At 68.9% G+C, this 56,658-nt stretch carries 52 protein-coding genes and 2 pseudogenes (2 of these 54 only partly in view); 37 read left to right on the top strand and 17 right to left on the bottom strand.

Annotated features, from left to right (window positions below; translation table 11 throughout):
• A protein-coding gene (locus tag ACQPYM_RS25685) for a pectinesterase family protein (RefSeq protein ID WP_433004796.1) crosses the window boundary here: on the top strand, positions 1–3,182 show its 3' portion. The gene continues 106 nt to the left of window position 1, outside the view; 3,182 of the gene's 3,288 nt are visible here — the last part of the coding sequence; its start codon lies beyond the left edge, outside the window; its stop codon occupies positions 3,180–3,182.
• A gap of 4 nt (positions 3,183–3,186) precedes the next feature.
• On the opposite strand, the gene ACQPYM_RS25680 is transcribed toward ACQPYM_RS25685, so the two are convergent.
• From ACQPYM_RS25680 to ACQPYM_RS25670, 3 genes are read right to left on the bottom strand one after another with little or no spacing between them, the layout of a single operon-like run.
• Positions 3,187–4,218, bottom strand: coding sequence for a glutathione S-transferase family protein (locus tag ACQPYM_RS25680; RefSeq protein WP_433004793.1), 1,032 nt, complete (start codon positions 4,216–4,218; stop codon positions 3,187–3,189).
• Between the two features lie 36 nt (positions 4,219–4,254).
• Positions 4,255–4,914, bottom strand: coding sequence for an NAD(P)-dependent oxidoreductase (locus ACQPYM_RS25675; RefSeq protein WP_433004790.1), 660 nt, complete (start codon positions 4,912–4,914; stop codon positions 4,255–4,257).
• Between the two features lies 1 nt (position 4,915).
• Positions 4,916–5,818, bottom strand: a complete 903-nt coding sequence (locus ACQPYM_RS25670) for an EamA family transporter (protein ID WP_433004787.1) — start codon at positions 5,816–5,818, stop codon at positions 4,916–4,918.
• Positions 5,819–5,895: 77 nt separating this feature from the next.
• On the opposite strand from ACQPYM_RS25670, the gene ACQPYM_RS25665 reads away from it, so the two are divergent.
• Together ACQPYM_RS25665 and fxlM are read left to right on the top strand one after the other, a co-directional pair.
• Positions 5,896–6,393, top strand: a complete 498-nt coding sequence (locus tag ACQPYM_RS25665) for a MarR family winged helix-turn-helix transcriptional regulator (protein WP_433004784.1) — start codon at positions 5,896–5,898, stop codon at positions 6,391–6,393.
• A gap of 4 nt (positions 6,394–6,397) precedes the next feature.
• Positions 6,398–7,642 carry a methyltransferase, FxLD system gene (gene fxlM, locus ACQPYM_RS25660; RefSeq protein WP_433004782.1) on the top strand — a complete coding sequence of 415 codons (1,245 nt, stop codon included), beginning with the start codon at positions 6,398–6,400 and terminating at the stop codon, positions 7,640–7,642.
• Here fxlM and ACQPYM_RS25655 read toward each other — a convergent pair.
• The gene (locus ACQPYM_RS25655) at positions 7,639–8,478 is read right to left on the bottom strand and encodes a hypothetical protein (protein WP_433004779.1); all 840 of its coding nucleotides are present in this window, start codon (positions 8,476–8,478) and stop codon (positions 7,639–7,641) included. The two genes, fxlM and ACQPYM_RS25655, sit on opposite strands and share 4 nt — an antisense overlap.
• Before the next feature lie 200 nt (positions 8,479–8,678).
• On the opposite strand from ACQPYM_RS25655, the gene efp reads away from it, so the two are divergent.
• A complete protein-coding gene (gene efp, locus ACQPYM_RS25650; protein ID WP_433023385.1) occupies positions 8,679–9,212 on the top strand; it encodes an elongation factor P in 534 nt (177 codons plus the stop codon).
• 35 nt (positions 9,213–9,247) lie between these two features.
• Complete coding sequence (gene nusB, locus ACQPYM_RS25645; RefSeq protein ID WP_433004777.1) at positions 9,248–9,658, top strand: transcription antitermination factor NusB; 411 nt, start codon at positions 9,248–9,250, stop codon at positions 9,656–9,658.
• Positions 9,659–9,884: 226 nt separating this feature from the next.
• Here the strand turns inward: nusB and bldD are convergent, their stop codons facing one another.
• On the bottom strand, positions 9,885–10,397 hold the full coding sequence (gene bldD, locus ACQPYM_RS25640) for a transcriptional regulator BldD (RefSeq protein WP_026163359.1): 513 nt from the start codon (positions 10,395–10,397) through the stop codon (positions 9,885–9,887).
• 232 nt (positions 10,398–10,629) lie between these two features.
• On the opposite strand from bldD, the gene pyrR reads away from it, so the two are divergent.
• The 17 genes from pyrR to ACQPYM_RS25555 all read left to right on the top strand — a co-directional run bounded on the left by pyrR (position 10,630) and on the right by ACQPYM_RS25555 (position 28,762).
• The gene (gene pyrR, locus ACQPYM_RS25635; protein ID WP_433004773.1) at positions 10,630–11,262 is read left to right on the top strand and encodes a bifunctional pyr operon transcriptional regulator/uracil phosphoribosyltransferase PyrR; all 633 of its coding nucleotides are present in this window, start codon (positions 10,630–10,632) and stop codon (positions 11,260–11,262) included.
• On the top strand, positions 11,259–12,206 hold the full coding sequence (locus tag ACQPYM_RS25630; protein ID WP_360280576.1) for an aspartate carbamoyltransferase catalytic subunit: 948 nt from the start codon (positions 11,259–11,261) through the stop codon (positions 12,204–12,206). Before pyrR ends, ACQPYM_RS25630 begins: the two co-directional genes overlap by 4 nt.
• Positions 12,203–13,495, top strand: a complete 1,293-nt coding sequence (locus ACQPYM_RS25625; protein ID WP_433004770.1) for a dihydroorotase — start codon at positions 12,203–12,205, stop codon at positions 13,493–13,495. The genes ACQPYM_RS25630 and ACQPYM_RS25625 overlap by 4 nt, the downstream gene beginning before the upstream one ends.
• Positions 13,492–13,980: a hypothetical protein gene (locus ACQPYM_RS25620; protein WP_360280581.1), complete on the top strand. Its 489-nt coding sequence runs from the start codon at positions 13,492–13,494 to the stop codon at positions 13,978–13,980. The genes ACQPYM_RS25625 and ACQPYM_RS25620 overlap by 4 nt, the downstream gene beginning before the upstream one ends.
• On the top strand, positions 13,977–15,143 hold the full coding sequence (gene carA, locus ACQPYM_RS25615) for a glutamine-hydrolyzing carbamoyl-phosphate synthase small subunit (protein ID WP_433004768.1): 1,167 nt from the start codon (positions 13,977–13,979) through the stop codon (positions 15,141–15,143). Before ACQPYM_RS25620 ends, carA begins: the two co-directional genes overlap by 4 nt.
• On the top strand, positions 15,143–18,493 hold the full coding sequence (carB, locus tag ACQPYM_RS25610) for a carbamoyl-phosphate synthase large subunit (RefSeq protein WP_433004765.1): 3,351 nt from the start codon (positions 15,143–15,145) through the stop codon (positions 18,491–18,493). Before carA ends, carB begins: the two co-directional genes overlap by 1 nt.
• A gap of 35 nt (positions 18,494–18,528) precedes the next feature.
• Positions 18,529–19,545, top strand: coding sequence for a quinone-dependent dihydroorotate dehydrogenase (locus ACQPYM_RS25605; protein ID WP_433004762.1), 1,017 nt, complete (start codon positions 18,529–18,531; stop codon positions 19,543–19,545).
• A gap of 34 nt (positions 19,546–19,579) precedes the next feature.
• Positions 19,580–20,416, top strand: a complete 837-nt coding sequence (gene pyrF / locus ACQPYM_RS25600) for an orotidine-5'-phosphate decarboxylase (RefSeq protein ID WP_433004760.1) — start codon at positions 19,580–19,582, stop codon at positions 20,414–20,416.
• 179 nt (positions 20,417–20,595) lie between these two features.
• The gene (locus ACQPYM_RS25595; protein ID WP_433004757.1) at positions 20,596–20,931 is read left to right on the top strand and encodes a hypothetical protein; all 336 of its coding nucleotides are present in this window, start codon (positions 20,596–20,598) and stop codon (positions 20,929–20,931) included.
• Positions 20,932–21,050: 119 nt separating this feature from the next.
• Complete coding sequence (locus ACQPYM_RS25590) at positions 21,051–21,425, top strand: hypothetical protein (protein ID WP_433004754.1); 375 nt, start codon at positions 21,051–21,053, stop codon at positions 21,423–21,425.
• Positions 21,426–21,553: 128 nt separating this feature from the next.
• Positions 21,554–21,868: an integration host factor, actinobacterial type gene (gene mihF / locus ACQPYM_RS25585; RefSeq protein WP_360280604.1), complete on the top strand. Its 315-nt coding sequence runs from the start codon at positions 21,554–21,556 to the stop codon at positions 21,866–21,868.
• An 8-nt stretch (positions 21,869–21,876) separates the two neighbouring features.
• The gene (gene gmk, locus ACQPYM_RS25580) at positions 21,877–22,512 is read left to right on the top strand and encodes a guanylate kinase (RefSeq protein ID WP_433004751.1); all 636 of its coding nucleotides are present in this window, start codon (positions 21,877–21,879) and stop codon (positions 22,510–22,512) included.
• Between the two features lie 4 nt (positions 22,513–22,516).
• Positions 22,517–22,825 carry a DNA-directed RNA polymerase subunit omega gene (gene rpoZ / locus ACQPYM_RS25575; protein WP_328325165.1) on the top strand — a complete coding sequence of 103 codons (309 nt, stop codon included), beginning with the start codon at positions 22,517–22,519 and terminating at the stop codon, positions 22,823–22,825.
• Positions 22,826–22,835: 10 nt separating this feature from the next.
• The gene (gene coaBC / locus ACQPYM_RS25570; protein ID WP_433004748.1) at positions 22,836–24,062 is read left to right on the top strand and encodes a bifunctional phosphopantothenoylcysteine decarboxylase/phosphopantothenate--cysteine ligase CoaBC; all 1,227 of its coding nucleotides are present in this window, start codon (positions 22,836–22,838) and stop codon (positions 24,060–24,062) included.
• Between the two features lie 48 nt (positions 24,063–24,110).
• Entirely contained in the window at positions 24,111–25,253 is a 1,143-nt protein-coding gene (locus ACQPYM_RS25565; RefSeq protein ID WP_433004745.1) for a winged helix DNA-binding domain-containing protein, read from the top strand.
• 203 nt (positions 25,254–25,456) lie between these two features.
• Positions 25,457–26,650: a methionine adenosyltransferase gene (metK, locus tag ACQPYM_RS25560; RefSeq protein ID WP_433004742.1), complete on the top strand. Its 1,194-nt coding sequence runs from the start codon at positions 25,457–25,459 to the stop codon at positions 26,648–26,650.
• A 72-nt stretch (positions 26,651–26,722) separates the two neighbouring features.
• The gene (locus ACQPYM_RS25555; protein ID WP_433004740.1) at positions 26,723–28,762 is read left to right on the top strand and encodes a primosomal protein N'; all 2,040 of its coding nucleotides are present in this window, start codon (positions 26,723–26,725) and stop codon (positions 28,760–28,762) included.
• Between the two features lie 4 nt (positions 28,763–28,766).
• Here the strand turns inward: ACQPYM_RS25555 and ACQPYM_RS25550 are convergent, their stop codons facing one another.
• Positions 28,767–29,759 carry a DUF5937 family protein gene (locus ACQPYM_RS25550; protein WP_433004737.1) on the bottom strand — a complete coding sequence of 331 codons (993 nt, stop codon included), beginning with the start codon at positions 29,757–29,759 and terminating at the stop codon, positions 28,767–28,769.
• A gap of 94 nt (positions 29,760–29,853) precedes the next feature.
• Between ACQPYM_RS25550 and ACQPYM_RS25545 the strand changes: the two genes are divergently transcribed.
• The gene (locus ACQPYM_RS25545) at positions 29,854–31,065 is read left to right on the top strand and encodes an MDR family MFS transporter (RefSeq protein ID WP_433004735.1); all 1,212 of its coding nucleotides are present in this window, start codon (positions 29,854–29,856) and stop codon (positions 31,063–31,065) included.
• Positions 31,066–31,089: 24 nt separating this feature from the next.
• Here the strand turns inward: ACQPYM_RS25545 and ACQPYM_RS25540 are convergent, their stop codons facing one another.
• Complete coding sequence (locus tag ACQPYM_RS25540; RefSeq protein WP_433004732.1) at positions 31,090–31,395, bottom strand: hypothetical protein; 306 nt, start codon at positions 31,393–31,395, stop codon at positions 31,090–31,092.
• Between the two features lie 26 nt (positions 31,396–31,421).
• Positions 31,422–31,946, bottom strand: coding sequence for a hypothetical protein (locus tag ACQPYM_RS25535; RefSeq protein WP_433004729.1), 525 nt, complete (start codon positions 31,944–31,946; stop codon positions 31,422–31,424).
• Positions 31,947–32,254: 308 nt separating this feature from the next.
• Here ACQPYM_RS25535 and ACQPYM_RS25530 point away from each other — a divergent pair, with 308 nt between their 5' ends.
• From ACQPYM_RS25530 to ACQPYM_RS25510, 5 genes and pseudogenes are all read left to right on the top strand, one after another.
• Positions 32,255–32,530: an Lrp/AsnC family transcriptional regulator gene (locus tag ACQPYM_RS25530; RefSeq protein WP_433004726.1), complete on the top strand. Its 276-nt coding sequence runs from the start codon at positions 32,255–32,257 to the stop codon at positions 32,528–32,530.
• Positions 32,527–32,943 (top strand): annotated as a pseudogene (locus ACQPYM_RS25525) (hypothetical protein); the annotation flags it as partial. The gene ACQPYM_RS25530 and the pseudogene ACQPYM_RS25525, both read left to right, overlap by 4 nt.
• Before the next feature lie 174 nt (positions 32,944–33,117).
• Positions 33,118–34,353 (top strand): ISL3 family transposase, encoded by a 1,236-nt coding sequence (locus ACQPYM_RS25520; RefSeq protein WP_433004723.1) that lies wholly within the window; start codon positions 33,118–33,120, stop codon positions 34,351–34,353.
• Positions 34,354–34,365: 12 nt separating this feature from the next.
• On the top strand, positions 34,366–36,273 hold the full coding sequence (locus tag ACQPYM_RS25515; RefSeq protein WP_433004720.1) for a DUF222 domain-containing protein: 1,908 nt from the start codon (positions 34,366–34,368) through the stop codon (positions 36,271–36,273).
• A 1,498-nt stretch (positions 36,274–37,771) separates the two neighbouring features.
• Positions 37,772–38,389 carry an HAD family hydrolase gene (locus tag ACQPYM_RS25510; RefSeq protein ID WP_433004717.1) on the top strand — a complete coding sequence of 206 codons (618 nt, stop codon included), beginning with the start codon at positions 37,772–37,774 and terminating at the stop codon, positions 38,387–38,389.
• A 22-nt stretch (positions 38,390–38,411) separates the two neighbouring features.
• Here ACQPYM_RS25510 and ACQPYM_RS25505 read toward each other — a convergent pair whose 3' ends face one another.
• Positions 38,412–39,617: a hypothetical protein gene (locus ACQPYM_RS25505; protein WP_433004714.1), complete on the bottom strand. Its 1,206-nt coding sequence runs from the start codon at positions 39,615–39,617 to the stop codon at positions 38,412–38,414.
• Positions 39,618–39,621: 4 nt separating this feature from the next.
• On the bottom strand, positions 39,622–40,917 hold the full coding sequence (locus tag ACQPYM_RS25500; protein ID WP_433004711.1) for a C39 family peptidase: 1,296 nt from the start codon (positions 40,915–40,917) through the stop codon (positions 39,622–39,624).
• Between the two features lie 184 nt (positions 40,918–41,101).
• Here ACQPYM_RS25500 and def point away from each other — a divergent pair, with 184 nt between their 5' ends.
• From def to ACQPYM_RS25480, 4 genes are read left to right on the top strand one after another with little or no spacing between them, the layout of a single operon-like run.
• The gene (gene def / locus ACQPYM_RS25495) at positions 41,102–41,650 is read left to right on the top strand and encodes a peptide deformylase (RefSeq protein ID WP_433004709.1); all 549 of its coding nucleotides are present in this window, start codon (positions 41,102–41,104) and stop codon (positions 41,648–41,650) included.
• Positions 41,647–42,579: a methionyl-tRNA formyltransferase gene (fmt, locus tag ACQPYM_RS25490; RefSeq protein ID WP_433004706.1), complete on the top strand. Its 933-nt coding sequence runs from the start codon at positions 41,647–41,649 to the stop codon at positions 42,577–42,579. Before def ends, fmt begins: the two co-directional genes overlap by 4 nt.
• On the top strand, positions 42,576–43,961 hold the full coding sequence (locus ACQPYM_RS25485; RefSeq protein WP_433004703.1) for an RsmB/NOP family class I SAM-dependent RNA methyltransferase: 1,386 nt from the start codon (positions 42,576–42,578) through the stop codon (positions 43,959–43,961). The genes fmt and ACQPYM_RS25485 overlap by 4 nt, the downstream gene beginning before the upstream one ends.
• A gap of 47 nt (positions 43,962–44,008) precedes the next feature.
• Positions 44,009–45,007, top strand: coding sequence for a DMT family transporter (locus tag ACQPYM_RS25480; protein WP_433004700.1), 999 nt, complete (start codon positions 44,009–44,011; stop codon positions 45,005–45,007).
• Positions 45,008–45,058: 51 nt separating this feature from the next.
• Here ACQPYM_RS25480 and ACQPYM_RS25475 read toward each other — a convergent pair.
• Positions 45,059–45,886 (bottom strand): annotated as a pseudogene (locus tag ACQPYM_RS25475) (DMT family transporter); the annotation flags it as partial.
• Positions 45,887–46,193: 307 nt separating this feature from the next.
• On the opposite strand from ACQPYM_RS25475, the gene ACQPYM_RS25470 reads away from it, so the two are divergent.
• Genes ACQPYM_RS25470 through ACQPYM_RS25455 form a run of 4 tightly spaced genes read left to right on the top strand, consistent with a single transcriptional unit; the run spans position 46,194 to position 51,593 of the window.
• Positions 46,194–47,390 (top strand): cysteine desulfurase-like protein, encoded by a 1,197-nt coding sequence (locus tag ACQPYM_RS25470; protein ID WP_433004697.1) that lies wholly within the window; start codon positions 46,194–46,196, stop codon positions 47,388–47,390.
• A gap of 19 nt (positions 47,391–47,409) precedes the next feature.
• Positions 47,410–48,990: a hypothetical protein gene (locus tag ACQPYM_RS25465; RefSeq protein WP_433004694.1), complete on the top strand. Its 1,581-nt coding sequence runs from the start codon at positions 47,410–47,412 to the stop codon at positions 48,988–48,990.
• Positions 48,991–49,003: 13 nt separating this feature from the next.
• Positions 49,004–50,305, top strand: coding sequence for an ROK family transcriptional regulator (locus ACQPYM_RS25460; protein WP_433004691.1), 1,302 nt, complete (start codon positions 49,004–49,006; stop codon positions 50,303–50,305).
• Between the two features lie 7 nt (positions 50,306–50,312).
• Positions 50,313–51,593 (top strand): glycoside hydrolase family 125 protein, encoded by a 1,281-nt coding sequence (locus ACQPYM_RS25455; RefSeq protein ID WP_433004688.1) that lies wholly within the window; start codon positions 50,313–50,315, stop codon positions 51,591–51,593.
• Here ACQPYM_RS25455 and ACQPYM_RS25450 read toward each other — a convergent pair.
• The 5 genes from ACQPYM_RS25450 to ACQPYM_RS25430 form a co-directional block, all read right to left on the bottom strand.
• Positions 51,586–52,431, bottom strand: coding sequence for an ABC transporter permease (locus tag ACQPYM_RS25450; RefSeq protein ID WP_433004685.1), 846 nt, complete (start codon positions 52,429–52,431; stop codon positions 51,586–51,588). The genes ACQPYM_RS25455 and ACQPYM_RS25450 overlap by 8 nt on opposite strands.
• A complete protein-coding gene (locus tag ACQPYM_RS25445; protein ID WP_433004682.1) occupies positions 52,421–53,347 on the bottom strand; it encodes an ABC transporter ATP-binding protein in 927 nt (308 codons plus the stop codon). Before ACQPYM_RS25445 ends, ACQPYM_RS25450 begins: the two co-directional genes overlap by 11 nt.
• A 75-nt stretch (positions 53,348–53,422) precedes the next feature.
• A complete protein-coding gene (locus ACQPYM_RS25440) occupies positions 53,423–54,088 on the bottom strand; it encodes a response regulator (RefSeq protein WP_433004679.1) in 666 nt (221 codons plus the stop codon).
• Positions 54,089–54,113: 25 nt separating this feature from the next.
• Complete coding sequence (locus ACQPYM_RS25435) at positions 54,114–54,761, bottom strand: response regulator (protein WP_433004676.1); 648 nt, start codon at positions 54,759–54,761, stop codon at positions 54,114–54,116.
• Complete coding sequence (locus ACQPYM_RS25430) at positions 54,758–55,828, bottom strand: sensor histidine kinase (protein ID WP_433004673.1); 1,071 nt, start codon at positions 55,826–55,828, stop codon at positions 54,758–54,760. Before ACQPYM_RS25430 ends, ACQPYM_RS25435 begins: the two co-directional genes overlap by 4 nt.
• 210 nt (positions 55,829–56,038) lie before the next feature.
• Here ACQPYM_RS25430 and ACQPYM_RS25425 point away from each other — a divergent pair, with 210 nt between their 5' ends.
• A complete protein-coding gene (locus tag ACQPYM_RS25425) occupies positions 56,039–56,479 on the top strand; it encodes a DUF6069 family protein (RefSeq protein WP_433004670.1) in 441 nt (146 codons plus the stop codon).
• A 6-nt stretch (positions 56,480–56,485) separates the two neighbouring features.
• On the opposite strand, the gene ACQPYM_RS25420 is transcribed toward ACQPYM_RS25425, so the two are convergent.
• Positions 56,486–56,658, bottom strand: the 3' end of a protein-coding gene (locus ACQPYM_RS25420; protein ID WP_433004667.1) for a FadR/GntR family transcriptional regulator. The gene runs 520 nt beyond the window's last position; 173 of the gene's 693 nt are visible here — the last part of the coding sequence; its start codon lies beyond the right edge, outside the window; it ends in the stop codon at positions 56,486–56,488.

Raw genomic sequence — 56,658 nt, 5'->3', positions numbered from 1 at the left:
CCGCAGCGGCGCAGCCGGCCGACACCACCTCTTCCACCGCGAAGCCGGAGCTCGAACGGCAGAAGCTGGCCCCCGGAGACGGCTGGGCCTCCGCCGACGGCGGTACTTCGGGCGGCGCGGCCGCGGTACCCGGCAAGGTCATCAACGTGGACAACCGCGACGAGCTCGCAGCCGCTGTCCAGGGCAACGAGCCCAAGATCGTCCGGGTGGTCGGCAACATCGACGGCAACCGCCGATCCGACGGCACCGCGATCAGTTGCACCGACTACCAACGCGACGGCTACACCCTGCCGAAGTACCTGGAAGCCTTCGACCCGGCGCACTGGACCGGCCCGGCCTCAGGTCCGCTGGAGCTTGCCCGCAAGGCTTCGGCGGCCGCCCAAGGCCAGCAGGTGAAGATCAGGATCGGCTCGAACACAACGCTCATCGGGGTCGGCAGCCCGAGCCTGACCGGCCTCCAGATCGACGTGGAGGAGGTCAGCAACGTGATCATCCGCAACCTGCGGATCTCCGACGCCTACGACTGCTTCCCGGGCTGGAACGGCGAGACCTGGAAGACGGAGTACGACAACCTGGTGGTGAGCGGTTCGACCCACGTCTGGCTCGACCACCTGACGCTCGACGACGGCAAGACCGTCGACGCGGAACAGCCGTCGTACTTCGGGCAGCGCTTCCTGCGCCACGACGGCCTGCTCGACGTGGTGCGGCAGGCCGATCTGGTGACGATCTCCTGGAGCCGGCTGGTCGGCCACGACAAGTCGATGCTGTGGGGCAACGGCGACGGCGTGGTCGCCGACCGCGGCAAGCTCCGCGTCACTCTGCACCACAACGAGATGGTGGACCTGGTCCAGCGCGCACCCCGCGTCCGGTACGGCCAGGCGCACGTCTACAACAACCTGTACCGGGTGACCGATCCGCAGCACTACGAGTACTCGTGGGGTGCCGGGGTCGAGTCGAGCATCATCGCCCGGCAGAACACCTTCGAACTCGCGCCCGGCGTCGGGGCCGCCGACATCATCTACAACTGGGGCGGCAAGGGCATCGACGCCGCCGGGACCTGGGTGAACGGTGTCGAGACCGACGTGCTCGCCGCCTACAACGCGGCCAACCCCACAACCCCACTGGCCGGCACCGTCACGGGAGTGGCCGGGCCGCACGGCATCATCCAGCCCGCGAAGCTCGCCCGGAAGGCGGTCCAGTCCTGGGCAGGAGCCGGCCGCCTGTACTCCGGAGCCGATCCGACCGACCCCGCCGTAGCGGGCGCAGCTCTCCTCAAGTTGATGCGTGCACCGTCGACGACCTCGGCCGACGGCCCGGTGTGGTCGCCGGTGGCGACGGGGTTCGCCTCGACGGCCGATGCCACACATCCCCGCGGAACGACCGGAGGCACCGGCGGCGAGATCGTGACGGTCACCACCGCCGCCGCATTGGCCAGTGCCGCCGCCCGCCCGGAGCCGCTCACCATCCTGGTCAGGGGAGAGATCGCAGTACAGCCGTGGGGTTCGATGATCAAGGTCGCCGCCAACAAGACGATCGCGGGGATCGGCAGCACGGCCGGTCTGGTCGGTGGCGGTCTGTTCGTCGACCGGGTGGACAACGTCATCATCCGCAACCTGGTGTTCCGCGACTCCTACATCCCGGGCGACTGGGACGGCAAGCGGTCCGACAACGACAACGACGGCATCCGGGTCGACACCTCCAGCCACGTCTGGATCGACCACAACGAGTTCACCCGGCTGGGCGACGGCCTGGTCGACGTCCGCAAGGACTCCACGGCGGTGACCCTGTCCTGGAACGTGTTCCGCGATCACAACAAGGCGGTCGGCGTGGGCTGGACGCCCAACGTCGTCACCACGATCACGCTGCACCACAACTGGATCACCAACACCTACCAGCGCAACGCCAGCATCGACAACGTGGCCGCCGGTCACCTCTACAACAACTACCTCGACGGTATCGGCCAGTACGGCACGATGTCGCGCGGAGCGTCCCAGCTGGTCGTCGAGAACAGCGTGTACGCGAACGCCGAGGACCCCATCGTGGCCAAGGATCCGGACTCGAAGCTGCACTCGCGGGGCAACCGGTTCACCGGCACCCACGGGCGTCGCGACAACACCGGCCCGACCTTCGATCCCACGTCCTTCTACTCCTACCAGGTAGATCCCGTGGACGGCGTGGCCGGGCTGGTGACCGCCCAGGCGGGTCCGACGACCGTCGACGAGGTGGTCGGCGGCAAGATCCGGGTGGCTCTGGACGGTTCGGGTGACACGGCAAGCATCAGCGCCGCGGTCGGAGCGGCCGCTCGCGCGACCCACCCGGTCACCGTGGTTGTGGCCCCAGGCAACTATCGTGAGGCGGTCCGGCTCTGGCCGGACGCGAACGACGTCACCATCAAGGGGGAGACGGGCAAGGCGACGGACGTCGTACTGGAGTACAACCTGCCGGCGGGTGGAGCGAAGTTCTACGGCGGGACCTACGGCGCGAACCTGTCGGCAACCCTCGGCAGTCTGGCCACTGATGTGCGGTTCGCGGACCTGACCATCGCCAACAACTACGACGAGAAGGCGAACGGTCCGAGCCAGGCGCTGGCGCTGCGGACCACGGGAGACCGTACGACGCTCGACAACGTCCGGCTGCTCGGCAACCAGGACACCTATCTCGCCGACTCGCCGAGCAAGCAGCTCATCTCGCGGGTCTACGTCCGTGGGTCCTACATCGAAGGCGACGTGGACTTCATCTACGGCCGGGCGACCGCGGTGTTCGACCGGTCGACGATCCACTCGCTCGACCGCGCCTCGAGGGTCAACGGCTACGTCACTGCCGCCTCGACCCCCGAGAACCGGTTGGGATTCCTGTTCACCGACTGCCGCTTCACCTCCGAGGCGGCGCCGGGCACGGTGTTCCTCGGCCGGCCCTGGCACCCGAGCAGCGACCCCCTGACCGACCCGGCCGTGGTGGTCCGCGACTCCTGGCTCGGCGCCCACATCGGTACGCCGGCCTGGACCGACATGAGCGGCTACTCCTGGCGCGACGCGGAGTTCTTCGAGTACAACAACACCGGCCCGGGAGCCGTGCCCGCCCCCGTCGACGGCCGACCCCACCTCCAGGACGCGCAGGCCGAAGCACACACCCCGGCGACCTACCTGACCGGCACAGACGACTGGAAGCCCTGGCTCAGCTGAAGTTTCACGACCGAGGCGGCGCTGCCGGGTTGGTGGCGCCGTGCTCGGTGGGGACGCGTTCGGCGTCGCGGGGCGGACCGGGCGGCGTACCGTCTCCGAACGGCTTCCCGCCGAGCTCTTCCCGGCCGTGCGGGGTGAGCCAGTTCGACCGGTCCGGGCCCACCGGCACGATCTTGGTCGGGTTGATGTCGGTGTGGACCACGTAGTAGTGCTCTTTGATCTGGTCGAAGTCGATGGTGTCGCCGAAGCCCGGAGTCTGGAACAGATCGCGCGCGTAGGCCCACAGCACCGGCAGCTCGGTGAGCTTGTTCCGGTTGCACTTGAAGTGGCCGTGGTAGACCGCGTCGAAGCGCGCCAAGGTGGTGAACAGCCGCACGTCGGCCTCCGTGATGGTGTCGCCTACCAGGTACCGCTGCTTGCTCAGCCTCTCGGACAGCCAGTCGAGGGCGGTGAACAGCCGCTCGTACGCCGCTTTGTAGGCCTCTTGCGAGCCGGCGAAACCCGCGCGGTACACGCCGTTGTTGACCTCGGTGTAGATCCGCTCGGCCACCTCGTCGATCTCGGCCCGGAGCGGTTCGGGGTACAGGTCCGGCGCTCCGTCGCGATGGTACGGCGTCCACTCGGTCGACAGATCGAGCGTGATCCGCGGGAAGTCATTGGTCACCACCGCACCGGTCGCCACGTCGACCATCGCCGGCACCGTGATGCCCTTCTCGTACCCCGGGTCGCGTTTGAGGTAGGCATCCTGGAGCCGCGGGATCTTCAGCACCGGATCCACGCCACCCGGGTCGCGGTCGAACGTCCAGCTCCGCTCGTCGTGCGTGGGACCGCAGAGGCCGAGGGAGATGACGTCCTCCAGCCCGAGCAGGCGACGGACGATGATCGCCCGGTTCGCCCACGGACAGGCTCGCGCCGCCACCAGCCGGTACCGGCCTGGTTCGACGGGATACCCGTCCCGGCCGTCAGCCGTGATCCGCTTGCTGATGTAGTCGCTGTCGCGGTTGTACTCGCCACCAGGATTCACGTAAGAGGCCACGGCCGTCCTGTGCCCAACAAGCTGAAATCTGAACGGTCAGCTGCCGACGGTGAACCGGAGCCGCCGATGCCGCGGACGCTCGGCCTCGTCCAGGAGCGCGATCGCAAAATCCTCCATCGACAGGTACGACGTACCGTCCGGCCCGACCAGCAACTCGTCGCGCCCGACCCGATAGGAGCCGGTCCGTACTCCGGGCTCGAGCAACGCGGGCGGACTGAGATAGGTCCAGTCCACCTCGTCGGCACCACGAATCACGTCCAGCTGCTCGTTGCAGGCCAACGCAATCGGCCGCAACTCCACCGGGAATCCAGGCCCGTCCACCAGCAACGTCCCCGGCTCCCCAGGCAAGGTCAGACTCGCTGCACCCCCAACAACCAACAACCGAACCCCACTACCGCTCAACCCACCCACTAACCCCTTGGCAGCAGTTGCCAGCTCGTCTTCCTGCCCCGGCACCGGCCGAGTAGCACTGATCACCACGTCCTGCCCAAGACTCAGCCGAGCGACGTCCCCCGCATCCGAAGCATCCCCACGCCCAACCCGCAGCAACCCGCCCGCCGCGGTCAGGCTGCGCGCTAGCGCCTGTAGGCGCTCTGGGTTGCGGCCCACCGCCGTGACTTCGTGGTTGCGGGACAGTGCTTCCTGGGCGGTTCGGCTGCCGACGGCACCGGTGGCTCCGAAGATGGTGATGCGCATATCAGACTCTTTCCGGGACGGGAGTGGGTGCGGTGCTGGGCGTTCTGGGTGAGGACTTCTTCAGTTGGGCGGTGATCAGCGCGGCGAGGACGATGAGTCCGCCGAGGAGCTGCAGCGGCGTGAGGCGCTGATCGACGACCAGCCAGCCGAGCGTGGTCGCGACCACCGGGCTGAGCAGCCCGAGGAAAGTGACGTTCGTGGGGGAGAGGCCGCGAAGACCGCGGAACCACAACGCATACGCCACCGCGGATCCGAAGATCGTCAGGTAGCTGTAGCCCGCCAGGTTCGCGAAGGTGAAGGACGCGGGAAGCGCCCCCTCGACGATCCAGGCAACCGGCAGCAGCAACAGCCCGCCGGCGACCAACTGCCAACCAGTCGTCGCAAGGAGTGGAGCGGGCGAGGCCCACCGTTTGCTGAGCACCACCCCAGTGGCCATGACCACGGCACCACCCAAGGCGGCGATGACGCCCCACGTGTCCAGCCGCGCGTCGGCTCGCAGTACCAGCAGACTCACGCCGGCCACGCCTGCGAACGCCGTCAGGATCGTCTTGACCGTCAGCCGTTCGCTGAGCAGACCGGCCGACAACAGAGCGACCAGCAGCGGTTGCAGCGCGCCGACGGTCGCCGCGACGCCGCCCGGCAGCCGGTAGGCGCCGATGAAGAGCAGTGCGTTGAACGCCCCGATGTTCAGCGCGCCGAGGACGAGTGCGCGCCACCACCAGATCCCCTGCGGCAGCTGCCGGGTCAGCGCGACCAGCAGCAGGCCGGCCGGGAGAGCGCGGATGAAGGCGGCAAGCAGCGGACGCTGCGGTGGCAGCAGTTCCGTGGCGACCAGATAAGTGGTTCCCCACAGCGCCGGCGCGATCGCCGTGGTGAGGATCAGGGTGACTCGATTGCTTAGCACTAAGACAATGTATCTCAGCGCTAAGCAACTTTCCAGTGGTTTATCTCACCACTAAGCGATCCAGTAGGCTTGACGGTATGGCGGACCATGTCGACCAGGTGCTCAGTCAGTGGGCCGAGCAGCGCCCGGATCTGGATGCCTCGCCGATGGCCGTGATCGGCCGGGTGAGCCGGCTCGCGCTGCTGTTCGACGGCGAGCTGCGCCGCAACTTCGCCCAGCACGATCTCGACCGCGCGTCATTCGACGTGCTGGCCACCTTGAGACGCAGCAACGCCGAGCACAGCCTGACCCCGGCCGGGCTGATGCGGTCGTCGATGGTCACCTCGGGCGCAATCACCCAGCGCCTCGACCGGCTGGAGGAGCGCGGCCTGGTCAAGCGCAGTCCGAGCGCGACGGACGGCCGCGGCGTCCTGGTCAAGCTGACACCCGCCGGGCTGAAGCTGATCGATAAGGTGCTGCCCACCCACATCGAGACCGAGAATCGCGCCTTGGCCGCGCTGTCCGCCGACGAACGCGACGCGCTGGCCGGCACCTTGCGCAAACTGCTCGAATCCCTGGGCGACAAGACGGACTGACCTCATGGATGCCGACAGCGACAAAGCCCGGTACGCCGGTACGTTGCGCGCGGCGTTGACCGATCTGCTGGTCCGGCAGGATGCCATCCACGACCCACGGGTCGCGGACGCCTTCCGGGCGGTCCCGCGGCATGTCTTCGTCCCGTCGGTGCCGCTGGAGATCGCCTATACCGACGACGTCGTACTGATGAAGCGGGACGAGACGGGCGTGCCGATCAGCACCGTCTCCCAGCCGACCGTGGTCGCGCTGATGCTCGAGCAGGCTGACGTCCAGCCCGGTCACCGGGTGCTCGAGATCGGCTCCGGCGGCTACAACGCGGCCCTGCTCCGCGAGCTCACCGGTCCGTCCGGCGAGGTCACCACGATCGACATCGACGCGGACGTGACGGCTCGCGCCCGGCAAGGCCTGGACGACACCGGCTACCCGGACGTCCAGGTACTGCGCGCCGACGGCGAGTTCGGCTGCCCGCAAGGCGCTCCCTATGACCGCATCATCGTCACGGTCACCGCCTGGGACATCGCTCCCGCCTGGCTGGAGCAGCTCGCGCCGGGCGGACGCATCGTCGTACCGCTGAGGTTGCGGTCGCAGACGCGCTCGATCGCGTTCGACCTGCGTGACGACGGGAAGTGGGGGCGCAGTCTGGAGAGCCGGTCGATGACGGTGTGCGGCTTCGTCAACATGCAGGGTGCGGGCGCGAACGACGAGCGGTTCGCCAGGCTGCACGCCGGCTTGGTCAGTCTGAGCTTCGACGAGGACCAGGCGGGGGCGCCGCTTCCGCCCGAGCGGGTGCTGGACAAGCCGAAGGTCTCGAGGTGGTCCGGTGTCCTGATGCACCGCGAGGAGCCGCTGTCCGACCTCGACCTGTGGCTCGCGACAACACTGCCCGGGTACTGCGTCCTCAGCGCCGAGCGTCGCGCCTTGAGCAAGGCGCTGGTCTCACCCGTGCCACGGTGGGGAGCCTCCGCGATGGCGTCGGACCATTCGCTCGGTTATCTGACCGGCCGTCCCGCGCCCGACCCTGACTTCGTCGAGCTGGGTGCCACCGGCCATGGCCCGGCGGGTGAGAACTTCGCTCAGCAGCTCGCCGACCAGACAGTTCGCTGGAACGAGACCCTCCGCGGAGGTCCCGGCCCGAAACTCGAGGTGCATCCACCGACGTTCCCGGCCGACCAGTTGCCGTCAGGCTTCCACTTCCGCAAACGCCACCACTACCTGACCCTCAGCTGGCCGGGGCAGCCGATGGGTTAGACGGCCGGGTTGGCGGGGCGGCCGGCATTGCGGACGGACTGCCAGAGCTCGTCCATGTCGGTCCGGTCCTCGGGGTCGGGCTTGTCGACCCAGCCGCTGGCCCAGACGTCCTCGTCGCGGTCGAGATCGAAGACCGACTCGGCGAACGCGGCCGAACCGACGTACCGGTCGGTCTCGTCGGCGTCGAACCGGCTGTCGGACGCATCGTCCCCGGCCGCTCCACCGCGCGATGCCTTGCCGGGCGGTGCGACCAGGTCGCGGGCGTACTTCTGGGCTTCGATGATGCCGAGATCCTGCTCGTCACACAGCAACCGGATCGCCGGTACTTCGTTCCCGCTGGTCATCAGTTCGCGGACGCGCCGTTCGAGCGGGCTGTTCGGTGCGGGGAAGTTGTGCTCCGGCTGCCGCCCGTGCTGAGTCCGGTCCGCCCGCTGGTGCTGCTGGGGCTGGTGCTGCGGGGGAGGGGGCGCCGGATACTGCCACTGTCCGGGCGGTGGGTACTGCGCCTGGACCGGCGCGACATACCCGACCTGCGCGGGGAACTGCCCCTGCACAGGGTGCTGACCCGGCACGGGGAACTGACCGTGCGGGTACTGACCCGGTACGAGGTGCTGACCCGGTACGGGATGCTGCGCCTGCATCGGATGCTGACCTTGCACCGGCGCGGCGTACTGGCCCTGCATCATCTGGGGCGGGCCCGCCCCCTGCTGGGCCTCCAGCCGTTCCATCAGTCGCTGCATCCGCTCCTGCCGCTTCGCCGGGTCGGCGGCCTTGGCGATCTTGCGGACCACTCCGAAGACGATCATCAGGACCACGAAGATGGTGAATGCGGTCATCGGAGGCCTCCCGGGCTCGGCCGGCGCGGAGTGCGCTGCCTGAAGCAAGCGTAGAGCCCCCGGAGACCACGAATCGGGAGAACCGCGTGCCGACCGCTACAATCTGGCGTACCGCTGATCACTTCCGCTGTGACTTTTCACTGAGTCACTCTCATAAGGGGACCTCCCGCGTGGCATCGACGAACGACCTCAAGAACGGCATGGTGCTCAACCTGGATGGGCAGCTGTGGTCTGTCGTCTGGTTCCAGCACCACAAGCCCGGTAAGGGCGGGGCCGTGATGCGGACCAAGCTCAAGAACGTGCTGAGCGGCAAGGTCGTCGACAAGACCTTCAACGCCGACGTCAAGGTCGACGTGGCCAACGTCGACAAGCGCGACATGACGTACCTGTACAACGACGGCGGCTCCTACGTCTTCATGGACAAGACCACCTACGAGCAGGTGAGCATCACCCCCGAGGTGGTCGGTGACGCCTCGCACTTCCTGCTGGAGAACCAGGACGCCATCGTCGCGGTGCACGAGGACCTCCCGCTGTACGTCGAGCTCCCGGCCTCGGTCGAGCTCACCGTGGAGTACACCGAGCCCGGCCTGCAGGGCGACCGCTCGACCGGCGGCACCAAGCCCGCGAAGCTGGAGACCGGGTACACGATCAACGTTCCGCTGTTCCTGACCACCGGCGAGAAGGTCAAGGTGGACACCCGGACAGGGGACTACCTCGGCCGCGTCACCTCCTGACCAGCAGCACCTATTCCTGGAGCTGACAACAGAACATGTCTGCCCGTAGCAAGGCCCGCAAGCGCGCCCTCGACGTGCTCTTCGAGTCGGAGGTCCGGGGGCTGCCGGTCGGCGGCACCCTGGCCGACCGGGTGGCTGACAACGATCCGCCGGTGAACGAGTTCACCGTGGCGCTGGTCGAGGGTGTGGCCAAGCACATCGACCAGATCGACGAGCTGCTCGGCGCGCACTCGGTCGGCTGGACGCTGGACCGGATGCCGGCCGTCGACCGCAACATCCTGCGGATCGGCGCCTACGAGCTGCTGTTCGACGAGCAGGTCCCGGACGTGGTGGCGGTCAGCGAGGCGGTGTCGATGGCGCGCGACCTGTCCACCGACGAGTCGCCGGCCTTCGTCAACGGGCTGCTGGCCCGGCTGCTGCAGCTGAAGCCCACCCTCGGCGTCTAGTCGCCGTCCAGGTGGCCCAATAGGCCCGGTACCGCCACGGTGCGGTGCCGGGCCCTCTCAGCGTCCCCGTTCGTCGGCTCGGGGGGAACGGCCCCCGGCCTGGTACTGCGAAAACCGTACTGCGATGAAACTCTCCCCGTCCCCGTGAAGGAGGGCGGGCAGGCGGCCGCGGGCAAGCTGCTACGAGCCCCGACCGTCTTGTCGCGCCGTTCCGGGTCGGACGCCGTCAGGCGCCGGCTGCCTCGGACTCCTCGACGTCACCCTTCGCCTCCGGGTTCAAGACACCCCAGGAGATGAAACGCTCGGTCAGAGTCGTCGGCGACTCGTCGTAGATCACGGCCAGGGTGCGCATGTCGTCCTGACGGATCGACAGCACCTTGCCGTTGTAGTCCCCGCGCTGAGCCTGGATGGTGGCCGCGTACCGCGTGAGCGGACCGGCCTCACTCGCGTCGAGGTGTTGCAGAGCCTCCAGATCAAGGATCAACCGGGGCGGAGCTGCAGCCGCAGCAGCCGCACTGGCGGATCCAGGAAGCAGCTCACGGATCGGCACGCCGTAGAAATCGGCGAGCTCCGCAAGCTTCTGGACGGTGACGGCCCGATCGCCACGCTCGTACGAGCCGACGACGACCGCCTTCCAGCGACCCTTGGACTTCTCTTCCACGCCGTGCAGCGACAGGCCTTGCTGCTGGCGGATGGCGCGCAACTTGCCGCCCAGTGTCTTCGCGTATTCGCTAGGCACGCTGGTACTTCCCTCCGACTTTTGGTCGTTACATCGATGGCCCGGGCAGTGACTGTTTCACTGACTCTTACCAATGGGCCGTTGGGTGAAACCCCCCACGATTACACAGAGTAACAATATTCTGGGCCAGAGGCCAGCGTCAAGACGGCGTGTCACTTCCGATACCATGTCAAGCGGTCCGAACGTCCTTTAAAGACCCGTCCAGAGAGGCGGGAAAGGAGGAACGGTAGCGATGAGCCCTGCCTCGGTGCCAGAGCCCGCGGCCACGAAGGTGGAAAATTCCGCCCGCGTGACCCAGGCCACACCCCGCACAGTGCTGGATGCTTCCGACATTTCCCGGGCACTGACCCGGATCGCGCACGAGATCCTCGAGCGCAACCGGGGTGCCGACCCCGTCGTCCTGCTCGGCATTCCCACCCGTGGCGTCGGTCTGGCGACCCGGATCTCCGACCGGATCGCGGCCGTCGAGGGGCGCAGCGTGCCCACAGGGTCACTCGACGTGACCATGTACCGCGACGACATCGGGCTCAAACCGGCCCGCGCGCTGGAGCACACCGACATCCCGCCGGGCGGGATCGACGGCAAGGTGGTCGTCCTGGTCGACGACGTGCTGTTCTCCGGCCGGACCATCCGGGCCGCGCTGGACGCGATCGGTGACATCGGCCGGCCCAAGGCGGTCCAGCTGGCCGTCCTGGTCGACCGGGGGCACCGCGAGCTGCCGATCCGCGCGGACTACGTCGGCAAGAACCTGCCCACCTCGCTGGTCGAGCGGGTCACCGTCCATCTGACCGAGTACGACGCGGACGACGCGGTCCTGATCGCCGACAAACCGGCGCGGGCCGAGCGGGAGGGGCAGGCGCGATGAGGCATTTGCTGAGTGCGGGCGATCTGTCGCTGGACGAGGCGAACCTGATCCTGGACACCGCCGAGGAGATGCGCTCGCTGGCGGACCGGCCGATCAAGAAGCTGCCCGCGCTGCGCGGCCGCACGGTGGTGAACCTGTTCTTCGAGGACTCCACCCGGACCCGGATCTCGTTCGAGGCGGCCGCCAAGCGGCTGTCGGCCGATGTGATCAACTTCTCCGCCAAGGGCTCGAGCGTCAGCAAGGGCGAAAGCCTCAAGGACACCGCGCTGACGCTGCAGGCGATGGGCGCCGACGGCGTCGTCTGCCGGCACGGCTCGTCGGGGGCGCCGCACCTGCTGGCCACCTCCGGCTGGCTGAACGGCTCGGTGGTCAACGCCGGCGACGGCACCCACGAGCACCCCACCCAGGCCCTGCTCGACGCCTTCACGATGCGCCGCCATCTCGGTTCGCTCGACGGACGCCGGATCACCATCGTCGGTGACGTCCTGCACAGCCGGGTGGCCCGATCCAACGTGCTGCTGCTCTCGACGCTCGGCGCCGAGGTCACCGTGGTCGCGCCGCCGACGCTGCTCCCGGTCGACATGACCAACTGGCCGTGCGCCACGTCGTACGACCTGGACGGGGCACTGGCCAAGAGTGACGCGGTGATGATGCTGCGGGTCCAGCGCGAGCGGATGAACGACGCGTTCTTCCCCAGCGCCCGGGAGTACACCCGGCGCTACGGCCTGGACGTGCACCGGATGGCCCAGCTCGGCGACGAGGCGATCGTGCTGCACCCCGGTCCGATGAACCGGGGGATGGAGATCAGCGCCGAGGTGGCCGACTCGACCCGCTCGGTGATCGTCGAACAGGTCACGAACGGCGTGGCGATCCGGATGGCCGTGCTTTACCTGCTGCTGTCAGGCAGTAACGACACCAACCCGACTGAGGAGCCCAAGGCATGACCGCGTACCTGATCACCGGAGCCAGCATCATTGGTGGCGAGGTGGCGGACCTGCTGATCGACAACGGCGAGATCGTGGCCGTCGGCAACGAGCTCGCCGCACCCCAGGACGTCCAGCGAGTCGACGCGACCGGCCTGATCGCGCTCCCCGGCCTGGTCGACCTGCACACCCACCTCCGCGAGCCGGGCCGCGAGGACGCCGAGACCGTCCTCACCGGCACTCGGGCCGCGGCGATCGGCGGCTTCACGGCAGTCTTCGCGATGGCCAACACCGACCCGGTCGCCGACACGGCAGGCGTCGTCGAGCAGGTCTGGCGCCTCGGCCGCGAAGCCGGGTACGCCGATGTCATCCCGATCGGAGCGGTCACCGTCGGCCGGCAGGGCACCCAGCTCGCCGAACTGGGCGCGATGGCGGACTCGGCGGCCCGCGTGCGGGTCTTCTCCGACGACGGCGACTGCGTCTGGGACGCCGCCCTGATGCGCCGCGCCCTCGAGTACGTGAAGGCCTTCGGCGGCACGATCGCCCAGCACGCGCAGGAACCGCGGCTGACCGAGGGCGCCCAGATGAACGAGGGCGCGCTGTCCGGTGTGCTCGGGCTGACCGGCTGGCCGAGCGTCGCGGAGGAGTCGATCATCGCGCGCGACATCCTGCTGAACGCGCACGTCGGCTCGAAGCTGCACATCTGCCACCTGTCCACCAAGGGCTCGGTCGAGATCGTCCGGGCCGCCAAGAAGCGCGGGCTCGAGGTCACCGCTGAGGTGACTCCGCACCACCTGCTGCTGACCGAGGACCTGGCGGCGTCGTACAACCCGGTCTACAAGGTCAACCCGCCGCTGCGGACGAAGGCCGACGTCGAGGCGGTTCGCGAAGGGCTGGCCGACGGCACGATCGACATCGTCGCCACCGACCACGCGCCGCACCCGGTGGAGGACAAGGACTGCGAGTGGAGCGCGGCCGCGTTCGGGATGACCGGGCTGGAGACAGCGCTCTCGGTGGTCCAGCACACGATGGTCGACACCAAGCTGCTGACCTGGGCCGACCTGGCCGACCGGATGAGCTACCGCCCGGCCGCGATCGGCCAGATCAGTGACCACGGGCAGCCCCTCACCGTCGGCGCCCCCGCCAACCTGGTCCTGGTCGACCCCGCGGCCGAGCGCACCGTAGTACCGAGTGAGACGGCGTCGCTGTCGCGGAACACTCCGTTCGCCGGGATGACGCTGCCCGGCCGGGTGATGGCGACCTTCCTGCGCGGCGAACCGACCGTCCTGGACGGGAAGCTCACCAAGTGAAGGTTGTTCTCGGAATCCTCGGCACGCTGCTGGTGATCGGCGGCGGCTGGTTCGGCATGTACCGCGGCTGGCGCAACCGCCAGTCCCGGCAGGCCGATCTCGCGCCGCTGCCAGTTGTGCCCGAGGGCAAGGTAAAAGGCGTCGAAGGCGTCTATGTCGCCACCACGACCGCCGGCGACTGGATGGACCGGATCGCCGTGCACGAACTCGGAGTCCGCAGTACCGCGGACCTGGCCGTCAGTGAGGCCGGCCTGATCTTCCATCGGCAAGGGGCGGCGGACGTCTTCATCCCCGCGGACCACCTGACCGGTGTCCGGACCGACCGCGGCATCGCGGGCAAGGTCACCGCCGAGGCCTCCGGGCTGGTCGTGGTGACCTGGACCCATGACGGCCGCGAGCTCGACACCGGGTTCCGGCCCCGCCGCAAGGCCGACACCGCCCCGCTGACCGAATCCATCTCGACCCTGATCGGAGCCGAGCAATGAGCCAGGCCGCCAGTCAAGCCGCCCTGCTGGTCCTCGAGGACGGCCGCGCGTTCGCCGGTACGTCGTACGGGGCGACCGGCGAGACCTTCGGCGAGGCGGTGTTCACCACCGGGATGACCGGCTACCAGGAGACGCTGACCGACCCGTCGTACCACCGCCAGATCGTCACCCAGACCGCGCCGCACATCGGCAACACCGGCGTCAACGACGAGGACGACGAGTCGCAGCGGATCTGGGTCGCCGGGTACGTCGTCCGCGATCCCGCCCGGGTGCCGTCGAACTGGCGCTCCACCCGCACCCTCGACGACCAGCTGAGAGGCCAGGGCATCGTCGGCATCTCCGGCATCGACACCCGCGCGCTGACCCGGCACCTGCGCGAGCGCGGCGCCATGCGGGCCGGCATCTCGACCGAGATCCTGGATCCCGAGGTGCTGCTGCGCAAGGTGCTCGAGCAGCCGCCGATGGCCGGCGCCGACCTGGCCGGACAGGTCACCACCGCCGACGCGTACGTCGTACCGGCGGAGGGGGAGAAGCGGTTCACCGTGGTCGCCCTCGACCTCGGGATCAAGTCGATGACGCCCAAGCGGATGGCCGAGCGCGGGATCGAGGTCCACGTCCTGCCGGCCACCGCGACGCTGGAGGAGGTGCTGGCGGTCAACCCCGACGGCATCTTCATGAGCAACGGCCCGGGCGACCCGGAGACCACCGAGCACCCGACCACGCTGCTCAAGGAACTGCTCGGCCGCCAGGTCCCGTACTTCGGGATCTGCTTCGGCAACCAGGTCTTCGGCCGGGCGCTGGGGCTGGGCACCTTCAAGCTGAAGTACGGGCACCGGGGGATCAACCAGCCGGTCCTCGACCGGGCCACGGGCAAGGTGGAGATCACCTCGCAGAACCATGGCTTCGCTGTCGCTTGGCCGGGCAGCGAAAATCAGCACAGCGCGGTCGATGCGCCACTCGACGAGAAGGTCGAGACGCCGTACGGCATCGCCGAAGTGACCCACGTATCGCTCAACGACAACGTCGTCGAAGGGCTCAAGCTGACGGGCAGGGACGGGAAGACAGTGGCCTTCTCGGTGCAGTACCACCCGGAGGCCGCCGCCGGCCCGCATGACTCGGCGTACCTGTTCGACCGCTTCGTAGAGCTGATGGAGAAAAGCTGATGCCCCGCCGTACAGACATCGACTCGGTGCTGGTGATCGGCTCCGGCCCGATCGTGATCGGCCAGGCCTGTGAGTTCGACTACTCCGGCACCCAGGCCTGCCGGGTGCTCAAGGAAGAGGGGTTCCGGGTCATCCTGGTGAACTCCAACCCGGCCACGATCATGACGGACCCCGAGTTCGCCGACGCGACCTACGTCGAGCCGATCACCCCGGAGTTCGTCGAGAAGGTGATCGAGAAGGAGCGCCCGAACGTCCTGCTCGCCACCCTCGGCGGCCAGACCGCGCTGAACGCGGCGATCTCGCTGCACGAGAACGGCGTGCTGGAGAAGTACGGCGTCGAGCTGATCGGCGCCTCCGTGGACGCGATCCAGCGCGGCGAGAACCGGGAGTCGTTCAAGGCGATCGTGGAGAAGCTGGGCGCCGAGACCGCCCGCTCGCACGTCTGCCACACGATGGACGACGTGCTCGGGGCGGCCGCCGCGCTGGGCTACCCGCTGATCATCCGGCCGTCGTTCACGATGGGCGGCGTCGGCTCCGGGATGGCCTACGACGAGAACGACCTGCGCCGCATCGCCGGCGCCGGCCTGACCGCCAGCCCGACCACCGAGGTGCTGATCGAGGAGTCGATCGTCGGCTGGAAGGAGTACGAGCTGGAGGTGATGCGCGACAAGGCGGACAACGTCGTGATCATCTGCTCGATCGAGAACGTCGACCCGATGGGCGTGCACACCGGCGACTCGGTCACCGTCGCGCCGGCGATGACGCTGACCGACCGCGAGTACCAGACCATGCGGGACCTTGCCATCGGCATCATCCGCGAGGTCGGCGTGGACACCGGCGGCTGCAACATCCAGTTCGCGGTGAACCCGGCCGACGGCCGGCTGATCGTGATCGAGATGAACCCGCGGGTGTCGCGCTCCTCGGCGCTGGCCTCGAAGGCGACCGGCTTCCCGATCGCGAAGATCGCCGCCAAGGTGGCCATCGGCTACACCCTGGACGAGATCCCGAACGACATCACCCAGCAGACCCCGGCCAGCTTCGAACCGACGCTGGACTACGTGGTGGTGAAGGTGCCGCGGTTCGCGTTCGAGAAGTTCCCGGCCGCGGACGCCACGCTGACCACGCACATGAAGAGCGTCGGCGAGGCGATGGCGATCGGCCGCAACTACACCGAGGCGCTGCAGAAGGCGCTGCGCTCGCTGGAGAAGCCGGAGGCGCGGTTCTCCTGGGCCGAGGCGCCGTCGTCCGACCTGGAGCCGTTGCTGGAGGCAATCAAGACGCCGCACGACGGCCGGCTGCGGACGGTGATGGACGCGATCCGGGCCGGCGCGACGCCGGAGCAGATCCACGACGCGACCAAGATCGACCCGTGGTTCGTGGACCAGCTGTACCTGATCCACGAGACGGCCGGCCAGGTCGCGGCCGCACCCCGGCTGACCCCGGAGATCCTGCGGCTGGCGAAGCGGCACGGGTTCTCCGATCTGCAGCTGGCCGAGATCCGCGGGCTGACCGAGGACGTCGTCCGCGGGGTCCGGCAGGCGCTCGGGATCCGCCCGGTCTACAAGACGGTCGACACCTGCGCGGCCGAGTTCGCCGCCGCGACGCCGTACCACTACTCCTCCTACGACGAGGAGACCGAGGTCGCGCCGCGGGAGACCCCGGCGGTGCTGATCCTCGGCTCGGGCCCGAACCGGATCGGCCAGGGCATCGAGTTCGACTACTCCTGTGTGCACGCGTCGATGGCGCTGCGCGACGCCGGCTACTGCACGATCATGGTCAACTGCAACCCCGAGACGGTCTCCACCGACTACGACACCTCCGACCGGCTGTACTTCGAGCCGCTCACCTGCGAGGACGTCCTGGAGATCGTGTACGCCGAGATGCAGGCCGGCCCGATCGCCGGCGTCATCGTCCAGCTCGGCGGGCAGACCCCGCTCGGCCTGGCCCAGCGGCTCGCGGACGCCGGCGTACCGATCGTCGGGACCTCACCCGAGGCGATCCACCTCGCCGAGGAGCGCGGGGCCTTCGGCAAGGTGCTGTCCGACGCGAACCTGCCGGCCCCGAAGCACGGGACCGCGATGTCGTTCGGCGAGGCGCAGTTGATCGCCACCGAGATCGGCTTCCCGGTCCTGGTCCGGCCGTCGTACGTGCTCGGCGGCCGCGGCATGGAGATCGTGTACTCCGATGCCGAGCTGACCGCCGCGCTCGAGCGGCTCAGCGGTGGTGCGCTGACCGCGAACTGGGAGCACCCGGTGCTGATCGACCGGTTCCTGGACGACGCGGTCGAGATCGACGTCGACGCGCTGTACGACGGCACCGAGCTGTTCCTGGGCGGCGTGATGGAGCACATCGAGGAGGCCGGGGTGCACTCGGGCGACTCGTCCTGCGCGCTGCCGCCGATCACCCTGGGCAACGCGGACATCGAGAAGATCCGCGAGTCCACCGAGGCGATCGCCCGCGGTGTCGGCGTACGGGGTCTGCTGAACGTGCAGTACGCGCTGGCCGGTGACGTGCTCTACGTGCTGGAGGCGAACCCGCGGGCCTCGCGGACGGTGCCGTTCGTGTCGAAGGCGACCGCGACCCCGCTGGCCAAGGCCGCGGCCCGGGTGATGCTCGGGGCAACGATCGCCGGATTGCGTGCCGAGGGCATGCTGCCGGCCGAGGGCGACGGGGGCACACTGCCCGCGTCGACGCCGATCGCGGTCAAGGAAGCGGTGATGCCGTTCAACCGGTTCCGGACCCTCGACGGCGCCTCGGTGGACACCGTGCTCGGGCCGGAGATGCGCTCGACCGGTGAGGTGATGGGTATCGACGACACCTTCGGGACGGCGTTCGCCAAGTCGCAGGCCGCCGCGTCCCAGCCGTTGCCGGGATCCGGCAAGGTGTTCGTCTCGGTGGCGAACCGGGACAAGCGGGCGATGATCTTCCCGGTCAAGCGGCTGGCCGATCTGGGCTTCCAGATCTACGCCACCGAAGGCACCGCCGACGTACTGCGGCGCAACGGCGTGCAGGCCGTGACGGTCCGCAAGAGCAGCCAGGGCCCGGGCCCGAACGGTGAGCCGACGATCGTGCAGATGGTCCAGGACGGCGAGCTGAACCTGATCGTCAACACCCCGATCGGCATCACCAAGGACGGCTCGCCCCGCCTCGACGGCTACGAGATCCGCAGCGCGGCGGTGGCTCGGAACATCCCCTGCATCACGACGGTCCAGGGCCTCGGCGCCGCGGTACAAGGCATCGAAGCCCAGCAAGCCGGCGACATCGGAGTCCGCTCCCTGCAGGACTGGGCCAACCGCATCCGAGGCGAAGCAGACCCGGTCGGCGGCACCCCACCGGTCGCGGGGGTCTGATGTACCGACGATTCATCAGACCCGTCCTTTACCGAATGGGTAAGGGCGATGCGGAGATCGCTCACGAGCAGACGCTCCACGGGTTGCGGCGGTTGAGCCGCATCCCGGGGGCGGTGCCTGCGCTGTCCCGCACATATGGCGCCCTGCCGGCAGGGATAGAGCGGACTGTCTTCGGTGTGCGGTTCCCCAGCCCGGTCGGTCTGGCCGCCGGGATGGACAAGAACGGTCTGGCGCTGCCGGCCTGGCGAGCGCTCGGCTTCGGTTTCGTCGAGGTCGGCACGGTGACCGCGCATCCGCAGCCCGGCAACGAGAAGCCCCGGCTGTTCCGGCTGGTCGAGAGCGAAGCCGTGATCAACCGGATGGGCTTCAACAACCTCGGTTCGGCCGCGCTGGCGGACAAGCTGGCGGCGTACGGGGACCTGGGTTACCCGCTGGGCATCAGCATCGGGAAGTCCAAGGTGACGCCGCTGGAGGACGCGGTGGGGGACTACGTCACCTCACTGCGCCGGCTCTATCGCTTCGGCGACTACTTCGCTGTCAACGTCAGCTCACCGAACACACCCGGCCTGCGTTCCCTCCAGGACGCCGGTCACCTCCGCGAGCTGCTCACCGCCCTGCACGACGAGGCACGCACCCTCAGCACGGGCGGCCGCGACCCGAAGCCGGTCCTGGTGAAGATCGCACCGGACCTGACCGAGCCGGCGATCGACGAACTGCTCGGCGTCTGCACCGACGTCGGCGTGGCGGGCATCATCGCCACCAACACGACGATCGGCCGCTCGGGCCTGGCCCTCGCCGACGAGCGCCTCAGCGGCGAGACCGGCGGCCTGTCCGGCCGGCCCCTCACCGAACTCGCGGCCAAAACGGTTGCCCAGATCCACGCAAGTACCAACGGTGCACTACCGATCATCGGCGTCGGCGGCATCCTCGAGCCCGACGACGCGGTCCGGCTGTTCGACGCCGGCGCCAGCCTGGTCCAGCTCTACACCGGCCTGATCTACCGCGGCCCGTCCCTGGTACGCCGCACCAACCGCCGCCTGGCCCCCAGATGAGAAAGCGCCCCAGATGAGAGAGCGAGAACGCCCCATGAGCAGCCAGCCCTTCGGAACCCGGTTGCGCGCGGCCATGAACGAGCGTGGCCCGCTCTGCGTCGGTATCGACCCGCACGCCCACCTGCTCGACGCCTGGGGGCTGCCGGACGACGCCGACGGTCTCGCCTCTTTCACCTACGGCGTGGTGGACGCACTGGCTGACCGGGTCGCCGTCTTCAAGCCCCAGTCGGCCTTCTTCGAGCGTTTCGGGTCGGCCGGGATCGCGGTCCTGGAGCAGGCCACGATCCGGCTGCGCGAGGCCGGTGCGCTGGTCATCATCGACGCCAAGCGCGGCGACATCGGGTCGACGATGGCCGGGTACGCGTCGGCGTACCTGGCGGAGAAGGGACCGCTGGCCTGCGACGCGCTGACCGTCAGCCCGTACCTCGGCTTCGGTTCGCTGCAACCCGCCATCGACGAGGCCCGCGCCGCCGGGGCCGGTCTGTTCGTGCTGGCGCTGACCTCGAACCCGGAGGGCCCGCAGTTCCAGTCGGCCCGGACCGTCGACGGTCCGACCGTTGCAGGCGCCGTGCTCGACGGTCTGCGGGAGCTCAACGCGGATGCCGACGATCTGGGGTCGTTCGGGGCCGTGGTCGGCGCGACGATCAAGTCGACGGGGGAGGACCTCGACATCCGCGGCCCGCTGCTGGCGCCTGGGCTCGGGGCGCAAGGCGGTACGGCCGAAGGGTTGGCGGCGGTCTTCGGGCCGGCGCTGCGCAACGTCGTACCGTCGAGCTCTCGCGAGATTCTCGGAGCCGGTCCGGACGCGGGATCGCTGCGGGATGCCGCCGACCGGGCGAACGACGCTTTCCGCGCAGTACTGGGTTACTGACGACGCGGGAGATCACGGACCGGTTCCAACCGGCCGGTGGGAGGTTCCTCACGGCGTGCCGAGACCTGCGATGACCCTGCCGTTCGCCAGGGTTGCCGGTGACGGGGAGAGATGGTCTTCCCGCGGTGACAGTTAGGACTGGGATGCGTAAGGTTGCGGCCCTCGCGGCGGTAGTGACGATGAGCGCTGGCTTCTTGACGGCGTGCTCGGGTGGCGACTACTGCAACGAGCTGAAGAACTATGCGACGGCCGCCAAGGGCCTGGACATCAAGGACGCCAAGGCCGTCGAGAAGATGCTCGACGAGGCCAAGAAGGTGTCGAAGTCGGCGCCGGACGACTTGAAGGACGACTGGAAGGTCATGCTCGACTACGCCGAGAAGGCCAAGGACGCCAACGGCGACACGACCAAGCTCACCGAGCTGGCCAAGTCCGACGGCGACAAGGTCAAGCCGGCCTCCGACGCGATCGCCAAGCAGGCCAAGGACACCTGCAAGCTGGACCTCAACAACGTCTGATCGGCAGTCCTCGAACCGATGGCGGTGGCCCCGGGCCGCCGCCATCGGTTTTCGTTGCCGGTGCTGCTGCCGGTAGCGTGATCGACTCCACCCCAAGCCCCCCGGAGGATGAGTTCCAGATGCGCCGCACCGCTGTGCTGACCGCGACGATCGCGATCGCTGCCGCCGCTTTGACCGGCTGTACCGAAGAGCAGGCGTACTGCGTCGATCTGGCCGGCTTCGCCGCGGCCGCCACCAACGTCGACCCGCAGAAGCCGGCCGACTACGCCAAGATCCTCGAGGACGCCAAGAAGATGCGCGACAGCGCGCCGGCCGAGGTCAAGGACGACTGGGCGACCGTCGTCGGGTTCGCCGAAAAGGCGCAGAAGGCCGGGACGAACGAGATCGAGCTGGCCCGGCTGAGCAAGCAGCTCGGCGGCGTGACCACGGCGTACAAGGCGATCGCCACCCAGGCCAAGGACTCCTGCAAGGTGGACATCCCCAACCTGAACTGAGCGCGGTGTTCGTTACATCACCCTGACGGGCCGTGTGTCAGCCGTTGCCGTGTGGTGTGTTGTTTGCTGTCGGAGGGAGTGTTTGGCTAGGTTCACCTGCGAAGACACACAACGGGACAGGTGAGACGGTGCCACTTCCTTCTTTGACCCCGGAGCAACGCGCGGCTGCTCTGGACAAGGCCGCTGCCGCACGGCGTGAGCGTGCGGAGATCAAGAACCGGATCAGGCACTCGGGGGCGTCTCCTACGGAGGTGCTGCACGAGGGGCAGACCAACGACGTGATCGGCAAGATGCGGGTCAGCGCGCTGCTGCAGTGCATCCCCGGTGTCGGCAAGGTGCGCGCCCAGCAGATCATGGAGCGGGCCGGGATCTCCGAGACCCGCCGGGTCCGCGGGCTGGGCACCAACCAGATCGCCGCTCTGATGCGCGAATTCGCCGAGTGACGTCCACGATGACGCCACAGCCGTCCGATCTGACGGGGAACGGTTCGGTCGACGGCGGACAACGCAGTGCCGGCGGCGCCCGGCTGACCGTGCTGGCCGGCCCGACGGCGGTCGGCAAGGGCACGGTCGCGGCCGACATCCGGGAGCGCTTCCCGGACATCTGGATCTCGGTCTCGGCCACCACCCGCAAGGCCCGGCCGGGCGAGGAACACGGCGTGCACTACCTGTTCGTCTCCGACGACGAGTTCGACCGGATGATCGCCGACGACGAGCTGCTCGAGTGGGCCGTGGTGCACAAGGCGGCCCGCTACGGGACGCCCCGGCAGCCGGTGCTGGACAAGCTGGCCGAGGGCCGGCCGGCGCTGCTGGAGATCGACCTGCAGGGCGCCCGGCAGGTCCGCGAGACGATGCCGGAGGCGCATTTCGTCTTCCTGGCGCCGCCGAGCTGGGACGAACTGGTCCGCCGGCTGGTCGGCCGGGGGACCGAAACCCCGCAGGAACGGGAGCGCCGGCTGGAGACCGCGACGCTCGAGCTGGCCGCCGAGAAGGAGTTCGACGTGACGATCGTGAACGCGTCGGTTCGGGAAGCGGCCGATCAGTTGGTAAAGTTGATTCGATCACCCAACATCTCTGGAAAGAGCTGACACTTTGTCTGGCAACCAGCCCGTCGCCATCGGCATCACCTCGCCGCCGATCGACGACCTGCTCACCCACACCGACTCCAAGTACAAGCTGGTGCTGTACTCGGCCAAGCGGGCGCGGCAGATCAACGCCTACTACTCCCAGCTCGGCGAGGGCCTGCTCGAGTACGTCGGTCCGCTGGTCGAGACCCACGTCCAGGAGAAGCCGCTGTCCATCGCCATGCGCGAGATCAACGACGGCGTGCTGACCTGCACCGACATCGACCCCGAGGCCGAGGCGGAAGCCGCCGCTGCCGCCGCGGAGAAGTCCGAGTAACCGCCCTTCCATGAAGTCGGTGGTGCTCGGCGTCGGCGGCGGGATCGCGGCGTACAAGGTCTGCGATCTGCTGCGCCGGCTGACCGAGTCCGGGCACAGTGTCCGGGTGGTGCCGACCGCGGCCGCGCTGGAGTTCGTCGGCGCCGCCACCTGGGCGGCGCTGTCGGGTCAGCCGGTGACGGCCGACCCGTTCGACGACGTCCACGAGGTTCCGCACGTCCGGATCGGCAAGGGCGCGGACCTCGTCGTCGTCGCGCCCGCGACGGCGAACCTGATCGCCAAGGCCGCCCACGGGCTGGCCGACGATCTGCTCACCAACACCCTGCTGACGGCGCGCTGCCCGATCCTGTTCGCGGCCGCGATGCACACCGAGATGTGGGAGCACCCCGCCACCCAGGCCAATGTGGCCACGCTGCGCTCACGCGGCATCACCGTGCTGGACCCGGCCGTCGGCCGGTTGACCGGCGCGGACACCGGCCGGGGCAGGCTGCCCGAGCCGTCGGAGATCTTCGCGATCAGCCAGCTGATGCTGGCCGACGAGGCTGCCCGCGCCGCCGGCCAGTCCGTCGCGGATCTGACCGGCAAGCACGTGCTGATCAGCGCCGGCGGTACCCGTGAGCACCTCGACCCGGTGCGGTACCTGGGCAACTCCTCGTCCGGCAAGCAGGGGTACGCGCTGGCCCGGATCGCCGCGGCCCGTGGCGCCAAGGTGACCCTGGTCGCGGCCAACTCCGAGCTCGCGGACCCAGCCGGCGTCCAGGTCGTCCCGGTCACCAGCACCCGCGACCTGTACGACGAGATCACCGGCCGGGCCGGTGACGCCGACGCGATCGTGATGGCCGCCGCCCCCGCCGACTTCCGCCCGGCCGATGTCGCCGAGCACAAGATCAAGAAGACCGGTGACGGCTCCGTACCGGCGGTCAGCCTGGTGGAGAACCCGGACATCCTGGCCACCATCTCGCACGACCGCCGCCGGACCGACCAGGTGATCGTCGGGTTCGCCGCCGAGACCGGCGACGCCCAGCACAGCGTGCTGGAGCTCGGCCGGGCCAAACTCGAGCGCAAGGGCTGCGACCTGCTGGTCGTCAACGACGTCTCCGGCGGCAAGGTCTTCGGCAGCGACGAGAACGAAGCAGTCATCCTCGACCGCGACGGCGCCGCGCTGCCCGTTCCCTCCGGCAGCAAAGACGCCCTGGCCGGCGTCATCTGGAACCTGGTCGCCAGCCACTGGCACTGAGCCCTGCAGAGGACAGAAGCTGACCGCTTCTCGTCCTAGCCTGCCTATATGGAGCTGAGTTGGCAGGCGGTCGTCGCACGGCGGATGGCGAGACACAACCTGAGCGTTCCCGCGGCGAGTAGCCCGGCGGACGTAGTACGGGCGATGGCTGGGGCGCATGCTCAGGTGTTGTCGGCTGCTGAGATCTCTGTCGCTCTGCGGCTGGAGGGGGCGACGCGGGTCGACGTACAGCGGGCGCTGTGGGAGGACCGCAGTCTGGTGAAGACGTTCGGGCCGCGGGGGACCGTGCACCTGTTGCCGACCGATGAGCTGGCTAGCTGGGTGGCCGGGTTGTCCGCCTTGCAGCGGTCGGCTGCTTCGGTGCCGGAGACGATGCGGATGACTCCGGAGCAGACCGCCCAGGTCGTTGCCGCGATCGGGGACGCGCTCGCGGACGATGACCTGACTGCCGACGAACTCGGCGACGAGGTGGTCGGCCGGACCGGTCCCTGGGCCGACGACCTGGTGATGCCGGCCTTCCAGGGCTACTGGCCGCGGTGGCGGCAGGCGATCTCCGAGGCCGCGAACGCCGGAGTCCTTTGCTACGGCCCCAATCGGGGACGCAACACGACCTACACGAACCCGCACCGGTTCGCGCCGTTCGAGCCGGTGAGTCCCGAACAGGCGATCGGTGAGCTCCTACGGCGGTACCTGTGGTCCTACGGCCCCGCGACCCCACAACACTTCGCGAAGTGGCTCAGCATCTCGCCGGCCCTCGCCGCCAAAACCTTCACCTCGCTGGCCGGCGAACTCGAAGAGGTCATGCTCGACGGCACCCCCGCCTGGCTGATTCGCGGTGACACGGACTTCAGCACCGAGCGCGCATCCGGCGTCCGCCTGCTCCCGTACTTCGATGCGTACGGCGTCGGCAGTCATCCGCGCGAACGGCTCTTCCCGGGCAAGGCCTGGGATCGGGCGCTCGCCCGCGGCCAGGCCGGCAACTTCCCCGTGCTGCTGATCGACGGCATCGTGGCAGGCGTCTGGCACCAGCGACGTAGCGGCCGGAAGCTCAACCTCACGGTGGAACCACTCCGCGATCTGAAGCCCGGTCAGCTGCGGCAGCTCGACGATGAAGCCGCGCGGCTCGGCGCGATCGTCGACGCGAATCCGGTGCTCACGATCGGCGAGGTGACGGTGGGCGCCCATGCTTGATCGGCCTTGCCGAGCTGCCTGATTCAGGCGGGGCTGTCCATCATGCGAGCAGACCGTCTCGGCACGTGGGCGAAATGCGTGCTGGTCCGGGCCGGTGGGCACATCTGCTGGCATACTTCCCCACAGCATCGCGTGAGGTGGTGCGCGGACGGGGGACGACCTTTCCCGTCGGGTGGCAGACGAGAAAGTCCAAGGGAGAATCCGTGGCACGGCGCCTTTTCACGTCCGAGTCGGTGACCGAGGGTCATCCGGACAAGATCGCTGACCAGATCAGCGACTCGATCCTCGACGCCTTGCTGGCCGAGGACCCGAAGAGCCGCGTCGCGGTGGAGACCCTGGTCACCACCGGGCTGGTGGTGGTGGCCGGCGAGGTCACCACGTCGGCGTACGTGGACATCCCGGGGATCGTCCGGAACCGGATCCTGGAGATCGGCTACGACTCGTCGTTGAAGGGCTTCGACGGTGCCTCCTGTGGCGTCACGGTCGCGATCGGCAGCCAGTCGGCCGACATCGCCCAGGGCGTCGACACGGCGTACGAGACCCGTTCGGACGCGTCCTCGGACGTGCTCGACCTGCAGGGCGCCGGCGACCAGGGGCTGATGTTCGGCTACGCGTCGAACGAGACGCCCGAGCTGATGCCGCTGCCGATCACCATCGCGCACCGGTTGTCCGCGCGGCTGTCGGAGGTCCGCAAGGACGGCACGATGGCGTACCTGCGCCCGGACGGCAAGACCCAGGTGACGATCGAGTACGACGGTGACAAGGCGGTCCGGGTGCACACCGTGGTGGTGTCCAGCCAGCACGCGGCCGACATCAGCCTCGACTCGATGCTGTCGCCGGACGTGAAGAAGCACGTCGTCGACCCGGTGCTGGAGCAGTTCGACATCGACTCGGCCGACTACCGGCTGCTGGTCAACCCGACCGGCCGGTTCGAGATCGGCGGTCCGATGGGCGACGCCGGGCTGACCGGCCGCAAGATCATCATCGACACCTACGGCGGGATGGCCCGCCACGGTGGCGGCGCGTTCTCCGGCAAGGACCCGTCGAAGGTCGACCGCTCGGCGGCGTACGCGATGCGCTGGGTGGCCAAGAACATCGTCGCGGCCGGCCTGGCCGCGCGGGCCGAGTGCCAGGTCGCGTACGCGATCGGCAAGGCGGCGCCGGTCGGCTTCTACGTCGACACGTTCGGCACCGAGACGGTGCCGGTGGACAAGATCAGCGACGCGGTGCTCGAGGTCTTCGACCTGCGTCCCGCCGCGATCATCCGGGATCTCGACCTGCTCCGGCCGATCTACGCGCAGACCGCCCGCAACGGCCACTTCGGCCGCACCGGTGAGGATTTCACCTGGGAGCGCACCGACCGCGTCGAAGAGTTGAAGGCAGCCGTCAGCAAGTAGCACTCCACGAACCGCCCGTGACCTGTGGATGGTCGCGGGCGGTTTGTCGTTGGACCCGACTAGAGTTCCCAGGTGGCATCGAACGGGGACTCACCGGAGCAGCTGACCTTGCTGCGCGAGACCGTTCGGCGTTCGCGGACCAAGGAGCCGGCCGGGATCACCTCGTCGTTGCCGGTCGCCCGGATCGCGGTCGACGTGTCGCTGCCGCACCTGGACCGGCCGTTCGACTACCTGGTGCCCGACGATCTCGCCGAGGCAGCGCAGCCCGGCGTACGGGTGAAGGTACGGTTTGCCGGCAAGGACCTTGATGGGTACGTCCTGGAGCGGCTGGAGTCGTCGGAGCACGAGGGCAAACTCGCGCGGATCCGCAAGGTCGTCTCGCCCGAGCAGGTGCTGACGCCCGAGGTCGCCGACCTCTGCCGAGCCGTTGCCGACCGGTACGCCGGAGTCTTCGCCGACGTGACCCGCCTCGCGGTGCCACCACGCCATGCGAAGGCCGAAGCAGAGGTGCTGAAGTGCACCCAGCCGGTCCGCCCGGCAGCGTCGGCCTCACGGTCCGAGTGGGCGCCGTACCCCTTGGCTGGAGGGTTCCTCGATGCCGTGACCCGTGGCGAGGCGCCGCGCGCGATCTGGACCGCAGTACCGGGGGCCGATTGGGCGACGGCCTTCGCGCAGGCCGCTGCCGCCTGTGCAGCGGCAGGCCGTGGCGCGCTGCTGCTAGCCCCGGACGCACGCGACCTGGAGCGACTCGCTGCAGCCTGTACTGCGGTGCTGGGGCCGGACGGGTTCGTCATGCTCTCCGCCGACCTCGGGCCGACCGCGCGCTACCGAGCCTTCCTCACCGCCCTGCGCGGCTGCACGCGCGTGGTCATCGGCACGCGCGCCGCAGCCTTCGCGCCCGTCGCGGACCTTGGCCTGGTTGCTTTGTGGGACGACGGCGACGACTCGTACGCCGAGCCACGCGCGCCCTATCCGCATGCGCGTGAAGTGGTGCTGCTGCGAGCGTATCGGCAGAAGTGTGCCGCTTTGCTGGGTGGTTTTGCGCGTTCTGCAGAGACTGCTGCGCTGATCGAGTCGGGTTGGGCGGTCGAACTGATCGCGGATCGCACAGTGATCCGGGCGGCCGCGCCGGCGGTCCACATCGCGGGGGAGTCCGACACCGATCTCGCGCGCGATCCGGCCGCTCGGGCCGCGCGACTCCCGCACCGGGCCTTCGAGGTGGCGCGCGAAGGGCTGAAGACCGGGCCGGTGCTGGTCCAGGTTCCGCGAGCCGGGTATCTGCCGAGCCTGGTCTGCCAGACCTGCCGCGCGCCTTCTCGCTGCGCCACCTGCGCCGGTTCGCTTCGTCGTACGGGCGGATCGGGGCCGCCGAGTTGCAGCGTGTGCGGCCGGCCGGCCGCGGATCACCGCTGCCCGGAGTGCGGTGACACCCGCATGCGCGCCGCCGTTGTCGGGGCGCGCCGTACTGCGGAGGAGCTCGGCCGCGCCTTCCCCGGAGTACTGGTCCGTACTTCGGGTGGCGACAACATGCTGGACTCCGTTTCTGATCAGCCGGCCTTGATCGTCACGACCCCGGGTGCGGAGCCGGTCGCCGCTGGCGGCTACAGCGCGGCCTTGTTACTGGACACCTGGTTGTTGCTGGCGCGGCCGGATCTGCGCGCGCCGGAAGAGGCGGTGCGTCGGTGGTTCAACGCGGCCGCTCTCGTCCGGTCTGCTCGCGACGGCGGGGCGGTGATCATGGTGGGGGAGCCGTCCGCGACTCCGTTGCAGGCGGTGGTTCGGTGGAGTCCCGAGGGGTTCGCGGCGCGGGAGCTGGAGGAGCGGCGTACTGCGCGGCTTGCGCCGGCGGCGAAGCTGGCCGAGTTGACCGGGCCGACCGATGCGGTGTCCGACCTGGTGGCGCGGGTGCGGCAGTTGGTGGATCCGCAAGCGGGGCTGGATGTTCTCGGGCCGGTGGCGATCGACGACGAGACGTCGCGGGCGGTCGTGCGGACTCCACGGGCGGCTGGGACGAGTCTGGCTCGGGCGCTCAAGGAGGGGCAGGCGGCTCGGAGTACGAAGAAGCTAGTGGGGTCTGTGCGGGTGCAGGTCGACCCTGCGTCCTTCGGGTGAGTCTTCAGGCTGTGGCTAGGGCTGCTGGGCGGGAGGCGGCCAGGAGGTGGTTGCCGAGGGTGGTGCGCGAGTAGAGGACCGTGCGGCCGTCGCGGCGGGAGTCGACGACGCCCGCGTTGCGCAGGATGCTCAGGTGCACGCTCAGGGTCGGTGCGGAAACGCCGAGCTGATGGGCGAGGTGAGTGGTCGACATCGGCAGGTCGAGGTGGCTGACGATCGAGGCCCGGGTCTTGCCGACCAGATCGGCGAGCGGTGACTCGCTGAGGTCTTCCTGGCTCTCCCAGAGCCGGCCGAGTCCGCGCGGCGGGTAGGTCATCGTCGGGAGATGCGGTGCGGCAGTGATCTGCAGGGTGGTTGGCCAGGTGAACACGCAGGGGATGAGCAGCAGGCCTTGGCCGGGCAGCGGTTGGCCGTCGCAGCAGTACGGCTTGTCGACCTCGATCCGGTCGCCGCGAAACGTCACCGAGGGATGGAGATTGCGGAGCAGGCCGGCCACTCCGCCGCAGGACAGCTCGTCCAGCCGGAACGCGAGGTCCTCCTGCAGCAGCGACCGGATCCGGCGCCAGTCGGGCTCGATCGCCAGGCGCCAGTAGTCGTCGAGGGCGGTCGTGATGCGGTCGAGTGCTTCGGCGGGCTTGGCGATCAGCTCGGGCAGCAGCGGATGTGGCGTCTCTTTCTGCAGCTGGGTCAGTTCGGCGACGACCAGGGGCAGGGGAGTGGCGGCGATCGCGGCCAGGCCGGACTCGAAGCTGGTCGAGCGGCGCGGCGGCGCCGGGGTGATGAAGTCGGGGATGTAGCTGACCGGCGGGATAAGGGCCTTCAGCAACGAAAGGTCCTGCTGCGCCAGCAACGGGCGGACCTTGCGCAACCACGGTCCGTGCACGCTTCCCGTCGTACTGTTGCTCAGCGCCCGGATACTCGTCACGGTCTCCCAGACCGGCGAGAACGCGAACCTGATCCGGCTCAGATCGTCAGGGCTGAGCCGCAGGGTGATCACAGGACCACTCTAATCCGGGGGTGACGGCCGGGTCGAAGGATTAGTCCACGGCCTAATGTTCGACAGGCTGGGTCTGGGGCCTGAAGGTAGTGACATGAACGACGCTCCACGCCTGCCACGCGCCTTCTGGGCTCTTTGGGTCTGCCAGCTGGTCAACCGGCTCGGCAGCTTCGTCCAACCCTTTCTGGTCCTCTACCTGACCCAGGACCGTCACCTCTCAGCCGGTACTGCGGGTGCGGTGGCCGCCGCGGTCGGCGCCGGGTCGGTAGTGTCGCAGCTTGTCGGCGGCTGGCTCTCCGACCGGTTCGGCCGTCGCCGCACGATGCTGATCGGTTTCTTCGGTACTGCAGCCGCGCTGATCCTGCTGGGTTCGGCGCGCTCGATGTGGATGATCTGGGCGGCGGCGTTCGTGGTCGGCCTGATGGGTGACCTGTTCCGGCCGGCGGTCCAGGCGACGGTGGCCGACCTGCTCCAGCCGCGGGAGCGCGTGCGTGCGTACGGGCTGCTGTTCTGGGCGATCAACCTCGGCTTCTCGGTCTCCACGGTCAGCGCCGGCGTACTGGCGAGCATCGGCTACAACTGGCTGTTCTGGATCAACGCCAGTACGTCGGTCGTCGCGGCGCTGGTGATCTGGCGGATGGTGCCCGAGACCCGGCCGGTACTCGACGACGGACCACGGCGGCCGCTGCTGCCGGTCGCATTGCGGGACTCCACCTTCCTGTTCATGATCCTGCTCCAGATCGGCTATGCGACGATCTACTTCCAGGGCTACTCGACGTTGCCGCTGGCAATGGCCGGCGACGGACTGCCGTCGTCGACCTATGGCTTGGTGATCGCCCTGAACGGTGTGGTGATCGTGCTGCTGCAGCCGTTCGTCAGCCGACGGCTGTCGGCGCTCGACAGGCCGAAGCTGCTGGCCGGCTCGATGCTGATCGTCGGATTGGGCTTCGGCCTGGGCGCTGTTGTGGACAGTTGGTGGGGTTACGGGCTGTCCGTTGTGGTCTGGACAATTGGGGAGATCGGATTCGCGGCGGTGATCGGCGCGGTCTTCGCCGACCTCGCACCCATCGACCTCCGGGGCGGCTACATGGGCCTGGCCGGAAGCATGTCCTTCGGCCTCGGCAGCGTCATCGGACCGCTGCTCGGCACCAATGCGCTCCAGCACCTCGGCGGCGCGACCGTCTGGATCGCCTGCGCCGGCCTGGGCTGCGTCCTCTTCGTCGGCCAACTGGCCCTGGCCCCAGCCCTCCACGCCCGAGCCAAAGCCAACGCGTTGCTCGAAGACGCAGTACCAGCCAACTCCTGAGCCGTTGGGGGCGCATCGTCATGGTCAGTCGCGGGTTTTCATGAAGGCGGCCGCGGCCGCCGCGGCGGCGATCAGGGCCAGGGATGCCCAGAACGCGCTCCCTGCCGCCGCGTCCGGTGGGATTGTGCTGAGGCGGTGGAGGAGGACCGTTGCGAGCAGCGCGACGCCGACGGCACCGCCGAGCTGCTGGACGGCGTTGAGCAGACCTGCCGCCGAGCCGGCTTCGACCGGCCGCACGCGATGCAGCGCGGCGGTGAAGACGGGCGTGGTGAACAGGCCGGCTCCCAGCCCGGTGATCGCGAGCGCGGCCGACAGTGGCCAGCCGATCATGCTGGCGTGGTAGGCACCGATCGCCGTCAGCAGCCCAGTACCGAATAGCGGCTGGACCGGAGTACACCGAGGTGCAGGCCCACCTGAAGGTGCAGGACGACGACCGGCATCGCGCCGGTCAGTACTGCGAAGAAGAGAGCCGAGGTGAGCAGAGCGGCGGCGAACCCGCGATTCTCGACCAGGCTGAACTCGACGAGCGGAGTCTTGCTTTTGCGGTGGCGCCGGCGTAGCTGAGCCAGCCATCCGGCGGCAACGAGGATACCGACGGGCAGCGAGATCCACCGGCTGCCCTGGATCAACGGGTAGACGATCAGAACGGTGGCGACCACGACGAGAGCGCTCCCGGCCAGATCAGGGCGCAGTCGGGCGCTGGAGCGGCCTTCGAACAGCAACGGGGTGGCGATCAGGACCGCCAGCCCGAGGGGAAGGTTGACGGCGAAGACCGCCTGCCACGAACTGCCGAACAGGTCCGCGTGGCTCAGCAAACCTCCGAGCAACGGCCCACTGAGCAACGACTGCAGCAGCAGCGCCCGCAACCCGCCGGCGAACATCGAGGCGTCCCGGCCAGTCCCATCACCGGGCCCGGCCACTCCGCACACGGCGCAGGACGTGGCCCGGGCACTGGCCCGACGGACGACACGTCCTGGGTGAGGCTGGCGTCAGGGTACGGAGATCTTCGCGGTCATCCACACCACACCCGGCGACGGCAACTCGCTGCTTCTCGACGACATTCCTCGCACCGCCGGCATCACCGCTGTCTCCGCGCACTACCTTCTCCACCTGTATCGCGGTGATCCGACAGCTTGGCGCGCTCACACGAAGGCACTGACCGTGGGGCAGCAACAAGCGCTCGTGGGTGATGCGCGATCGTTGGGTGCCGCCGGAGTCAGCTGAGGACGAGCACTTGCTCGCAGTACTGGGCCGCGATGGGCGGGCGAGTCTCGCCGAGCTGGCCGACGCGACGGGTTGGTCGGCCGCGACAGTGGCCCGCCGGTTGAGTGAGCTGCAGGCGAGTGGTGCGATCTACTTCGACGTCGATCTGGATCCGACCCTCTTCGGGGCGACGACCGGCCACCGGCCCACCTCGACAAAGTCGGTACTGCGCTCGCCCAGCACGACGAACTCGCTTTCGTAGCAGCCACCACAGGCCGAACCAACCTGGTGGCGCAAGCCCTCAGCTCCGACCTCGACACCCTGCACCACCACCTCCCCCACCGCTTGGCCGCCTTCCCCGAAATCAACTCCCTGGAGAGCGCCCCCGTACTCCGAACCATCAAGTCCGCCGCACCGTTAGTGCTTCGAACGCCCAGCACGGGGCAGACCCGCCGGTTCGTAGGGATGACGGCATTCGTCGCCCGACCCGAGCATGTCGCGGGCTGCGTAGGGCCGGTGGCTGTACATCGCCCCAGCTTGCCCCGCAGATGCACCTCCAAGCGGTCACCCTCCGGGATCGCGATCCCCAGCCACCGGCCGGGTCGGCCCCTCATCGCCTTACAGGCAAGGGATTGCGCGTCTCGTGATTTGCACCGGCCGGTCACTGAGTGTTAATATCGAACACATGTGGCTCTCCTCGGGCTTCTGTGGGTTCGCCGGTGACTGAGGAGGGTTTCTTGTTGTGTGGTGGGGTTTCGCGGTGTGTTGGGGCGTGAAATGAGCGACGCGCACGTGTTCGCCCTTTAGGTTCGGGAGTTGCTGAGACAACCGAACGAAAGGGCGACGCACGTGCGCGTCACGACAGTATTTAACAGGGTTCTGGGGCTGGATGACACCTCGGTGGCCGGTGTCGTGTTTGCCGGCGGTGAGGCGGTTGTGACTGTGCGCCGCCTGGCCAAGGTGCATCGGTGCCCTTGTGGTTGCCGGGTTCCGGGGCGTTATGACCGGTCGGTTCGCCGGTGGCGTCATGTCGATGCCTGTGGTTTGAAGGTCTGGCTGGAGGCTGAGGTCGCGCGGATCTGGTGTCCTGATTGTGAGCGGGTCCGGACCGAGGATGTGCCGTGGGCGCGGCCAGGGGCGAGGCATTCACGGGCTTTCGAGGACACCGTGGCGTGGTTGGCGGCCCGGATGGACAAGACCAGCCTGGCGCAGCTGATGCGCTGCTCGTGGGAAGCAGTCGACCGGATCGTGGGCCGGGTCGTGGTCGAGCGTCTCGACGACAGCCGGCTGAACAATCTGGTCCGGATCGGCGTCGACGAGATCTCTTATCTACGGGGACATCGCTACCTGACCGTGGTCGTCGACCACGACTCCGGGCGCGTGGTGTGGGTCGGCAAAGGGCACGGCGTGGAGACGATTGCGGCGTTCTACCGGGAGCTGGGGTTCCTGCGCCGTAAGAAGCTGCGAGCGGTCACCATGGATGCCAGCGGAACCTACATTTCGGTGACCCGGGCGATGGCGCCGCAGGCGGTGATCTGTATTGATCCGTTCCACGTCATCAAGTGGGCCAATGAAGCGCTCGATTCAGCTTTCCGTAACAGCGCGATCCCCACCTTGAGAGCCGAGATGAAACAGGCCCGGAGCAACGCTGCCTGGCGCAAAGCACGGTTCGCGTTGCGAGCCGGACGGGAGAAGCTCCGGACCGAACACCTCAAGATTCTCAAGGTCATCCGGGCTGAGCGCACCGAACTCCACAAGGTCTACCTGCTCAAAGAAGAACTCCGCGACCTGTTCCAGATCATCGATCCCAGCCAGGCCTCGAGCTACCTCCACAGCTGGGTCCAACGAGCCACCGGCAGCGGCAGTGCTGCGTTCAGAACCCTGGCCCACAAAATCATCCGGCACGCCGACGGCATCATCGCTGCAGTCGAACTCGGCTTGTCGAACTCCCGCAGCGAAGGCGTCAACACCAAAATCCGGGTCATCCAGCGCCGCGGTTACGGACATCCGAAAGCACAATCACTGGCCACGATGATCTACCTGTGCTGCAGCGGAATCCAGCTTTCCTTACCCACACAAAGGTGAGGAGAGCCACACATGTTCGCATCCGATGTCAGTGAGTACACGGCCCGGGAGACGCTGTCCGCGGCCGACGAACTGACCGTGCTGCGCGACCGCCTCGACGTCCAGCTGCTACGCCTCGGCCAGCACTTCGCCGACCTCCACCCCGCACCCGCCACCGTGTCCGACCACGAACTCGTCCCCGGCGGCGAACAAACCCGCGTCTACGGCGGCGCCGGCTGCCCCGCCGTCGCCGAGTTCGCCGTCGCCGAATTCGGTGCGGTCACCGGCCGCTCCACCCACGCGGCCGCCCGCTACATCGGCCAGGCCCTCGCGCTGCGCCACCGCCTGCCCAGACTCTGGGCCCAGGTCGAGTCCGGCCACGCCACCCCCTGGAAGGCCTGCAACGTCGCCCAAGCCTGCCGCGAACTGTCCGAACAAGCCGCCGGAATCGTCGACCGGCGAGTCGCCGCCATCGTCAACACCCTCAGCCCACTGCGCCTGCACAACATCGTCAAAGCCGCCATCTGGGAAGCAGACCCGATCGCCGCCCGCGCGCAAGCAGAACAACGAGCCCGCGAACGAGGCGTCTGGACCGGCCGCACCGACGGACTCGGCACCACCACGCTGTTCGTCAAAGCCGCCACCGGCGACATCATCCGCTTCCAGGCCACCCTCGACCAGCTCGCCGACGCCCTCGCCGCCCTCGGCGACACCTCACCCCTCAACGACCGCCGAGCCCGCGCCATCGGCCTCATCGCCGACCCCGCCCTAACCACCGACCTCCTCCAAGTAGCCCACCACCTCACCACCCCACCCAACCCTGCCCCACCCAATCCCGCCCCATCCAACTCCGCTCCCGCCCACCCGCCCGAGCCCGAACCCGCACCCACCGCACCTGCTCCCGCACGCGAGCCTGCCGTGCCTGCACCCACGCCCGAACCCTCGCCCGCAGGCAAGCCTGCCGCGTCCGCACCCGCCACACCCGCACCCGCCACACCCGCCGCGCTCGCACCCGCACCCGCCGCGTCTGCTCCTGCGCCCGCTCCCGCACCCCAGCCTGCCGCGTCCGCCCCCGCGCCTGCACGCGAGCCTGCCGCGCCTGCGCCCGCTCCCGCACGCGAGCCTGCCGTGCCTGCAGCCGCGCTCGCTCTTGAACCGCAGCCCGCCACCGAGACCGGTGCTCCCGCGAGCGCCGAGCCGGCGACACCCGCCGAGTCCGGTGACCGTGCGCCACAGGAACCGCGACCGGGACCTCAATCTGTGCGATGGCCCTGGGACGAGGCACCCGACGCCGACGAGCCCGAGGCGGACCAGGAGCCAGTGCCGGAGTCCAGCCAGCCCGAGGCGGGCGACGAAGGCACGTCCAGGCTCGAGCCGGAGGAGCTTCGGCGGCTGATCGCCAAACTAGCCGCCACCCAGCAGCCCACCAGCCATAAACCCAGCCGCAGGCAGCGCGGTGGCACGATGCTCTACGTCCACCTCACCGACGAAACCCTCCGCACCGGCGAAGGCATCGCCCGCATCGAGGGACACGGACCCCTGCTCATCACCCGGCTGGAAGAACTCACCGGCCACAACCACATCACCGTCCGCCCCGTCATCGACCTCAACGACAAACTCAGCGTCGACGCCTACGAAATCCCCCAGCGAATCCGCGAACACCTCAAACTCAAATACCCCACAGAACAGTTCGTCTACGGCACCGCCGACACCAGCCGCACCCCCGACCTCGACCACATCCAACCCTTCACACCCCACGGCCCACCCGGCCAAACCAACACCGACAACCTCATCCCGCTCCGGCGCTTCAGCCACCGGGCCAAAACCCACGGCGGCTGGCAGGTCCACCGCCTCAACGACCACACCCTCGAATGGACCACCCGCAACGGCTTCAAATTCATCGTCGACCACCACGGAACCCGCCCAGCCGACCGCCCATGAAACCGACCAGCAACCTCGGCAACCCCGACCAGCCGAGGCCCCGATGCCACCGGCAACTGCAACGACAGTGGCAGTGACAGTGGCAGCTGCAGTGACAGTGGCGTGGCCAGCAACCGCCGCGGCAGCGCGCGGGGGCGGCAGCGCGCGGGGGCGAGCCACCCGGGTGTGCAGGATCCGGACCTGCCCGTACTCCGTCCAACGTCACGGCACGAGCCATGTCAGACAGAGCCGGCGTAACACCGCTGTGGGCAGCGACGGCGGCGATGGGGCAGCGATCACTAGTTCCGACGCATATGCCGCGGATCGTGCCGTCGAACAGCCGCACGGTGCGGCCGACCAGTCAGCGCTGTCCCGCCCGCCACCGCGGCATGCAGGAACGGCAGGCAGAGGCGCGAAGGCCAACACCATCGCCTCCCCCCACCTAGCCTGGCCGGCCAACACCTCAATCACACGTCGCGGCCCGCAAGAGCACCAAGAGCCGGGCGGGTGGAGGCAGCCAACGCGGCCCGCGACGTACCAGCGAGCAGGCAAAGCCGGGGACAACCCCACCGCATGCCACTCACCGCGCTGGGCCAGCTACCAGCGCGGTCTCATTCGGGGCGACACAGGAGCGCCCAGTACCGGGCGGCTGGGAGCGGCCGATGCGCACGCGAAGTAGGAGCAGGCAGGCCGCGCGGGTGGGTAGGTGCAAGACGCCGGCACCAAGTCGGCCGCGCGGGTACAGGTCGCCTGCGGCGTTGCCCCCCCGCGAGGGCCGGGCGGGTGCGACGCTCCAGCCCGGGAAGCTTGCAGCGGTCGGTGCGGCCGCAAACACCTGGTCGAATGGCTGGCGTTGGTGGGTGCGAGACGCCGGCACGAAAGCAGCGGCGCGAGTACAGGCTGCCTGCGCGTTGTACCCCGACAGGTTCGGGCGGGTGCGACGCTCGAGCCCCGGAGGTGTGTGCTGGGGTGGCTGCAAACTCCTGTTCGGAAGGCTGGCGCCGGTCGGAGCGAGACGTCAGCACGAAGGCGACTTCAGCGACGTCGACGCCAGCTACAGGATCGGGCTGATCATCACCAGGACGACCGGCGACGCGGGTACAGGTCGCCTGGGCATTGCGCCCGGAGGGGCTCGTGCGGGGTGCGACGCTCCAGCCCGGGAGGTGTGCAGGGGGTGGGTGCAAACTCCTGCCCGGGAGGTGGGCGCCGGTGGGAGCGAGACGTCAGCACGAGAGCGGCGACTCGGGTGCAGGTTGCCTGCGCGTTGCGCCCCGAGAGGTTCGGGCGGGTGCGATGCCTGAGGCCGAGAGGTGTGAAGGGGGGAGTGCGAACTCCTGCCCGGAAGGGGGCGCCGGTGGGAGCGAGACGTCGGCTCGAACGTGGCGACACGGGTGCGGGTCGCTTGCGCGTTGCACTCCGAGCGGTTCGGGTGGGTGCGACGCCCCGGCCCGCGAGGTGTGCAGGGGTGGTGCGAGACGCCAGCACGAACACGTCGACGTGGGTTTCGTAGGGTGGCGGTATGAGTGAGCGGAGCGTTGAGGTTGTGGTGTTCGATATTGGCGGTGTGCTGCTGGACTGGAGCCCTGATTACTTGTATCGGGAGTTGATTCCGGACGCTGCGCAGCGTGAGCACTTTCTGACCGCGGTCGCGACGCACGAGTGGAACCAGCAGCAGGATGCCGGGCGGACCTGGGCCGAGGCGGTTGCTGAGTTGACTGCGTTGCACCCGGAGCATGCCGAGTGGATCGAGGCGTATGACACCGGCTGGCTCAAGATGGTCAATGGGCTGATCGAGGGGACTGCCGAGATCATCACGGAGCTCCGGGAACAGGGCGTACCGACGTACGCGCTGACGAACTTCTCGGCGGAGAAGTGGGAGATCGCGAAGGAGTCGTTCCCGATCTTGGCTGGGTTCACTGGTGAGGTGGTGTCCGGGACCGAGCGGACGGTCAAGCCGGGCGAGAAGATCTATCGCATCCTGCTGGAACGCTACGACCTCGACCCGACCGCGGCCTTCTACACCGACGACAAGGAAGCCAACGTCGTCGCCGCCCGCGCGGTAGGCATGCAGGCCGAGGTCTTCACCGATGCCCCCACCCTCCACACCCACCTGAAAGCCCGGGGCCTCCCGCTCTAAACGCCCGAACCCCTCAACGGCGTCAGTTGGTGGTGACGGCGAGGGCTTCGGTGTATTTGCGGCTCGCCCCGAGGTGGGCTACTTCGACGATGAGGGTGCCGTCCTGGCAGGTGGGTGGGGTGAGGGCGGCGTCCGGGGGAGTGGCGTAGATGCGTTGTGGGCGGGCGATGCCAGGTTGCCAGCGGTGGAGCTGGAAGCGTTCCACGCCCTCGGTCACCAACCGCACCTCCCAGTGGATCCAGTTGCCGCACGGCACGATCGTGTCGGTGACGATCGGGCCGAGTGAGCGCGCCGGGCCGCCGGCCGTTTCGCGGACGTAGGCATTGCTTTGGTACTGGTCGGGATCCGTCGGCCCGACCTCCGACCAGACGGTTGCCCCACGCAACGATGCGCCACTCCACTGGAGACAGTTCTTGGTCGCCGCGACCGGCCGGACCGCGCCACCGTCCAGCCCGACAGTCAGCAGCCGCTTGCACCGGCGCGAGGTCTCCGGCGCGGTGATCTCGCTGAAGGTCACCGAGTCGCCCGAGACGACCGGATCCGCGACGTACCCCGGATCGGCCACGCAGCTGACCGTGCGCGACTTCAGCGTCGCCAGTTCGGCGATCACCAGGCATGACCGCCGCTTGGCATCGATACTGCTGTAGGCGAACGTCCCGCCGGCCGCCCCGATCTCCGGCTCGGAGATCCGGGGGAGCGTTCGCTGAGTCGCCAGGTCGACGGCCTTGCCGGTGGTCAGGTCATATCGGTACGCGCGGATCTCCGGACTCGGCCCGCTGTCGCGGATGTCTTCGATCAGCGCCCAGCGGTCGTCGATCACCACCGGCGACTGCGCGATGAACCCGGCCGGCGGGACGTGCTTCACGACGACCCGCTTGCTCGACCGATCCGTCACCGTCGTGGTGCCCGCCTCGTCGCTGCTGCGAGTGACGAGGTACTTCCGCTGCTGAGTCACGACGTGCTGCCCGTCGACCGGTTGCTGCAGGATCTTGGTCCAGGTCGGCGGACCAGCGGGGGCGGGCGGCACCCTCGGGCTCGGCGACGTCGGCGTACCGTCCGGCGTGGACGGTGTGGCCGAGGTAGACGGAGTCGGGCTGCCCGGGCTCGGAGTACCGGACGCTGTACTCCGAGGCGGCGCGCTCTCCGGGGAGTCGCCGGACGAGCAGGCGCTGGCGAGCAAGGCGAAGCCGGCGACGGCTGCCACCGGAACCAGAAGCTGTGAACGCATTCGCCTACAAACCGATGTTCTTGAACGAGTTGGCCAGGGTGGCGTTGAACAACGCCGAGGCCGGGATGTTCTTCGGCCCGTGGGTGACGTTGCCGCGGCTGTTGAAGCGCCGCTCGTTGAACACCTCGAAGATGGCGATCGTGCCCTTCTGCATGTCGTACCCACGGCCGACCTGGAAGTGCCCGCTGTGGTTGAACGCGAGGTACGGGAAGTACCGCTTCAGCAGCTGCGGGTGCTCGATGATCGGTGCCGGCTTGCCGTCGCCGAGGTGGCTGCGGTGCACGGCCAGGAACTTCTGGGTGTTCCAGTGGCCGACGCTCTGGACGATGTAGCTGCCGGCGGCGAGATCCCAGTTCGTCTTCAGGTTGGTCTGCTTGACCATCGCGGTGATCGCCGTGCCGGACGATGTCGTGCCGAGGTCCTTGGCCCAGGACGCCTGGGTGTCCTTCTGCCTGTCGTCCGCCCAGTCGATCGACTGGAACGTCGCCGGACCGCACCAGTACCCCTTCTCCTGCGAGGTCTGGAAGCCCTTCATGATGTACGACGAGGTCGGCAGCTTCACCACCGGCGCGGAGGCCGACGGCTTCGGCACACCCGGCGAGGCAGGCGTGCTCCTCTCCGGCGTACTCGGCGTCACGGTCGGCGTCGGCGTCGGCGTGGGTGGCGCGGCGGTCGGAGCGGGCGTTGCCGACGACTGCTCCGGCGTCGCCTGCTCCGAAGGGCCAGCGGGTACTTCGAGTTCGCGCAGCGCGCGGGCCTTGTCGCGACCTTCCCAGGCCGCCTGCATCTCGTTGAGCTCCGCGTTGAGCCGCCGGCCGTCCGGCAGCGAAGACCGCTCGGTGACGAACCCGGCCGGCGTCAGCGCCCCGGTCGCACTGTCCTGCTCGGCGTCCGCGTCCCCACCGTCGGCATCAGCCGTGGCGCCGGTCTCGGGCTTGGACGTCAGCTCACCGAGTTCCGCACCGCTGGGCAGCTCGTCGACGAAGCCCAGCCCGAGGCAGTAGTTCTCCGTCTCGAGCTTGAAGCACCGCATCACCTGCTTGCTCTGGTCCGCGAGAGTGGTTGCCCGCAGCATCGACGCGTGCGGCGCCGTCCGGATCACTTGCTGCGCCAGCTCGGACCATGACTTGGCCACCGGCGCGATCGTGGGGTCCGGATCGGCTGAGGCGGCCGGGGCGGTGGGCGGTAACCCGGCCGGTCCCGAGGGCTCCTGAGGTACGCGGGCCGCGGCCAGTGGGGCCTGGGCGAGCAGGGCACCGAGCAGGATCAGGCCGGCTGCCCCCCGTGTCGCTGTGGGCATTGTGGTCTCCCGTTGGGCGTGTGACGGTAGTGACTGTTGGTACGCCTGAGACCACAGTACGTGCTTGTGGCAACAATGTGGAGTGGGGCCGTTGCTGTGCGCTATCCCAGGCGGCCTGCGAGCCGGGCAAGCCCCGACCACTAGACTTGCCAGGTCCCCCTTCGGTGAGTGCTGTGGAGTTTGCGTGTCGGTCCAACCCATCCGCCTGTTCGGCGACCCTGTCCTGATCACCAAGGCCGACCCCGTCGTCGACTTCGACGCCGAGTTGCGGCGGCTGGTGGCGGACCTCACCGACACCATGCAGGCCGCGCCCGGTTCGGGTCTGGCCGCGCCGCAGATCGGAGTCGGCCTGCGCGTCTTCACGTACTTCGTCGAGGGCGAGCTCGGCCACCTGGTCAACCCCGAGCTGGAGCTGTCGCCGGAGGAACAGTTCGGCCCCGAGGGCTGCCTGTCGATCCCCGGCCTGACCTTCGACTGCCGGCGTGCGCTGAACGTGATCGCCAAGGGCTTCAACATGTACGGCGACCCGGTGGTGATCGAGGGTTCGGACCTGCTCGCCCGCTGCATCCAGCACGAGACCGACCACCTGGACGGCGTGCTGTTCGTCGACCGGCTGGACACCGTGACCCGCAAGGCCGCGATGAAGGCGATCCGCGAAGCCGAGTGGTCCGGGCTGTCCGGACCGCCGCAGGTCAAGGTCTCACCGCACCCGATGAACGGATTCGGACTGTGAGAGTCGTTTTCGCCGGCACCCCCGAGGTAGCCGTCACCGCGCTCCGCGCGATCGTTGCCAGCGGCCATGAGTTGGTTGCCGTCGTCACCCGTCCGGACGCACCGGCGGGCCGCGGCCGCAAACTGGTCGCCTCGCCGGTCGCGCAGTACGCCGAGGAGCTCGGTGTCGAGGTGCTCAAACCGGTGAAGCCGAGCGATCCCGAGTTCCTCGCGCGACTGACCGAGATCGCGCCGGACTGCTGTCCCGTCGTCGCGTACGGCGGGCTCCTGCCGCAGGCCGCGCTGGACATCCCGCCGCACGGCTGGATCAACCTGCACTTCTCCGTACTGCCCGCTTGGCGTGGTGCCGCGCCGGTGCAGCACTCGATCATCTCCGGTGACGACGTGACCGGTGCCAGCACGTTCCGCATCGTCAAGGCACTCGACGCGGGTCCCGTGTACGGCGTACTGACGGAGCGGATCGGCCCGAAGGACACGGCTGGTGACCTGCTCACCAGGCTGTCCGAGTCCGGCGCCAAGCTGCTCGTCGACACGCTCGACGGCATCGAGGCCGGCGTACTCGAAGCTCGTGAGCAGCCGGCTGACGGGGTCACGCTCGCTCCGAAGATCAACGTCGAGGATGCCGAGCTTGACCTCACTGCTCCGGCGCAGCGCGTCGACCGGCTGGTTCGTGGCTGCAACCCGGCCCCCGGCGCCTGGACGACGTTTCGCGGCGAGCGGCTGAAGGTGCTCGCCGTCGAGCTGACCGAGGAAGAGGACCTGAAGCCCGGCGAACTGCGCACCACCAAGTCGAGCGTCGAGGTCGGTACCGGCAGCAAGACGCTGAAGCTCGTCACCGTCCAGCCGCAGGGCAAGAAGCCGATGGCCGCCGCCGACTGGGCCCGCGGCGTCCGGATCACATCCGACGACCAGCTCGGCCCGGCAGAGTGAGCGACCGTACGCCGCGGAACCGGGCGCCGCAGCGGCGTCCCGACAAGGTTCGCCAGGTCGCCTACCAGGTGATCCGGCAGGTCTCGTCGCAGGACGGCTACGCCAACCTGGCGCTCAACAAGGCGCTGCGTGACCAGCGGTTGAGCGGTCGCGATGCCGCGTTCTGCACGGAGCTCGTGCACGGCACGCTGCGCTGGCAGGGCACGTACGACGCGATTCTCGCCGGCAGCGTGTCCCGCCCACTGGCCGAGCTGGACCCGGAGCTGCTCGACCTGCTCCGCCTCGGGGCGCACCAGCTGCTCCGGATGCGCGTCGACTCCTACGCCGCCGTCAACGAGATGGTCACCCTGACCCGCGCCGAGGTCGGCCAGAGCCGCAGCGGCCTGGTCAACGCCGTACTGCGCAAGGTCAGCCAGCGCACCCTCGACCAGTGGATCGCGGCAATCGCGCCGCACTCCGACGACGACCTCTTCGGCTTCCTCTCGATCGCGAAGGCTCATCCCCGCTGGATCGTCGAGGCGTTCGCGGACGCGCTCCACACCGACGGCTATGAGCTCGACGACCTCCTGGACGCCGACAACGAGCCGCCGCGAGTCACCCTGGTGGCACGGCCCGGCCTGGCCGAGGTGGACGACCTGGTCGAGGCGGGAGCCACCAGGGCGCGCTACTCGCCGTACGCGGCTGTGCTGCAGGGTGGTGGCGACCCTGGTCGCATCTCGGCCGTCTCGTCCGGGCGTGCCGGAGTACAGGACGAGGGGTCGCAGCTGGTCGCCACTGCGCTCGCTAACGCGCCGCTGGAAGGTCCAGACGCGCAGTGGCTCGACCTGTGTGCAGGGCCCGGCGGCAAGTCCGCGTTGCTCGCAGCGATCGGTAGTCAGCGGGATGCATTGCTGACAGCGGTAGAACCGCTGCCGCACCGGGCCGAGCTGGTCCGGGCGAACCTGCGCGCAGTACCGGGAGATCACCGCGTGCTGGTCGGCGACGGCACCAAGCCGACGTGGCCGGAGGGATCCTACGACCGGGTGCTGGCAGATGTGCCCTGCAGCGGTCTGGGAGCGTTGCGGCGACGCCCGGAGGCGCGCTGGCGTCGTACTGCGGAGGACGTGGCCGAGTTGCGGCCACTGCAGGAGCGTCTGCTCGACTCAGCGATCACCTCTGTCCGCAAGGGCGGTGTGGTGGCCTACGTGACGTGTACTCCGCATCCGATGGAGACTCGCGCGGTGGTGGACGCAGTACTGGCTCAGCGCTCGGATGCGGTGCTGGAGGATGCCCGCGAGCTCCTGCCCGGCGTACCGTCGCTGGGTGAAGGGCCGGACGTCCAGCTGTGGCCGCATGTGCATGGCACGGACGCGATGTACCTGGCTCTGATCAGACGCCACTAGGTGGACCACCTGTCCGGTGTGTGAAGCCGAACGGTCATGATAGGGGCGTGACGACCACGGAAATTCGTCCTGCCCGGAGCGCGCAGCAGCACCACCTCATCGGGCTCACCGCCGCCTTCGGCATCGGCATGCTGTTCGCGATCCAGTCCCGGCTGAACGGGCAGCTCGGCCGTGAGTTGGACGACGGCGTCGCGGCCGCCCTCATCTCGTTCGGCAGCGGGCTGGTGGTGTTGCTGATCGGCTGTGCGGTGATCCCGCCGATCCGTCGGTCGGTCGGCAGGGTCTGGCGGACGATCAAGACACCGTCGGACGGGAATGGACTGCTCAGGTGGTGGCAGTGCATCGGCGGCCTGGCCGGCGCGTTCCTGGTCGCTGTCCAGTCGGTCACGGTGTCAGTGATCGGTGTTGCCGTGTTCATCGTCGCGGTGGTGGCCGGGCAGGCGGTCAGCAGCTTGGTGGTGGACCGGGTGGGATTCGGACCGGCCGGACCTCAGCCCTACACGCCGCTGCGGATCGTGGGCGCGGTGGTGGCCATAGTGGCCGTTGTACTGGCTGTGTCAGATCGTTTAGACCACCCGTCCGGCCTGCTGCTCGCAATTCTCCCAGCACTCGGAGGTGTCTTCACTGCGGTGCAACAGGCCGTCAACGGCCGAGTCGCCCGTACTGCGGCGCTGGACGCGTCGGGAGCCATCGCTGCCGGCGTCATCAACTTCCTGGTCGGCTTCGTCGCGCTGCTGGTCGTCTTCGGGGTCGATCTGATCGTGCGTGGCGCTCCCAACAGCTTGCCGTCCGAACCGTGGCTCTACCTGGGCGGCCTGTGCGGCGTCGTGTTCATCAGCGCGGCCGCCGCCGTCGTCCGGGTGGTCGGGGTCTTCCTGCTAGGCCTTGGCACCATCGCCGGCCAGTTGATCGCCAGCCTGTTTCTCGATCTGTTCGTGCCGGCCTCCGACCAGCCCGTCACGTTCCCGGTCGTCGCGGGCACGCTGCTCACCCTGGTGGCCGTCGTGGTCGCCTCGATCCCCAACCTCCGCAGGTCCCGCGGCTAGCGGTGCCGCCGGGCGGAGCGTCCTGAGGACTCCCTGGGACACCGCGACCCCGAGCAGCACGATCACCGCGCCGACCGGCTGGTACCAGGTCAGCCGCTCCTGCAGGACGATGACGCCGGCCAGGATCGCGAAGATCGGCATGATGTAGGTGACCATCGAGCTCATGCTCGCGCCGACCAGCCGGATCATCCGCAGGTTCAGCACGAAGGCGATCCCACTGCCCAGCGCGCCGAGGGCGATGACGCTGCCGATCGCCTCGAGCGAGAGCGACCACGGCGCCGGCGGTGTCTGCCCGGACACGATCGGGGCGAAGATCGCGAGCTGAACGGTTGAGCAGAGCAACAAGGCCGCCGACAACGAGGTCCCGGACAGCTTGCTGCCGGCCAGGAACTTCTTCTGGAACGGGATGGCGATGCCGTACGACACCGCGGCCGCCATGCAGAACAGCTGGCCGACCAGGTCGGAACCGCCGTGCAACTGCCAGGCGCCGAGCACGACCATCATGCCGAGGAAGCCGATCAGCAGGCCGAGCACGCGTTGCAGGGTGAACTTCTCGGTCCGGAACGCCAGCACGGCGATGGGCAGCACGACCAGCGGGGTGATCCCGTTCCAGATGCCGGCCAGCAACGAGGGGATGCGCTGTTCGCCGTACCCGAACAAGGTCCAGGGCACGGCCGAGCCGATCGCGCCGGCAACGAAGCTGAAGGCCCAGATCCGGGGCGACCTCGGTAGCGACTCACGCTTGACCAGCAGGACGGCGAGCAGGACGAGCGTGCCCGCGATCACCCGGCCGAGCGCCAGGTACGCCGGGTGCAGCTCGCGCACGCCGATCGAGATGAACAGGAAGCTGCAGCCCCAGATCGCGCCGAGGGACAGCATCACCGGAAGCCAGGCACGCACCGGCGGCCTGTCAGGAGTCGCAAGGGTTCTCACTCCTGACATCCTGCAGCATGCCGCCGACAATTTCCTCTTTCTGCCCGCAATTGGGCAGCAGTGCGTGCTGTTGCCTGGTGCAACCGCAATTCGGTCGCCGGTGGGGCCTGCGCGGCGCCCGTGGTCTCGCGGCGGACGGTCGGCGAAGTACGGGCAACGCTGCAAGCGACCCGGCGCAATCTGCGGGTCGAGACACAGCGCGAGGCGGTAAATGCGCTGACTGATATTGGGGTGGGCGGGGCAGGATGGCGGCATGGGTTTTGACGTGGAAGCAGTTCGCAAGCAGTTCCCTGCGTTGAGTGAGGGAGCGGCGCATTTCGACGGGCCGGGTGGTTCGCAGACGCCGCAGGTGGTGGCCGATGCGGTCGCTACGACGATGGTGTCGGCACTCGCCAACCGCGGGCAGGTGACGGCCGCCGAGCGACGCGCGGACGGCATCGTGCTCGACGCTCGCCAGGCGATGGCCGACCTGCTGGGCACCGACCCGCGGGGCATCGTCTTCGGCCGGAGCATGACCCAGCTGACGTACGACTTCGCCCGCACGCTCGCCAAGGACTGGGGACCCGGCGATGAGGTGATCGTCACCCGGCTCGACCACGACGCCAACATCCGGCCCTGGGTGCAGGCGGCCGAGGCAGTCGGCGCGACGGTTCGCTGGCTGGAGTTCGACCCGGACACGTCCGAGCTCGACGACATCGCCCCACTGCTCTCGTCGCGAACCCGCCTGGTCGCCGTGACCGCGGCATCCAACCTGCTGGGTACCAAGCCGGATGTCGAAGCCATCGCGAAGCTCGTCCACGAGGCGAGCGCTTTGGTCTACGTCGACGGTGTGCACCTGACGCCGCACTCGCCGGTGGACGCGCGCTTCGCGGACTTCTACGTCTGCTCGCCGTACAAGTTCTTCGGACCGCACTGCGGTGTGCTTTCCGCCTCTCCGGAGCGGCTCGAGGGACTGCGGCCGGACAAGTTGCTTCCGGCAAGTGATGCGGTGCCGGAGCGGTTCGAGTTCGGAACGCTGCCGTACGAGTTGCTCGCCGGCACGACGGCCGCGGTCGACTTCCTGGCCGGGCTCGGGGGAGCGGGCGACAGTCGCAGGGAGCGGCTGCTGAGCTCTCTGGCGTTGCTGGAGGACTACGAGGACGGGTTGAGGTCGGAGCTGGAGACGAGGCTGGGCGAGATCGGGGGAGTCACGCTCTACGGTCACGCGAGGCGGCGTACGTCGACGGTGTTGTTCTCCGTCGACGGCTGGGACTCGAAGGCCGTCGCCGCCAAGCTGGCCGAGTCGGGTGTCAACGCTCCGGCGGGTTGCTTCTACGCACTCGAGGCGTCCCGGCATCTCGGCCTGGGCGACGCCGGCGCGGTCCGCGCGGGCATGGCGCCGTACACGAATCAGTCCGATATCGACCGCCTGGTCACCGCACTGGACCTATTAATCAATTCCATGGGGTAAGTCCGCTAAACTCCCCTCCGTGAGAGCACCCACTCAGGTCTTCTTCCAACTCAACCCCACAGACCCACTCCGTCCCGCCCACGGAACAGCCACGCACTGGACCGCCCCCGGCATGGAGATCCAGTGGACTCGCAGCAGTGAGGTTCTGATTACTGCGTCTGGCGAGGTCTCGCGGGTAGCTCTGCGATGGGACGAGCCCGTTCCTGCCGATGCGCTGGTTCTCGGCGACGCCTGGGAGCGGTCCTACGGTGATCTCCAGTGGCGTCACCTCCAACCCGACCGCCTCCTCCCGTGGTACTGGCTCGGCCACGACGAGAAGACCGGCGCAACCTTCGGCGCCGGCGTCGACGTCCACCCCGGCGCTTTCTGCTCCTGGACCGTCGACCAAACCGGCTTCACCCTCTGGCTCGACCTCCGCAACGGCGGTGGCCCGACCGACCTCAACGGCCGCGAACTGACAGCCGCCGTAGTACGGCAGTTCGAGGACGCCGGCACGCCCTGGCTCACCCTGCACTCCGCCATCGAGGCAATGAGCTCACAGCTCACCCTCAAGGACATCGGCCCAGTAGTCGGCGCCAACAACTGGTACTACGCCTACGGCGAAGGCTTCGACGAGAAAGCAGTGCTCCAAGACGCCGCGACCATCGTCGAGCTCGCCGACGGCCATCCGGTGAAGCCGTTCAGTGTCGTCGACGACGGCTGGAACCCCGGCGGCAACGGCTCCGGCGGCCCATGGGACAGCGGCATCCCAGGCCTCTTCGACGACCTGGCTCATACCGCCGCAGCCATCAAAGACATCGGCGCCCGCCCAGGCCTCTGGTTCCGCCCGCTCCTCTCCCGCGAACCCGGCCCCTGGGCCCGCCCCGGCCAGTACGACGGAACCGGCCGCGCCCTCGACCCGACGTACCCGGAAGTCCTCGACCTGATCCGGGCGGACCTGCACCGCTTCAAGGACTGGGGATTCGAGCTGGTCAAGCACGACTTCAGCACCTACGACCTCTTCGGCCGCTTCGGCCCGGCGATGGGCGCCCGCCTGACCGACGACGGCTGGCAGTTCCACGATCCCACCCGCACTACCGCCGAGATCATCCTCGACCTGTACCGCGAAATCCGCGCGGCCGCCGACGACCTCGTACTGATCGGCTGCAACACAGTCGGCCACCTCGCCGCCGGCCTGGTCGACGTCCAGCGCACAGGCGACGACACCTCCGGTCGCGACTGGGAGCGGACCCGCAAGATGGGCGTCAACTCGCTCGCCTTCCGCCTGCCGCAGCAGCACCGGTTCTTCACCCTCGACGCCGACTGCGTGCCCTGTACGCCGCAGACGCCGTGGGAGCTGAACCGGCAGTTCCTCGACCTGATCGCCAGATCCGACAGCGCGCTGTTCGTCTCCGTCGACCCCGCCGCACGGACGGCGCGGACGAATCGCGATCTTGGCCACGGTATACGGTTGGCGCTCAGTGGTGGCGACGCCGCGGACGGTGGGATCGAGCCGCTCGACTGGCTGGTGAACACGACGCCCGCCAGGTGGCGCGCCGGCACCAGCACGGTGGACTACACGTGGTCGCAGCCGTGGGGCGCGGACCCCGCAGCTGGCTGAAGATGGGGGAGTGGTGAGCAGCGACGGGCCGCCGGCAGTGGTACGCCGGGGTACGAATCTGGATCGTGTGGGCGGCTTCAACGACACGGTCGTGCTGGACGCGATCCGGCGCGCCGAACAACGCCTGAGCCGGGTCGAGATCGCGGCCGCCACCGGACTGTCCGGCCAGGCCATCTCCAACATCACCCGCCGGCTGCTCGACGCCGGCCTCGTCCGCGAAGCCGGCCGCCAAAAGGGCGCCGGTCTCGGCAAACCCCGCACCCTGCTCGAGCTGGAACCCACCGGCCAGTACGCCGTCGGCGTGCACCTCGACCCGGCGGTGGTCACGACGGTCGTACTCGACCTGACCGGACAGGTCGTGGTCCGGGACCGCGCCGAGACGCCCGCGTCGGACGATCCGGACGTGCTGATCGCGGGCATCGCCGCCACGGTCGAACGCGTCATCGCCGAAGCCGGCGCGCCACGGGAACGCGTGGTCGGCGTAGGCATCGCCGCGCCTGGACCGATCGACGTCGAGCGTGGTGTCGTCGTCGACCCGCCGAACCTTGCCGCCTGGCACCTGGTCCCACTTCGCGATGCCCTGCGGGCCCGCACCGGCCTCCCGGTCCTGCTGGACAAGGACGTCACCGCCGCGGCCTCGGCCGAGAAGTGGGCCGGCGGGCCGAACGGCCGCGGCAGCTTCGTCTTCTTCTACCTCGGTACCGGCGTCGGGGCCGGCCTGGTGATCGGCGACGAGGTGGTCCGCGGTTCGAGCAGCAACGTCGGCGAGATCGGCCACGTGATCGTCGACCCCGACGGTCCGGTCTGCTACTGCGGACGCCGCGGCTGCGTCGGCGAGACGAGCCAGCCGCGCTATCTGGTCCAGCAGGCCGTCCAGGCCGGAGTACTTGCCAAGGGCATCGATCTTGACGACCGGCACGCCGTCGATCTCGGGTTCGCCGAGCTGTGCGACCAGGCTGCCGCCGGGCCGGGCGTGGCGCGCGAACTGGTCGTCTCGCTGGTGGAACGGATCGTCAAGGTGGTCGAGGACATCGCGAACCTGCTCGACCTCGAGCGCGTCGTCTTCGGCGGCCCGCACTGGGACCAGCTCGCTCCGTTCTTCGACGACGCGGTCCGGGCAGCGCTGGTCGAGCGCTTCCTGGTCCGCTCGGTCCACCCCTTGGCCGTCACCGGTACTGCGCTCGGCGCAGACGTCGGCGCGGTCGGTGCGGCCAGCCTGGTGCTGGACCACACCTTCTCTCCCAACCCCTCAGTGCTCTTGCTCGGACCCGCAGAGAGCGCTCCACCTGCCGTCGTCGGGTCCACTGAAAGGTGATGTCTCCATGACCGGTATCGATCCCCAGGTTCTTGCCCGCGCCACCGAGGAGGTACGCCGGGCGACCGGTGACCAGGTGATCGCGGACATGTTCCACCGGTCGATGGCGGAGAACCTGCCCGCCGTCGCGGAACGGCTGCCGGACGGTACGACGTTCGTGCTGACCGGTGACATCCCGGCGATGTGGCTGCGTGACTCCGCTGCCCAGTTGCGGCCCTATCTGGTGCTGTGCGCCGACGACCCGGCACTACAGGACACGCTGATCGGCGTCCTGCACCGCCAGCTCGAGTACATCGCGATCGACCCGTACGCCAACGCCTTCAACCGCGAGCCGAACGGCGCCGGCCACACCGGCGACGAGACCGAGATGTCGCCGTGGGTGTGGGAGCGCAAGTACGAGATCGATTCGCTCTGCTACCCGATCGAGCTGGCCTACCGACTGTGGCGGATCACCGGTCGCACGGACGTGATCGACGACCGGTTCCGGGTCGCGGCCGAGGCGATCCTGGAGCTGTGGACGATCGAGCAGGATCACGAGACGAATTCGCAGTACCGGTTCCAGCGGCACGACGATCGGGAGAGTGACACCCTCGTCCGCGAAGGCCGGGGCCGGCTGACCCGGCCGACGGGCATGTCCTGGAGCGCTTTCCGGCCGAGCGACGACGCCACCGAGCTGGGCTTCAACGTGCCCGGCAACATGTTCGCCTCGGTGGTGCTCGGTTACCTGCAGGTGATCGCGACCGAGGTGCTCGGCGACACCGCGCTGGGTGACCGCGCCAAGGAGCTGAAGGCCCGCATCGACGAGGGCATCGCGGAGTACGGGACCGTCGACCACCCGACGTTCGGCCGGGTCTACGCCTACGAGGTGGATGGCTTGGGCGAGCAGTTGCTCCTCGACGACGCGAACATGCCGAGTCTGCTGTCCCTGCCGATGAGCGGCTTCGCCGCACCCGACGACCCGACGTACCGGGCGACCCGCTCGCTGCTGCTCAGCCCCGAGAACCCCTACTACTACAGCGGTACGCACGGAGCCGGGATCGGCAGCCCGCACACCCCGCCGGACCACATCTGGCCGATCGCACTGGCGGTCCAGGGCCTCACCAGTACGTCGGCGCAGGAGCGGCAGCAGCTCCTCGAACTGCTGCGCGACACCACCGGCGGTACCGGGCAGATGCACGAGTCGTTCCACGTCGACGACCCGACGGTGTTCACCCGCGAGTGGTTCTCCTGGGCCAACGCCATGTTCTGCGAGCTCTGCCTCAGCCACGCCGGCCGCACCCTCAGCTGACGTCGCGCCGCCGGGTGGTGACGACAGCCAGTACGACGAAGGCGACGGCGTAGCCGAGCATCGTCAGGAGCGCGCGATCCCCCGACACGGCATCCCGTACGCCGGGTGGCGCGTCGGCCGGGTTCATCCCGGTCACGCTGAACACCAGTGCGCCCGCGTTGGCACCCGGCATCGCGTCGGACAGGAACTCGAGATCGGGGAGCAAGCTGCTGACCACACCGGCCAGCAGCGCCTCGATCCCGAGGATCCAGACCACGCCCAACCCGATCGGGAGCGCAACGTTGCGGAAGGCAACGGCCAGGGCCGCGCCGGCCAGACACCACAGGGTGAGGACGAACCAGCCGCCGGCCAGTGCTTCCAGCACGGCGATCGGGCGCGGCCAGTCCATCGGCGCACCTTCGCCCGCGGCGATCGCGATGCTGCACAAGGCACAGGCGGCGAAGATGCCGAGCACCCAGACGGCCAGCATCGTGAGCAGTCCCAGCAACTGGCCGGCCAGCATCGTGCCCCGGCCGGGACGCTGGGTGAGGATCGTCTTCAGTGTTCCCCAGGTGTACTCGCCGCCGACCACGATCGCGCCGAGCACCAGCGCGAGCGCTCCGGCGAACACCGGGAAGCCACCGATCGTGTTGTCCAGCACGCGTTCCGGCAGGACGCCGCGCAGTACCTCGGAGCGGGGAATGCCGTTGGTCTGCGGATTGTCGTCGCCGGTCACATAGCCGATGTAGGGCAACAGGTAGCCGAAGATCAGGCTCAGCACCAGGCCGGCCCCGAACAGCACCCAGACGGCGGATCGTTTGCGGAGCTTGAGCAGCTCGGCGCGGTAGCTACCCAGCATTGGCCTTCTCCTTGCCAGTCTCGGTCGTGAGTTCGAAGAACACGTCCTCGAGGGCGCGTTCGGTGCTGTGCAGCTCGGAGACCGCGATGCCCGCCTCGACCAGGACGCGGTTCACCTCGGCGGCCCGGTCGGGGGCGACCTTCACCCGCAGCGTGTCGTCGTACAGGTGAACGGCGGCGGCGCCGAGGAAGCCGATCAGCAACGAGTGGGCGCGGTCCCGTGGGGTCGCGCGGACCACCAGCTCCTGCTCGGTCCGCAGTTCGTCGACGGTGTGCTCGGCGACCATCCGGCCCTGGCTGATGATGCCGACGCGGTCGCAGATCTGCTGCACCTCACCGAGCAGATGGCTGGACAGCAACACGGTCCGGCCGTCGGCGCCGAGCTCGCGGATGAGCCGCCGCATGTCCCGCATCCCCGCCGGATCGAGTCCGTTGGTGGGCTCGTCGAGGATGACCAGTTCGGGATCCTTGAGCAGGGCCGCGGCGACACCGAGCCGTTGCTTCATGCCCAGCGAGTACGTCGAGAAGCGGTCCTTGGCGCGATCGGCGAGATCCACCAGCGCGAGTACTTCGTGGACCCGGGTGCGCGGCACTTCGGCGTACTCGGCCAGCAGGCGGAGGTTGTCGAGACCGGACAGGTACGGGTAGAAGGCGGGCGACTCGATCATCGAGCCGGTGCGGGCCAGCACCTTGGCCTGGCCCGGGGCGCCACCGAGGACCCGGACCGAGCCGCTGGTCGGCGCGATCAGGCCGGTGAGGATGCGCAGGGTGGTGGTCTTGCCGGCGCCGTTCGGTCCGAGGAAGCCGTAGACCTCACCGGGCAGCACGGTCAGATCGACACCGTCGACAGCCAGGGTGTCGCCGTAGCGTTTGGTCAGGCCCGAGACCTCGACCAGCGGGGCAGTGGTTGCGTTCATGCCTCGACAGTGCCGGTTCGCACCCGTCCACCGCGTCGCCCGCGGGGAGTGACTCTGTCTACCGCGCCGGGAGTATCAGCCGAGCCAGCCGGGGCGGACGAGGCCGGTCTGGTAGGCGACGACGACGAGTTGGGCGCGGTCGCGGACGCCCAGCTTGATCATGGCGCGGCTGACGTGGGTCTTGGCGGTGGCCGGGCTCAGCACGAGACGTTCGGCGATCTCGTCGTTGGACAGCCCTTCGCCGACGAGCGCGACGATCTCCCGCTCGCGGTCGGTCAGGACATCGAGTTCCTTGCTCGCGTGCGGCTGGCGGCTCCGGGTGGCGAACTCGGCGACCAGGCGGCGGGTGACGCCAGGGGACAGCAGCGCGTCACCGCGCGCCACGACGCGGACGGCCTGCAGGAGTTCGACCGGCTCGGTGTCTTTGACCAGGAACCCGCTCGCGCCGACCCGGAGCGCCTCGAACACGTACTCGTCGAGATCGAAGGTCGTCAGGATCACCACGTGCACGTCACAGAGCGTTTCGTCGGCGCCGATCAACTTGGTCGCCTCGAGCCCGTCCATGCCGGGCATCCGGATGTCCATCAGTACGACGTCCGGCTTCTCCGCCCGTGCCAGCTCCAGCGCGGCGGCACCGTCGGCGACCTCGCCGATCACCGTGATGTCGTCCTCGGCGTTCAGCAGCGAACGGAATCCGGCACGCACCAGCGCCTGGTCGTCTGCGATCAAGACCCGAATCATGCGCCCACGCTATCGGTAGGGACGGTCAGGCGAGGCCGGCGTCGTGGGCGAGGAGGGCGATCTGGGTGCGGTTGCCGAGGCCGAGTTTGCCGAGGATGTGCGAGATGTGCGCTTTCACCGTCGCCACGCTCATGTGCAGCTCGGCCGCGATGTCCGCGTTCGCCTTGCCCTGCGCGACCGCGAGCACCACGTCGTACTCCCGCGGCGACAGCCGGGTGAGGGCGTCCCGGGCTCGCGTGTGGGCGTCGGCCTGGGTCGCCGCCTGGTCCATCAGCCGCCGGGTGATCGCGGGCGACAGGATCGGGTCACCCGCCGCGACCCGGCGTACCGCCTCGACGATCTGCGCCGGTGGGGTGTCCTTCAGCAGGAACCCGCTCGCTCCGGCCCGCAAGGCGTGCAGCACGTTCTCGTCGGTGTCGAACGTGGTCAGCACCACGACCTCCGGCGGATTCTTCCGGGCCCTGAGGCGCCGGGTCGCGACGATCCCGTCAACCCGCGGCATCCGCAGATCCATCAGCACCAGGTCGGGGAAGTGCGCGTCGATCGCCGCCGGCACCTCGTCACCGTCGGCGGCCTGGGCGACCACCGCGATACCGTTCGCGCCGTCCAGCATCATCTCCAGACTGGCCCGCACCAAGGCATCGTCGTCCACGACCAAGACCCGGATCGTCATGGCGGCCAGGGTAGCGAGGCCTGCAGACGGAACCGCCCATCAGCCGCCTGTCCGTGGTCCAGCGTGCCGCCGGCCAGGTGCACCCGCTCGGTCAGCCCGACGAGTCCGGTCCCGCTCCCTGGCGTCAGCGGTACGCCGTTCCCGCTCGGGTTGGTCACCTCGATCCGCAGGGACTCACCCGGTCGCCCGTCGACGACCAGCGTGACGGGCTGCCCGGCCGCGTGCTTGCGCGCATTCGTGAGGCCTTCCTGGACCACCCGGTACGCCGTCCGCCCGGTTGCCGGTGGCAACAATTCGGCGGAGTGGACGGATTCGTCGTACCGGATCTCGGTGCCGGCGTCCCGTGATTCGGCCACGAGTGCGGCCAGATCGGCGAAGGTCGGTTGGGGCCGTCCGCCGGGGAGTTCGTCGATCTCGCTGTCGCGCAGGACGCTGATCACCTCGCGCAACTCGTCGAGCGCCTGATGGACGCCGGCCCGGATCACGCCCGCCGCCTGCGCGAGTTTCTCCGGCGGCGAGTCCGGCCGGTACTCCAGTGCACCGGCGTACGTCGCGAGCAACGACAACCGATGAGCCAGTACGTCGTGCATCTCGCGCGCCATCCGGGTCCGCTCCAGCGTGCGTGCTTCGGCGACCCGGCGGCCTTGCTCCTTCTCGGCCCGGACAGCGCGTTCTCGCAGCGAGTCGAGGAGTGCACGGCGGGCCTGAGTCCACTGGCCCCAGCCGAGCAGGGCAGCGTGCACGGCGACGTCCAGGACGGCGTACCAGATGAGGTCGTGGCCTTCGATCGGGCGCCACAGGTACTGGAGGAGATGTCCGGCGACTCCCGCCGCGGCGACGAGTGCGGCGGTTTTGAGCGGACGGCGCTGGGCGACCGTCAGTGTGCCGACGGTCGAGGGCGGGGTCGCGCCGGGGGAGAGCGCTGCGAGGGCGGCCAGCGTCAGCGCGCCGGCGATCGGGTGCCGGGGGAGCACGAGGATGAGGCCGCAGGCAACGATCCCGACCACGATGTCGAGGGTCAGCCAGCCGGTCTGCAGACCGTTCGACTGCCGGCCGAAGATGGTCATGGCCGACAGGGTTCCCACCGCGCAGACGGCGAGGATGTCGGCTCGGCGGCTCCGGCGCGGTCCGCTGCAGCTCCGCTCCATTCCGCCGAGACTAGGCTGCTCGACCGCTCCCCACCACCGACCAAAGTCGGTACCGCGCCGACTTGCGGTCAGGGTGGTTGAGCCGCTCAGCCGATGCCGGTGGACAGCCCTCTCGCCGAGTCTTCCTTCATGACCACTACCTCGAGCACCACCACCAATCCCGTCCGTGTCGCCGGCCGCAGCCGATTGGCAGTGGTCGGCGTCACCGCCCTCGCCGCCATCGCCTGGTGGGCTGTGCTGGCCAAGGCCTTCGGAATCGAACTCCAAGCAGAGCAGCGCTCGACGACGATCCAGGTCGGCTTGGTGGCCGTTCTGTTCGCGGCCGTCGCGATGGCCTTCGCAGGCTGGGCTCTGCTCGCCATCCTCGAACGCAAGACGATCGCTGCTCGCAAGGTGTGGACCATCGTCGCGGTGATCGCCTGCGTGCTCTCCTTGGGCAGCCCGCTCGTGGGTGGCATCGGTACCGGCGCCAAGCTCGGCCTGGCTTCACTGCACCTTGTCGTGGGTGCGGTGGTGATCCTCGGCCTGCGTCGCACTGCCCTCTCCACAGCCGAGCGCTGCAAGCCTTGAGGGGCCCTACCGCATTTGGGCGGCCCGGTAGAAGCCTTCGATGTGAGCAGTGATGAGGGCCGCGGCCTGGTCGCCCTGGCCGGCCCGGATGGCCGCCACGATCGCCCGGTGCTCGGTGCGCAGCCCGCCCGCGGTGGCGTCCCAGTCGGCCAGGTTCGGTACTGCGGCCAGCACGTACC

The organism is Kribbella sp. CA-294648, assembly GCF_050943845.1.
Lineage (GTDB): Bacteria > Actinomycetota > Actinomycetes > Propionibacteriales > Kribbellaceae > Kribbella.
This window is presented reverse-complemented; position numbering and strand designations above follow the sequence as displayed.

Bases quoted from the DNA above. Each gene is read 5' to 3' on its own strand.
- ACQPYM_RS25675 (WP_433004790.1), bottom strand. From the start codon at position 4,914: ATGCGCATCACCATCTTCGGAGCCACCGGTGCCGTCGGCAGCCGAACC.
- ACQPYM_RS25665 (WP_433004784.1), top strand. From the start codon at position 5,896: ATGGCGGACCATGTCGACCAGGTGCTCAGTCAGTGGGCCGAGCAGCGC.
- fxlM (WP_433004782.1), top strand. From the start codon at position 6,398: ATGGATGCCGACAGCGACAAAGCCCGGTACGCCGGTACGTTGCGCGCG.
- ACQPYM_RS25655 (WP_433004779.1), bottom strand. From the start codon at position 8,478: ATGACCGCATTCACCATCTTCGTGGTCCTGATGATCGTCTTCGGAGTG.
- efp (WP_433023385.1), top strand. From the start codon at position 8,679: ATGGTGCTCAACCTGGATGGGCAGCTGTGGTCTGTCGTCTGGTTCCAG.
- nusB (WP_433004777.1), top strand. From the start codon at position 9,248: ATGTCTGCCCGTAGCAAGGCCCGCAAGCGCGCCCTCGACGTGCTCTTC.
- pyrR (WP_433004773.1), top strand. From the start codon at position 10,630: ATGAGCCCTGCCTCGGTGCCAGAGCCCGCGGCCACGAAGGTGGAAAAT.
- ACQPYM_RS25630 (WP_360280576.1), top strand. From the start codon at position 11,259: ATGAGGCATTTGCTGAGTGCGGGCGATCTGTCGCTGGACGAGGCGAAC.
- ACQPYM_RS25625 (WP_433004770.1), top strand. From the start codon at position 12,203: ATGACCGCGTACCTGATCACCGGAGCCAGCATCATTGGTGGCGAGGTG.
- carA (WP_433004768.1), top strand. From the start codon at position 13,977: ATGAGCCAGGCCGCCAGTCAAGCCGCCCTGCTGGTCCTCGAGGACGGC.
- carB (WP_433004765.1), top strand. From the start codon at position 15,143: ATGCCCCGCCGTACAGACATCGACTCGGTGCTGGTGATCGGCTCCGGC.
- ACQPYM_RS25605 (WP_433004762.1), top strand. From the start codon at position 18,529: ATGGGTAAGGGCGATGCGGAGATCGCTCACGAGCAGACGCTCCACGGG.
- pyrF (WP_433004760.1), top strand. From the start codon at position 19,580: ATGAGCAGCCAGCCCTTCGGAACCCGGTTGCGCGCGGCCATGAACGAG.
- ACQPYM_RS25595 (WP_433004757.1), top strand. From the start codon at position 20,596: ATGAGCGCTGGCTTCTTGACGGCGTGCTCGGGTGGCGACTACTGCAAC.
- ACQPYM_RS25590 (WP_433004754.1), top strand. From the start codon at position 21,051: ATGCGCCGCACCGCTGTGCTGACCGCGACGATCGCGATCGCTGCCGCC.
- gmk (WP_433004751.1), top strand. From the start codon at position 21,877: ATGACGCCACAGCCGTCCGATCTGACGGGGAACGGTTCGGTCGACGGC.
- coaBC (WP_433004748.1), top strand. From the start codon at position 22,836: ATGAAGTCGGTGGTGCTCGGCGTCGGCGGCGGGATCGCGGCGTACAAG.
- ACQPYM_RS25565 (WP_433004745.1), top strand. From the start codon at position 24,111: ATGGAGCTGAGTTGGCAGGCGGTCGTCGCACGGCGGATGGCGAGACAC.
- ACQPYM_RS25545 (WP_433004735.1), top strand. From the start codon at position 29,854: ATGAACGACGCTCCACGCCTGCCACGCGCCTTCTGGGCTCTTTGGGTC.
- ACQPYM_RS25540 (WP_433004732.1), bottom strand. From the start codon at position 31,395: ATGATCGGCTGGCCACTGTCGGCCGCGCTCGCGATCACCGGGCTGGGA.
- ACQPYM_RS25535 (WP_433004729.1), bottom strand. From the start codon at position 31,946: ATGTTCGCCGGCGGGTTGCGGGCGCTGCTGCTGCAGTCGTTGCTCAGT.
- ACQPYM_RS25530 (WP_433004726.1), top strand. From the start codon at position 32,255: ATGCGCGATCGTTGGGTGCCGCCGGAGTCAGCTGAGGACGAGCACTTG.
- ACQPYM_RS25515 (WP_433004720.1), top strand. From the start codon at position 34,366: ATGTTCGCATCCGATGTCAGTGAGTACACGGCCCGGGAGACGCTGTCC.
- ACQPYM_RS25510 (WP_433004717.1), top strand. From the start codon at position 37,772: ATGAGTGAGCGGAGCGTTGAGGTTGTGGTGTTCGATATTGGCGGTGTG.
- ACQPYM_RS25505 (WP_433004714.1), bottom strand. From the start codon at position 39,617: ATGCGTTCACAGCTTCTGGTTCCGGTGGCAGCCGTCGCCGGCTTCGCC.
- ACQPYM_RS25500 (WP_433004711.1), bottom strand. From the start codon at position 40,917: ATGCCCACAGCGACACGGGGGGCAGCCGGCCTGATCCTGCTCGGTGCC.
- ACQPYM_RS25470 (WP_433004697.1), top strand. From the start codon at position 46,194: ATGGGTTTTGACGTGGAAGCAGTTCGCAAGCAGTTCCCTGCGTTGAGT.
- ACQPYM_RS25455 (WP_433004688.1), top strand. From the start codon at position 50,313: ATGACCGGTATCGATCCCCAGGTTCTTGCCCGCGCCACCGAGGAGGTA.
- ACQPYM_RS25450 (WP_433004685.1), bottom strand. From the start codon at position 52,431: ATGCTGGGTAGCTACCGCGCCGAGCTGCTCAAGCTCCGCAAACGATCC.
- ACQPYM_RS25445 (WP_433004682.1), bottom strand. From the start codon at position 53,347: ATGAACGCAACCACTGCCCCGCTGGTCGAGGTCTCGGGCCTGACCAAA.
- ACQPYM_RS25440 (WP_433004679.1), bottom strand. From the start codon at position 54,088: ATGATTCGGGTCTTGATCGCAGACGACCAGGCGCTGGTGCGTGCCGGA.
- ACQPYM_RS25435 (WP_433004676.1), bottom strand. From the start codon at position 54,761: ATGACGATCCGGGTCTTGGTCGTGGACGACGATGCCTTGGTGCGGGCC.
- ACQPYM_RS25430 (WP_433004673.1), bottom strand. From the start codon at position 55,828: ATGACCATCTTCGGCCGGCAGTCGAACGGTCTGCAGACCGGCTGGCTG.
- ACQPYM_RS25425 (WP_433004670.1), top strand. From the start codon at position 56,039: ATGACCACTACCTCGAGCACCACCACCAATCCCGTCCGTGTCGCCGGC.